The following is a 53394-nucleotide window of genomic DNA, read 5'->3' as shown; positions in this document are numbered from 1 at the left end:
ATTCATTTTCATCTGCTTCATTGGACTGATGATCAGAATGAGGTTACTGAAAATGATGAAGGAAACTGGTATTATCGAAGACCATACAGTAGAAAGTTTACTTTTAGAGCTTGAAAAGATAAGGAAAATCGAAATGCAGAATGGGGAAGTGATCGTTACAGAACTCACAAGGAAGCAAAAGGAGATATTGGGGAAAATGGAATTATGCGCTTAAAAAAGCGGAAGTCAGGATCTAATGTTTTTTCTGTCCTGAGCTTTTCCCATGGGAACTGTTCATGTGGGTTAGATTCGTCACATATCACGCAGTACCATTTACCACGGACCAAGACAAAGAAGTCCTCTTCATCGTTGTATATTCCACAACTGCAACACTTTACCATCTTTCACACTTCCTTATCTATGGGATGGCTTCCTTTACTTGGTTGTTTAGGACTATATCCGACTTTCCGCAGATGTCTAGCCTGAGTTCCCAAGTTTTAAGCGCATATCAGCAGGAGATGTAAATAGAAAACGCCACTAGAATTTGATTTTTACTTCTTGCCAAACGGAATAATGTTGTAAAATATAAGCACATATTTCCGCATCAAGAGACGTGTATGCGCCTAAAAAGGCGGAAGTCATGGTCTAGATAAAAACGGATATTTTCCTTTAGCGTAGATTTACGCATACTTATATCAAATAGATGTTAATAAATGCTACTTATCAATCTAATTATGTTACGATTAATTGATAAATAATTGCAATCCAGATAATTGGCAAAATTCGAGGACATCTGCGGAATATAAGCTATATCTATAAATCAGGATAATAATAATATGGGAGGGTGGCCTCAGCATGAACAAATCGCACAGGTACTTGATTTACTCCTCTTTTCTTTGCTTCATTGTCATATATCTGATAGATCTCATCCATTACTGAAGTCTTCGGTCTTACATCACTTAAAACATCAATGTAGCCACTTTTGCTATTGTAACCGATTAAAACACTGGTTGCATTTTCTATAGTTGGGAAAATGCTATTATTCCGAGAAGCTCTGCTTATTTCATACACATTGTTCCTGTAAAGCCTCTGTTCATCACTCAAAGGATACGGAAGTTCTCCATAAGTTGCAAAAACTTCATAACTCCCCTCCAATTGATTGAGGACGTACGCAGCATGATATAGAATGAGCCCGTCATCACCATAACTCAATCCCCAGAGAGACTTAAGTGCAGTTTCGTTTCCAATATCCCCAAGAGCTAATATTGACGCCATCCTGATGCCTTTTTCTTCCTCTTCGTCCATGGCAATATTTAATAGCACGTCTGCTGTTTCATTGTCGCCTATTCTGCCAAGAACAACAACTGTATTCTCTCGTTTTTCAATCGTTTCACTTTTATTTTCCATGACTTGAATTAGTGATCGAATTGTACTTTCATCACCAATTTTTACGAGAGAATCCATTGCATTGATTTTAACACTTGTATTTTCGCTACCTAAGTCTTCAATCATCGAATCTACAGAAGTGTCTTCAACACAACCTGACAGCACAACCATTCCGGCAATTAGAATTATTATAGCAATGTGAGTTTTCATATAAGTGAACATATAATGGGTACTACATAAATATTTGTCACGATTACCATAAATAATACCGGACTTCTTATACGCAAATAAATATCATCATCTTAAATAATTGCAACTTTGTTGTATCCTTTCCTTTATTATGGTAAACAGGAAGTAAAAAACCCACATACATCAGCCGCACATCCCTAAAATCCTAATTACCTGTTCAATAACAGGGTGCAAGATAAAAGAAAACACGAATCATACAGTAAAATAAAGAGAATAAAAGCTATTTTTCCTTTCAATTAAACCTTCTTTCGAAATCGGCTTATCAGGCATTACACCATAATACTCCGTTTTTGCCTTGCCCCATATAAAACCTTTTTCACCAATACTTCAAATTATAAATCAACATCTTTTGAACCTTTTACGCAACTTCTCATATATTGAGCCCCTGTGGTCAATAGCCAGAAAAACAATGGTGTTTGTTTCCCAGAGATCAAATACAATTCTGTATTTTCCAATCCGGTATCTGTAATATTTGAAGCATTCCAGCTGTTTAGTATCAGCGGAGAAAGAATCATTAAAAGGATAGCGTCAATAGACTCAGGTATATATCTTACGTCTTTGGGGTGCTTTTTGCTAATGGCTTTTAGATCTTTATCAAAAGCACTAGTAAAAATGCCATTAAATCTCACTCTAATCCGTACTTGGCTTTAATCTCCTGCAGAGTCAAAACATTGCCTTCCAGAAAATCATTTTCAGCTTCCTCTATGCGCTTGATAGTACGTGAGCTCAATGGAGTGGAATCCACACCAACAATAGAATGACTACATTTCTTAGTCGTTTTATGAGGATGCGTGTTTAGAGCCATTAATAGGGAATCCCGATTTATCCATAAAAAATTGGTGGTGATGTAGGAGGATAAAATATATCTTCACCTTTCAGGCTTGCAGTAAAACCGAGATTGCTTAAAATGAAAAAGGTTTTTTTCAAAATGCTGTTGGAAGTTTTTCCTTTATTTGGCAGACTTGAATAAAATGCGGTTGACGAATCGAACAAGTGGGAACGAGTAGTAGAGCAAAAAATCAAATAAAGAACGATTTGTATTCGGATGTGACCTGCTTGTTATAAGCAAGTCACCCCATATACAATATTAGATATTCTTCTGAAAAATGTAGAATGCATAACCATATTCATCCGGGCGTTCTCTGAAGAGCTTAATCTCTTTTATGTTAAACTCAAGTATCATTTCTGCCTCGGTGTTTCCTTTATAGTTATCACTGATGTCATCGATTCTTTTTTCCAGATTGGAGTAAAAATCATACCAGACAGAAACTGGAAGTTTAAAGTGGTCAATGATATCATATCCTGTTGCTGTGATAACTTTTTCAGTGTCAGGTATGTTCATGATGCCAGGATATATCTCCTTCCAGAATAGAAGCACTTCTGGAGAAGGTTCATCCGTGAACCATGTGTTCTCTGTCACTGCCATATATCCTCCATTTTTAAGAAACTGTTTCCAGTAGCTAATTCCTTTTTCAAAACCAAGGATAAAGATGGAGCCTTCTGCCCATATGATGTCGAATTCTTCTGCTTCAAAAGGCAGGTCATCCATGGAAGCACAAACTGTAGTGATCCTGGCATCTACTCCTTCTTTAACCGCATTTTCCATCAGTTTGTCCAGAAAAGGCTGGTAAACGTCAGTTGCAGTGATGTGACAGTCGTTGCATATCTTCGCAAGATGTATTGTCTGCATACCGACACCACAACCAATGTCAAGGATCTTACTGCCTGCAGGAACGGAAGAAAGCAAATTAAAGGCTTTTTCAGTACATTCATTACTGCCAGGACCCTGTCTGGGTAAACCATCAAATATCTCAAAAATAGGTGATTCGCTCATGAATATTTTTTAAGATAACTCTTGCTTAAATCTTTTGTGGTATCAAGATAATGATTTTGTTTTTTAAAGAACGTTCAGGACAGTGCAGAATTGTCCCTGGTACAGCTACCAGCTAAAAAATCAAATTGTTCCATATCTTCCTTTTTTATGGGAAACATGAAGTCAAAAAACCTCCACATACATCAGCCGCACATCTCGCAACTCTTAATTATCCATTCAATAACAAAGCAAGAGAACAAGAAAATATCAGAAACGTACAAAAATAAAAGAGAAAAAGGGTTATTTTACCTTTTAACTAAAAACTTATTTCTGAATTGGCTTATCCGGTGTTACACCGTAATATTCCGTTCTTGCCTTGCCCCACGGGCAACCATTTTTACCGAATATCTTGAGTTCAAGGTTCTGAATCGCCTTGAAAAAGCCATTGCCGGCACGTGCACCTTTGCATACAAGACAGTAGTTCTCACAGAATACAGGAGCCTTCTTTTGGTCTGTCACTAATTATCCCCTCCGTTTGTTTAGATTTGTCTGCCGTTTTTACAGATAAAGATAAGTAAGACAGGTTATTATAATTTAGCCTGGATTTCCTTTGCGAATTCCTTTGCCTTCTGTACACGAAATTCGTCAGGCTGTCCTTTTGTTGCCGGACCCATTTCACCGAATGCTTTCATCTGCGGGTCGTCTGCCTTGAGCAGCATGTCGATAACAGGCTGGGCAAGCTCTCCCTGGCAGTCAAATGATCCGAGGATCTTAGCACCGGCTGCTGCTTGTGCACAAGAACCTGTCCATGAGTGGATGGCTTCGAATCCCTCTGGCACGGCGTGGGTCATGAATATGGCGATGTTCTTGCCGGCAGTGTTCTCTGATAAGAATGACTTTACCTTAGGAGGAACATCGAACTGCAATACAGGGAAACCTATGAATGCAAGGTCATAGCCTTCAAGATTCTTGACCTCAGATATGTCTTTTAGTTCTTTTTCACCTTTGATCTCACCATAAATAGCTTCAGCTATCTTCTTTGTGTTTCCCGTCTGGGACGTGTATGTAACAAGTGTTTTCATGCGGATACCTCTGTTTTTTGATAAATTAGTGTATTCGCTATAGATTTATATAGATAAGCGTCAGGAAAGTGTAGTAGGGTGTGGGAGATACAAAAAAATGACCTAGTAAAGCAAACAATAGCATCTTTCAGACATAGAGTCTGAATGATTAACAGATAAAGTAAATGGTCTTTAGAGAGATCTTGGGGCCATAAACATTTTGATAATACATTATAAGCATTGTATCCGACTTTCCGCAAATGTCTAGAGAAAAACGGATATTTTCCTTTAGCGTAGATTTGCACATACTTATATCAAATAGAGGTTAATAAGTGCTACTTATCAATCTAATTATGTTACGATTAATTGATAAATAATTGCAATCCAGATAATTGGCAAAATTCGAGGACATCTGCGGAATATAAGTTGTATTAATTCAACTGCTTATTTCATTTGAATCGAACTTCTTTATTTCATTTATTTCCTGTTAGATTTGGAGAGTATTATCAACTTCAATATCTACTGGAATCATAAATGTAAAAATACTGCCTTCATCAACTTTGCTTTCAACCCATATTTCCCCCCCATGCATCTCAACAAACTTTTTGGAAAGGGAAAGGCCTAACCCCGTTCCTTCGTATTTTCGGGCAAGGTACGGATTTAGTTGTTTAAATGGCTGGAAGAGTTTGCCCATATCTTTACCTGCAATTCCAATACCGTTGTCTTTTACACTGACTTGTACAAAATTGCCTGAATAATTTGCTTTGACCTCCACATTCCCGATTTCATGTGTGAACTTAATGGCATTACTAAGAAGGTTAGTGAGAATTTGCTTAAATTTGGTTTTATCTGCATTGATCATTTCTAATTTTGGATCAACATCAACATCCAGATAAATGTTCTTCTTTATTGCAAGAGGAGAAAATTGTACTATTAAAGTCTTAATAACTTGAGAAACATTGAATATTTCATAATTAAGTTCCATCTCACCAGCTTCGATCTTTGAGAGATCAAGTATATCGTTTATGAGCTCCAATAGATGCTTACCAGCATTTAAAACATGATTCATGTAAACTGTCTGTTTTCCATTCAGACTACCAGCCATTCCGTCAAGTATCACATCCGAAAAACCTATTATTGCAGTGAGTGGCGTCCTGAGTTCATGACTCATGGTAGCCAGAAACTCACTCTTTACCTTATTAGCATTCTCAGCAACAATTTTAGCATTCAGAAGTTCCTGCTCAACCTTCTTACGAAGACTAATGTCACGACAAACGCAAAAAATCATTTTCCTTTCTCCAAATATAGCTGCGTTTGCATTAATCTCCACATCAATAAGATCACCATCCTTGCGTCGCTGGCGTGTTTCATGAAGGATTCCTTTATTATCAGCTAATTGAAGCATTTCCTTTATTTGCTCACTTGCATGGACATCCCAATCCCAGATGTGTAATGTTTTCATTTCTTCGTGGGAATAACCAAGCATTTCAGCATAACGCGGATTTGCCTCGATAACTTTTCCATCCTGATCAATAATGACTATCCCATCTCGTGACTGTTCCATTAGGAGACGACGCCACATTGCCTCCTCTGAATATTTGATTTCAGCCTGTTTTTGCTCTGTAATATCCTGAAATGATCCGGTTACTTTCACCACTTTACCATCACTTATTTTAGGATGGGCAATTATACGAATCCATTTGTGCTTTCCTTTTGCAGTAATAAATTCCAGTTCCATATCATGAGATTGGCCTTTTTCCACTGCTTTTTTCACAGCATCTTCAAGAACTTTTCTGGAAGCTGTGGGATAAAAACTCAAAACAAATTCAAGATTTACAGCAGTATTTGGATCCACTTCATGTATCTTTGCAACTTCATTAGTCCATGTAATATTACCTGTTGGTGCATCGAGTTCCCAGCCACCAACATGTGCAATTCTACCAACTTCATTCAAAAGAGATTTTCTTTCTCGAAGTTTATTCTTTGTTTGCTTAAGTTCCGTAATATCTTGAAAAATACCTATGACCATATTTCTTTCAATATCGTATTCAGCCACGGAGTGTATGATACGGACATATCCATCGTTTTGCCTTTTTATTTTGAATTGCACATCATAAGGGACGTTATTCCCTACAAGGTCATTACACGCTTTGTCAAGCATCGGAAGATAGTGTGACAATGGTATTTTTCGAATCTGATCCCTTGTGAATATTTCACCTTCAAGTCCGTATATTTTTCGTGCTTCATCCGAGAGAGTCGTCATACCAGATGACAGATCAACTTCCCATCTTCCTACATCTCTAAGTCTTTGTACAGTAGAAAGCTGCATCCTCTTCTTTTTTAATTTATCTTCTAAAAGCTTGCGTTCAGTGATGTCATTAACTATATTGTAGATCAGATAATGAGAACTATATACAATCGAACCACAATAAACTTCTACATCGCGTATTTCACCATTTGCAAGAATGTGCTTGAACAAAAAGTAATTTCTTTTTTCATCTTCTGCTCTTTGCGTTTCAACTTTAATCTCTTCTGTTGACAAAGCATTAATCTGATTTATTTTCTTGCGGGTTATCTCTTCAAGTGTCCAGCCATAATATTTGCATGCTGCCTTGTTTGCATCAACAATATCCGAACTATTCGAATTTATAAGTAGCATGGCCATGTTATTTTCCTTAAAGAAGGAACTATAAATACCTTCATTTCCAAAAAACAAATCGTTTTTCTTACAGTTTTCACAAATCATTTCAATATTCTGAAAATCATTGATCAAAGAGTCTTTATCTCTAAAGGCAGAATGCATCTCTTTGTTTTGGACAACGCGAAGCTGTTCGTTTTTCATGGGAATCTACACTCCTGATCCGATTCAAATACACCGACTAGTTAACAACGAAATCTTAGTTATATTAACATTTTAAGACACTAATGAATATTCATATACATTAATGATAAAATAATACCACTTAAATGTCCATTTGGAGGGTCCAAGGCAATACCGATATAAAAGTTTTTTGATGAACATTTAGTACACAATGCTTCAAACTGCCAAGCTTTGTAATCTTCAACTACCTAAATCATCACAAGTACAAGCATATATGATTTCACATTTTGCCCTTCGTCCTAAAAACGTAACTATTCAGCCTATCCATATCAGCCTATTGATGATGATTCGGTTAAAATTGAGAAGTTTAGTCCTAAATTAATTTGAAATGCAAAACGAAAGCAAGTGGTACAATTAAAATAAATGTAGCGTAAGAAATTCACGTATCAACTTTTTATCACAACGGTTATTGATGGTGATTCTATCAGGCTGAATAGTTACCTAAAAACAAACTAAAAATTCATATTATAATACTTTCACTCCACTTACATTACCCATATATAGACAAAACTTCATTTAACAACCAATGACAGAGTTCGAGAAAAAAGTAAAGATCATAACCACGATCAGAAGTATACAAAAAAAGGATGCCTCCGCCAGAGATAAGGCCAGAAGGCAAAACCTGTTTTGAACTTATCATGCTCACACCGTAAACTATACCTATCAGCCATCTCAAGAGAATAGATAATGTCTTTGAGCAGCATCAGGATAAAGGGTGCTAAGGAGCACAACCTTAAGAATATTGACCTCATTCTGCCCCGTGACAAGCTTATAGTCATCACCGGGCTTAGCGGATCAGGTAAATCATCGCTTGCATTTGATACAATTTACGCCGAGGGACAGCGCAGGTATGTGGAATCGCTCTCTGCTTACGCCAGGCAGTTCCTGGGACTTATGGAAAAACCGGATGTGGAATATATCGAAGGGCTGTCCCCTGCCATATCCATCGAGCAGAAGACCACAAGCAAGAACCCCCGCTCTACAGTGGGTACTGTTACTGAAATTTATGATTACCTGAGACTGCTCTTTGCTCGCATAGGCATAAGGCACTGCCCGGATTGTGGACGGATAATCGAGACCCAGAGCATTGACCAGATAGTTGACAGCATCATGAACCTGCGGGAAGGTACAAAAATACACGTACTTGCTCCGCTTGTGAGGGAGAGAAAGGGAGAATACAAGAAACTCCTCACCGACCTGCTTGCCGAGGGTTTCACACGTGTGCGTGTGGACGGAGAAGTACATTCACTAGATGATATTGAGAATGTAGAACTCGGGCGTTACTTCAAGCATAACATTGACATCATTGTAGACAGGCTTGTCATTAAAAAAGGAATGGAGGAAAGGCTATCGGATTCAGTTGAAACCGCACTTCTAAAAAGCGGAGGGACACTTACAGTCCAGATAATCGATGGAGAGGAACTTACATTCAGCGAGAAGCTTGCATGTCCTGAATGCGGGATAGGTTTTGAGGATATGGAACCTGCAGCATTCTCATTCAACAGCCCGCAGGGTGCCTGTCCGGAATGCCACGGACTGGGTACATCCATGGAATTCGACCCGGACCTGATAGTGCCTGATAAAACGCTGACCTTAAACCAGGGAGCAGTCGAGCCCTGGTACAGTAAAACCAAAGACGGATACTATATGCAGTCACTTGAATCCCTAGCAAATTACATGGGATTCTCAATGGATGTTCCTTTTGAGGAGCTTAAACCTGAGATACAGCATATCATATTTTATGGAAGTGAAGAACTAATTCCCTTTGTTCATATGGGAAAGAATGGAGGAGTCTGGAAACATAAAGGACGCTTCAAGGGAGTTATAGCAAACCTTTCTAAAATATATGAAGGTACAGAGTCCGAAAACAGCAAAGAGAAGATGACAAAGTACATCAGCACAAAACCATGTCTTGTGTGCCAGGGCCTGAGGCTAAAACCTGTCAGCATTGCCGTGACAATTGACGGTAAGAATATCATTGATGTCACAGGGATGTCCGTTGAAGAGGCACTGGAATTTTTCAAGGAGATTGAAACAAAACTCAATGACAGGGAATATGCCATCGCCCGCCTCATACTCAAAGAGATAAAGGCAAGACTGGGATTCCTGATAGATGTAGGACTGGATTATCTCACGCTAAGCAGGTCTGCAGCTACACTTTCAGGAGGAGAGGCACAGCGTATCAGGCTTGCAACACAGATTGGTTCCAGCCTCATGGGTGTGCTTTACATCCTTGACGAGCCAAGTATCGGCCTGCACCAGAGGGACAATCTCAGGCTTATTACAACTCTGAAGCACCTGAGGGACATAGGTAATACCGTACTTGTGGTCGAGCACGACGAGGAAACTATAATGAATGCTGACTATGTGGTTGATATGGGACCAGGGGCAGGCATCCATGGCGGAGAGATCGTTGCCGAAGGTACTCCAAAGGAAATAATGAAGAACAAGAACTCCATGACCGGAAAATACCTGAGTGGAAAAATGAAGATAGAGGTCCCGGAGAAAAGGAGAAGACCAACTGGCACCATGACCCTTTTCGGTGCAGGCCAGAACAACCTCAAATCTGTTGATGTGGAATTTCCCCTTGGTATTCTGATCTGTGTCAGCGGCGTCTCAGGTTCTGGAAAGAGCACACTTATCAATGAAACACTCAACAAGGTGCTTGCAAAGCAACTAAACAAAGCAAGGGAAATACCGGGGAAGTACAACTCCATAAAAGGCCTTGAGAATGTGGACAAGGTCATAACTATAGACCAGTCACCGATCGGACGCACACCCAGATCCAATCCTGCAACTTACACTAATCTGTTTACCCCTATCAGGGAACTCTTTGCCCAGACAAAGACAGCACGTGCAAGGGGTTACAAATCAGGACGCTTCAGTTTCAATGTCCGGGGCGGCAGGTGTGAAGCATGTTCAGGTGACGGTATAATCACAATAGAGATGCACTTCCTGCCTGATGTTTACGTTCCATGTGAAGTGTGTCACGGCAAGCGGTACAACAGGGAAACCCTGGAAGTGACCTACAAGAACAGGAACATTGCAGAAGTCCTTGACATGACAGTAGAGGAAGCACTTGAGTTCTTCGAGAACGTCCCAACTATATCCCGCAAGCTACAAACACTCAACGATGTGGGACTGGGATATATTAAACTAGGACAGTCATCTACTACACTGTCAGGCGGAGAAGCACAGAGAGTGAAACTCGCAACAGAACTAAGCAAGCGATCCACCGGCAAGACTGTCTATATACTTGACGAGCCTACTACAGGTTTGCATTTTGACGATGTTAAAAAGCTTCTGGAAGTTCTCCAGCGACTTGTGGATGCAGGCAATACTGTAATCGTCATTGAGCACAACCTCGATGTAATTAAGACAGCAGACTGGATAATTGACCTTGGACCTGAGGGCGGAGACCGGGGCGGCGAGATCATCGCGCAGGGAACTCCGGAAGAGGTTGCTAAGAGTGATATTTCCTATACAGGTAGGTTTTTGAAGAAAATGTTGATATGAAAATATCATATTGCATCATGCTCAGTAATACAACAGTATTCCACGAATGCTGAATCGCCGGATAAATATACTTTTACTGATATATATTAAATTTATATATTATTAGACAGTATTACATTAGACAGTATTACAGTAGGTCATTATAGAATTCCTGAACCCGGAGATAAGGGTTACCTGAAAAACAGCCATACAGCAAAGTCCAAAACCAACCATAAAAAGTGCTGTCGGATGGCAGAAGAAGTAAAATGTATCTCAACTACTACGCAATTCCCTTAATTGTCCTGATATTAATTCTGAGCGCATTGTTATTTCATATACGAAAACACAAAGATGCAATTGGCACAACCTGTTTTTCGTTCCTCTTGCTTTCTACCATCATCTATGCGTTCTTTTATGCATTTGAAATATGTTCAACAACACTTGATTCTGCACTGATATACTATAAACTGGAGTATATAGGAATTCCTTTCATACCTGCTTTCCTTCTGACATTTGCAATAAAATACACTGGAAAAAAACACTGGTTAACCACACCTACTTTAGTTTCAATTTTTGCTATTCCATTGATAACTCTGATACTTGTGTTTACCACCGGAAAACACACCCTTTATCATAAAGAGTTGTTCATGAATTCTGAAGCACTCTTCCCTGCCCTGACATTTGTACCGGGCATATGGTATGGAGTCCAGGAATTCTACAACATTCTCTGTATTATTTTCAGCATCATTCTTCTCCTGAAGATGTGGCTGGAAGTGACACCAGCTTTCAGAAAGCAGGTGACAATAGTAATGATCGGTACTTTGATACCATTTTTAGCATTATTACTGTACATTGCCGGCATGATCCCACCCGGCCTTGATCCCATTCCCTATTCCCTTGCATTTAGCAGCCTGTTGATCTATGTGGGAATAACTCAATATAGATTGCTTGATGTTGCTCCCCTTGCACGCAGTTTGCTTTTTGGAAAACTCCCTGATGGGGTAATCGTTCTTGACGGGATGCAGAGAATCGTAGATTATAACCCGTCTGCTGCAAAATATCTAAAAATAACATCCGAAGATATTGGAAAGTCAGCTTCCAATGTACTGGATTCCTGGCCTGAACTCATTAACGAAGAGCAAGACATCGATAAGAGAAATAGCATCGAACTCAAAAAGAAGATTGAAGAATCATATGTCTGGCTGAATGTTGATTTCCTGCCACTTTCCAATGAAAATGACAGCATGGGGCAAATGATAATACTTAGAAATATTACGGAGAGCAAAGAAGCAGAGGAAGAACTCCTGAAAACTAACAGGGAACTTGAAGAAGCAACAGTCTATGCAAAAAACATGACTGTTCAGGCAGAACTGGCAAACCGTGCCAAAAGCGAATTTCTTGCCAACATGAGTCATGAAATTCGCACACCACTTAATGGAATTATTGGTTTTTCGGACCTGCTGATGGAAACAGAACTTACAGATTCACAACTCCATTACATGCAGACAGTACATACATCAGCTATTACATTGCTAGATCTTATCAATGATGTATTGGATTTTTCAAAAATAGAAGCTGGAAAACTGGAGCTCGATCCTGAAACAACAGAACTCATTGTCCTACTTAACCAGATAACAGATATTGTAAAATACAAATCCCATGAGAAAGAGCTTGAACTTAAATTAAATGTATCAGCAAATCTGCCAAAGCATATTGTTGTCGATCACCTGAGACTGCGGCAGGTATTAATAAATCTTTTAAGCAATGCCATTAAGTTCACAGAAAGAGGGGAAATCGAATTAAAAATAGAAACATCTATTATTCCGGACAAAACCAATGAAATGAAATTTAAATTCTCGGTCAGAGACACAGGAATTGGAATTGCAGAAAACGACAGGATCAGGATATTCGATTCATTTTCACAGGCAGATGGTTCTATTAGCCGCAAATACGGAGGTACCGGGCTTGGACTCACTATATCAAGCAGACTCCTGGGAATGATGGGATCAAAACTTGAGCTTGAAAGCGAGCCTGGAAAAGGAAGTACTTTTTATTTTACTGCCGTTTTTCCTGTGGAAGAAGGAGAAAATGTTGTTGCAGATGCTTCCGGAAATGACTACAAATCTCTAGTAAAAAATAGAAACGATGCAAGATGCTCCATACTTATAGCTGAAGACAATGAAACAAACATGGAGGTAGCTTCAATTATTGTTTCTAGATTATTGCCACGGGCAGAAATATTGAAAGCAAAAAATGGAATTGAAGTCGTCCGGATGTTCAAGGAAAAAAAGCCAGACCTGATTTTTATGGATATACAAATGCCTGGAATAAACGGATATGATGCTGCCATGGCAATCAGAAAACTTGAAAATGAAAGACGTACACCCATCATCGCTATCACTGCCAGTGCTTTCAGTGGTGAAAAAGAGCGATGCCTAGAAGCAGGTATGGATGAACATATTACCAAACCCATTGTTTCCAATGTGATCCAATATATTATAGATAAATGGCTTTTCATGAGTGATCTTAATAAAATAAGCGATTGCGACAATGTTGTTATTGAACCAGTTCATTTTGACAGAGAACGATTATGGAATACAACAAATGGTAATGAGGAAGTTTACTGCATGTTGACTAACATGGCAATCGGATCTACTACCTGTAATCTGGAAGATATGATGATGGATCTTTCAGGGAAAGATATGCATGGAGTAAGAGTTCACGCCCATAAAATGAAAGGAGCCGCACTTAATATTGGGTTCAATGTTCTTGGAAATCTGGCAAAGAAACTGGAAGAAGCCATTGAGGAAAATCAGAAAAATGTTCCTGAGTTGCTTGAACAGATAAAAGATGAGATCGAATTCGTTAAACAGGAATTGGAAAAAGAGATCACAAAAAGGACTTTGTAGAAATCCTGATCAATTAGAGAACTATGAACCACAGATACACTCATTTCCAAAGCAGTCAGTTCAATAATTAGTTTCCAAAAATATAAAAAAAGGAAATCAATTCCTCTTCAATTTGGCAACTACAGCCTCAACCTGTTCCACAGCAGTACCAATGTACTTGTCCGGGTCTACAAGGTTGGTAATGTCCTCTTCGCTTAGATAGTTAGCAACATTCGGATTTGCCAGCAAGACTTCCTTGAAGTGTTTGCCGGTCTCGTGAGCCTCCATTGCACTTGAGCGTACAAGCTCGTGGGCTTCCTGGCGACCTACACCACGTTTTGCAAGTTCTATCATTACAGCCTCTCCCATATTCAGGCCCCTGAGCAGGTTAAGGTTGCGGCGGATATTTTCCGGATAGAACCTGAGGTTCTCGATAACGCCTATTGCAAGTTTTATGATATGGTCGGTAAGGACACATGCCTCGGGGAACACTATCCTTTCGCATGATGAATTTGTCAGATCCCTTTCATCCCATAGGGTGTTGTTCTGGAGTTCGGGTTCGACCATAGCACGCACTATTCTTGCAAGACCACATATCTGCTCGGACTTGATAGGATTGCGCTTGTGTGGCATTGTGGAAGAGCCAACCTGCTTTTTCCTGAAACTTTCCTCTACCTCCGCGATCTCGCTTCTCTGCAGGGAGCGGATCTCCACACCTATCTTGTCCATTGTTGTTACGGTGTTTGCCATCCACATGACAAATTCAGCATGGCGGTCTCTCTGGATGATCTGGTTTGAGACATCCACAGAACCGATCTCAAGATACTGCATAACTCTTTTCTGGATCTCAATACCGTCTTTACCGAATGCAGCCTGTGTACCTACAGCACCTGTCATCTGGCCGACGATCAGGCGTGGTTTGAGCTGTTCAAGGCGCTCAATGTGACGTGCAACCTCAGATGCCCAGATAGCAAACCTCAGTCCGTATGTTGTCGGGACACCTATCTGACCATGTGTCCTTCCCGCACATACCAGTTTCTTGTGGGCGTCCGCCTGCAGGAGAAGTACATCCAGAAGCTTGCAGATCCTATCTTCCAGGATTTCTACAGCTTCTTTTAACTGGAGACCTGTCGCGGTATCAAGCATGTCGTTTGATGTGGCACCAAAGTGTACCCACTTGTCGGCATCCTCTTCACACTTTTCTGACATTGCAATAACTACTGCCATCATGTCATGGTGTATCTCATCTTCGATTTCCTTGACCCTACTAAGTTCCACATAACCTATGCTTGCCCCTATTATATCTGCAGCTTCCTTAGGGATCAGTCCTATGTCTGCCTCGGCTCTGGCAAGTGCAGCCTCAACTTTCATGATTTTCTCCAGGCGGTTTGCCTCGCTCCAGACAAACTTCATTTCGTCTGTTCCATAACGGTATTCTATAGGATGGATTGCCATTTATTGAATCTCCATGATCTTGATTTAAGTAAAATATCTATATACAAATCTATTATAGATATCATTCAAATTAACAGTATGCTTCTGGTATAGTTAATCTACCAATAAATAGGCTTTGTATGGACCTAAAATAAAAAAGAGGCAGCAATGCCTGATATGGAATGCTTTACTCATTGACGACATCAGCCGTCTTGGGGAAATCCCCGTTAAAATTAAGATTTCCATTAGATATATCCAGAGTTTCTATATTAAGTCCCGGCATCTTTGCCAGATGTGAATTAATAAGACTCTCAAGTTCCTGCGCTCCCTGGTCAGCACTGCCTTCGGGAAGCGGAAGAAGCCCTACCTTTGCGTTTGTTATATCGATCTGGATACTACTATCACTTGCCTTGGAAATGCTGCCCTCTGCATACACAGGTCCTTTGAAGTCATAACCATAGTCTTTAAGATCGATGTATGCTGACATCTCTGCCTGGTTATTATCCCCAAGTTTTACCTGTATATCCCGAAGGGGTCCTTCGTTATTTGTCGCCTGCAGATATGAACTGAGATCAGAGCTTGAAAGGCTCACATCCATAGGTGCTGTATCGGAATAAACAATGTTACTCGTTAACTGGTATTGTGAAACAGGATCAGCAAGAGTAATACCCTGTTCTTCTACGAGATTATCGAATAACACTGGATCAACTTCCACACCCAGATCTACCGGTTCATCAGTACCAAGTATTTCGGTCAGGATTGGAATATATATCATTCCTGAAGCTGCTACAATTGTAAGCACACCTATAACAACAACACCAACAACTGCGATAATTATGTTCAAATTACTGATTGCATCATTTTTCTCTACAATACTCGTTATATTGGGCACAAAGACCAACCTCCAGTTTATTGTATAAACCGAAAATAATGAATGTACTTAAAAGACTTGTGATATGACTGTATTTCACATACATCCCTGAGTAACTACAAATACTATAAGTATTACAATGACAGTCTGTGGATTTGACCAATTGTTTTAAATATAAGGGAATAGGAAAAGGGAAGGATATTGCAGACTTCTATTTACCAAATATTAAATTTAGGTGGAACTATGGAACAGACAATAAATTATAATTCAAAAAAACAGGTGATGTAAGTGGTACTTGACACAGGAGATACAGCATTCATCATTATCTGTACCGCCATGGTCATGCTTATGACCCCGGGAGTAGGACTATTTTACGGCGGAATGGTGCGCAGTAAGAACATAATTTCGATGATAGCCATGGCTTTTGTTTCCTTTGCCATTGTAAGTATCCAGTGGGTTACAATCGGATATACCCTTGCCTTTGGAACTGACATCTCAGGATTTATCGGTGGCCTTGATCACTTATGCCTTGCAGGCGTAGGACTGGACGGCGAAGGAATTCCTGACATGTTATTTATGGCATTTCAACTCGTTTTTGCAGGAGTCACACTGGCAATCCTCACATCAGGTGTTGCGGAACGTATCAAATTGAGCTCTTTTATTGTTTTTGGATTACTCTGGACAACCCTGGTATATGATCCACTTGCCCACTGGGCGTGGGGGGGCGGCTGGGCAGGTAGCATAGGTGCACTTGATTTTGCAGGTGGCACTGTAGTACACATAAGCTCAGGATTCGGTGCTCTTGCCCTTGCTCTTGTTATAGGCAGCCGTGCCGGATTCGGCAAGTACAGCATGGAGGCAGAGAACATAACAACAACTCTCCTCGGAGGAGCACTTCTTTGGTTTGGATGGTTTGCATTCAATGCAGGAAGCGCCCTTGCAGCAAACGGACTTGCCGTCAATGCACTTGTGGTTACCAATGTCTCTGCCGCAGCAGGAGCGATTACCTGGATGGCAGCATCATGGATCAAAGGCAAACCAAGTTCCCTGGGTCTTGTTAGTGGAGCTGTTGCAGGTCTTGTAGCCATTACACCAGCCTCCGGTTTTGTTGGCCCGATGTCTGCCATAATAATAGGCGGTTTTGCCGGACTACTCTGTTACGGAGCATTGCTATTCCGTGTGCGTAAGGGACTTGATGAAAGTCTTGATGCATGGGCAATTCATGGAATGGGGGGTTTTTGGGGAGCAATTGCAACAGGAATATTTGCAAGCGCAGCCATTGGAGGAGTTGACGGACTTATTTACGGAAACACACACCAGTTTTTGATACAGATCCTTGATGCTTCTGTTGCTATAATCTATGCATTCGTAATGACATACATACTTGCCAAGATAGTAGACAAAGTAATGGGATTGCGGGTGACCGAAGAAGAAGAATATGTTGGACTTGATATATCCCAGCACGGAGAATCCACAACAGCCTGAGGTGATGTGAATGAAGATGGTAAAAGCAATTATTCGCCCGGAAAAGCTGAATGATGTTAAAGCAGCACTGGAAGAAAGAGGTTACTTTCCTATGACCGTAACCGAAGTAAAAGGACGTGGCGCACAGAAAGGTATCTGCCTTCAATATAGAGGTAAACAGATCAAAGTAGACATGATCCCTAAAACCGAGATCGAAATGGTCGTAGGTGATGAGGACGTAAGGCCTATCATCGAGATCATAAGGGCGAGTGCACGAACCGGTAAATTCGGTGATGGAAAGATATTCGTATCCCCGGTTGAGATTGTGGCAGCTATCAGAAACGATGATGAGATCGTATCCGAATGATATGAGGCATGTCCTCATATCCCTCTTTTTATGAATTATTATGAACCTGTATTTATATCGAACTCTATATGTATAAGTATTCAGTGTATAGGTACATATTTCATATATGAGAAGTTATACGGCTGGCAGAAGAAGTAGTCACTTTTCCATGCTTGTCCTGTACATCAGGTTCGTTATCCAGAATGGAACACCTTTAGTTGCTTTAGAGTCGTTACATCGACCGAAGATGAAACTAGTTTCTCTTTTGCATGATATTGCCTTCAAACCAATCAAGTATTGCAAACATCAGATCAGAAGAAGATTTGATCATATCAGTTCTACTACGAATATAATATTCCGATTGAATGTACTTTCCGTCTATAAGATCTGAACTGCAATTTACGAGCAGATTGTCCACACAATCCTCATCAACTTCCGGATGGAACTGCACTGCAAGTACATTGCTCCCATAGATGAAACCCTGCTCCATGCAGGCTTCACTTTCAAATAGACGTCTTGCACCTTCTGGAAGAGTAAAGGTATCACCATGCCAATGGAAAGCAATTAATTCATACGGTACATGAAATAGAGTGTGATCTTCATGAAATACTGCCAGTGACCTGACTTTGTGCCAGCCGATTTCCCTGAACTTGTTTTTCGATACTGTCCCGCCTAATATTTCGGAAAGCATCTGGGCACCAAAGCAGACTCCATAAACAGCTTTGCTAGATCCGATTACAGCTTTTACATATTCTTTTTCATTCTTCAGCCACTGATACTCTGCCTCCTGGTAAACGCTCATCAGCCCACCCATTATTATGAGGAGATCAAAGTCATCAGGCTGTGGGAAAAATGAATTTGCAGATGGCATGCTTACGGATATAGAATAGCCTTTACTGCATGCCCATTCTCTGATATTACCAAGGGTTTCGAATTCCAGATGAACCAGACAATGAATTTTCATAATGATGCTACTGTGTATAGGATTTTTAACTTTAAACCTTTTTGGTGTCCAAAATTAATATCCAGTATCTGCTCAACACCAATTTGAAACACCTATGTTAATAGATGTCGCAAACGGCATGATCTGAAAGACACTACATAGTTTTGCAGCACCGGTGTAAATTAGTTTGTCTTACAAACAATGAATATTTTTTCACTACGTATATAGAAAGATATATATTTCACGCAATACATAAAAGTAGGAGACAGATTGATCCTATTTAATCAGGATTGAGGAGATAAAGAATGGTGGCTTTTACTAAATACCATGCTATTGCGGGGTTCATACTTTTTCTGCTACTTATAGTGGTAACGCAAATACCACTGGAAAAAACAGTTTATGAGGATTTTGAAAATATAACAAATATAACAGATAACCCATCAGGTATTACTTCCGAAAAAACACTTTTGATGTCAACAACAGACAATACACCTGCTGAAGAAGTAGTCGGGTGGTGGAAACATACAGGACACAGCACAGTATCTTCTAAGACTACTAGAGACGAGTTCAACAATGACAAAAACACTGATAATGATTCAGATGATGGCACGGAGAAAGAAAATCATGAAATTCCGGAATTCTCTACCATAATACTACCGGTCTTCATTATAATTTCAATAGCACTATTTAGCAGAAAATAGAGATTACTTTTTAAAGATCCATGAAGAATATATTGACGGGATATTTAATAATTTATTTTTACCAATTACCGACAAGTAAGTTCCTGAGCTTTTCAAAGACATGATAGCTGCATTTCCCGGCTCATAAATGAGGATGAATGCACCCAGTATTATGAAGAAACACCCTTGTATCGTATTCAGGAATATTGGTTCGTGAAGGAACAGGAATCCGAAGAATATGCCACTTACTGGTTCAAGCAGTGCGAGTACACTTACGGTCTGTGCGCGAATTTTTGCAACACTGTTAAGATAGAGGACTGAAGCAAAAGCTGTAGTTATCAGTCCGAAGAGAAAAAGAGTACGCATGTTCATGAAAAAAATGTCTGCAGGAACTTTGCTACCAAAAGGCAACAGAATCAGCAAACTGATCAACGTTGACCAGAACAACTGGGCAATTCCGGAATATTCGTCTTTCAGATAACTTACAGTCATGATGGTACCACTGTACGAAAGACCTGACAGGATACCAAGGACAATACCTGTTAAAAGACAGGCATCATACCCAGATGCACTGCTTCCAGGCAATATGATAATAAGAATCCCGGCTATTGAGACTAACATGGAAAAAATGCCACGTTTTGTTCTTTTTTCTTTTAGAAAAAAAGGAGATAGTAATGCAACATATACAGGAGCAGTGTAAAGCAACAGAACAGCTAATGAAACACCTGCATATTTTATAGAGCTGAAGTAAGTGTAAAGAGTCAAAACATTGAATATCGCAATTAAAAGAATAAAAAGCTTCTTTTTGCCCAAATAAAGCATCTTGTACTTTTTAGTTAATATGCAATAGGCCAATAGCAGTGTGAATCCAAATATAAGCCTGTAAAAGATTATAGATGCTGTTTGCATTTCATAAATGTGCTTTATAAAGATTCCACTAGCTCCAAATATTGTACATGAAATTATAAGCTCTATATAAGAATAGTTGCTACTTTTAGTGGATATCATCCTGGCTTTGCAGGAATAACCCCATGATATATAAAGAAATTTGAAACAAACAATCATGAATATATCTTAGAGGATAATAAGACCTACAGAGCCATAGATAACAGAAATAAAGGATATTATTCCGCCAATTTGAGAAATAGTTATCTTTCAACCTAATTCAAAACTGGTTACACCAAAAATATTGTTAATTGGAAGCTTAGGAACTTCTTTTGTATACATTCTGCAAGTCTCAAAAACCTTAGTCATACCGTGTGCTTTTGCGATATCTAATGCCTGCCTGTTGGGTTCAGGAACATCAAAGAACACGGGTGTTTCGCCAACAGAGGACAAGAGGCCATTAAATAGATCTTCCGCAATTTCAGGATCTGAAGCAAATAGCGGACCTATTTTAAAGCCAGTGAAACATGGCCTTATAACACCATATCCACAAATTGCATCCGACTTGTCAAGTTTTACAAATGAATTGCATCCTTTTTGAGAGAGCCATGCATGCAAGAAATTCTCACGGCGGGAGGGAAAATGCAAACTGTCATAATCTGCAAGAGCGTCAAATTGAACTTCTGAAACCGGGACAAGTCCAGCAGGTTCTTTGCCGCCTCCGATACCTTCAAAACGGATGTTGCAATAAGCAAAAGTGAAACCAGACCTCTGTTGATACTTCTCCTGCATTTCCATTACCCCGTCACCACCAATGTTTCGGTTGCCTGCATAAGACATGGCTTCAGCAAAAAGCCTGTTTCCGTAGCCTTGATTCCTGTATTCTTGATTTACAACGTAGAAACCGGCGAATGCAAACATATCATCGTAGATGACATTTGACATGCAGCATATAGGCTCATCATCAAGCTCACCTATAAAGAAACCGAAAGGATCTGCAGCGTAAAAACACTCAGCATCATTTATCCCAGGATTCCAGCCTTCTTCTTCTGCCCACATAATAGCTATATCTACATCTGAACGCTTCATCTTGCGAATCTGAAAATCTCCTCTTTCACTCATTAAGTAACACCGGTCGATTATTATAAAAACCTAATGATAACTAAATATTGGCAAATAGTGCACGGAGTGTACTACATCATAATATATTAGACACATAAGAAATAACTATTGCAGCTATAAACTAAAAAAATAAGATTACCTGCAAAAGCAGGAAAATATCTTATTGCCAATAACCCCATTGGCAATAATGCTGACAATAACCCCGGAACCATCCGGAAGATCCTGGAATGGCACCCCGAACCCGCTCATACTCCATTATCCACTATACCCCACTTTGAAATCGCTCATACTCCTACTTCATTTTCCCATTGGTTTAGAAGTGTGAGCATTTTCCGTTTTTAATATGCTGTTTTTGGATACCGAGAGGGAAGGTATCACGCCCACAATTCCGTGCAATCCAATTTCATTTTTACCGAGGGGATTTGGGATGAAGTCCACATCGTACTATTAGACGGTACATTTCAATTGAGGCAATCTCTGCTTGGAAGATCTTGCCACAATTAGTAGTATATTTTTCTACTATAAAAATATATCTACATTATAATATATAATGAGCATAATGATGATGAGGTTGAATTCGAGAAGAAAATATAACAAAGAATATATCAAAAGATATTATTCTAAGCAAAAATACTCCCCTTGCAAAGCAAATTTTGCATATATGAAACATTCAGAACACATACACCCCTTTTTTAATGTATCCGGATATGCTCCCTTAGAACAAAACATGAAGGTGCCTGCTCCCGGATAAGATGGGCAGGAAGGACAACTACAACCTTTGGAGTGATGAAAGGAAGTACAAATCCCAAAATATTTGCCACATCTTTCTGATAAGCACGATTTATTAGAAGGATCAGTATCCAGAAGTACACCTCACAATATATTAAAGGACAATGAAAAACGAAACATGCTTTTGTTATTGATTTTAAAGGATTATTGAAATGGATGTAAGAAAAGCTCATCCGAGCTTTTCCTGCAGGTATTTCTTAAAACTTGCATAATCCGTACCAAGATAATCCATGTGTTCTTCCCTTGCCTCGATCTCCTTCAGGCTTTGAGGAAGCTCAGGCTCAACACCTGTTTCGGCTTTTACATGTTCAGGAAACTTTGCAGGGTCTGCTGTTTCCAGTGTTACTGCAAGTGTATTATCACCTGTTTGAGACCTGTAATCAAGCAGCCCTTTTATACCTACTGCACCATGTGGTTCGATAAGAATGTTATACTTCTCGTAAATATCCCTTATTGTAGCCTTGGTCTCACTATCTGTGACAGAGCCGGAGTAAATATCATCCCTGAGCTTTTCCATGTCAGGCTCTTTGCTGATAGTACCCTTCTCATCCATTTCACCGCTATAAACAGCGATAAGCCTTGCAAGATTACTTGGGTGTCCCACGTTCATTGCATTTGAAAGGCAGTTCTTTGATGGAACAATCTTCTCATAGTTACCGGTACTAAGGAAATGAGGGACCTCATCGTTCTCATTCACAGACGCAATTATCTTTCTTATAGGGACGCCCATGGTCCTTGCCAGGACACAGCCCATCATATTACCAAAGTTGCCAGAGGGAATCGAGAATATGATATCATCCGGGTAGTTCCTGAGTCTTGCATATGCATAGATGTAGTAGATAGATTGCGGGACAAGACGACCAATGTTAATTGAATTTGCGGAGGAGAGATTGAAATGAGTGAGATCCTCGTCTGCAAAAGCCTGCTTTACCATTGCCTGGCAGTCATCGAATTTGCCATCTATTGAGATAGCTGTGATGTTCTGGTTCAGGGTTGTCATCTGCTTACGCTGGCGGTCAGATACCTCGTCGGTTGGGAAGAGTACGATGACCTTTATGTTGTCAAGCCCATAGAATGCATGAGCAACGGCACTGCCGGTATCTCCGGAGGTCGCTGTGAGGATGGTCAGGCTCTTGTTCTCTTTGCTGAGGTAATGCTGCATGAGCCTTGCCATCATGCGGGCTGCAAAGTCCTTAAAGGAAGCTGTGGGTCCTCTGTCAAGCCTCATTATGTAAGTCTGCTCATCTATTTTCTCAAGAGGAACATCATAGTTGTAAGCGTCAAAAGTGAGCGCTTTCAGTGACTCTTCGTCAACTTCGCCTTCAAGGACCTTGCTCAGGACCCTGTACGCGATCTCAGGATATGGTGCATCCCTGAAATAGTCGATCTCTTCCTTAGAGAAGGTCGGAAGGCTCTTTGGCATGTAAAGCCCCCTGTCCGGTGCAAGCCCTGTGATCAGAGCCTCCTGAAAGCTAACTTCCGGCGCCTTAAGATTTGTGCTATAGAGTTTCATTTTAACCAGGAATTCAGTTGATAAGGGTATAAACTAGATAATGACCTTTAAAGGATAAATAAGTATGAATAACTTGCCATCCCCAAAATGCCAGATCCGGCTTAACTTATACCTGAATCAGGAAACATGATAGACTTCCAGAGACTAATAAGAAGCCAGACAGAACAAAAACATATTCAAACTTTATTGTACTTTATTATGCATCAAAGTACAGTATAGTTCATTGAAGGAGGAGAATAGCTGTTGGTATTAATTAATAGAAGTCTAACAAAAACCATTGAAAATGCCGGAAGAATGGACAAGGAGAGGAACTCCTGATGCCCCTTCCGTATATTTACCTTATCATATCAATATGTAATAGTGATAAAGGATATTGTTTCTAAATATAGGACAGAAAAATAGATTAGAAATTATGCTTCAAAAAAGATTTTAGATATTATAATAAAGCTACTTCATTATCACACCGGTTGGTAGAAACCTACTAATTTTACATATGTGAGATGGAACGCATTTCTTGAGGGAGATTTATGTCAATTATAGCAGTTTCAGATGTACATCTTGGTATGAAGGGAGCAAAAGAGCAAGAATTCGTCAATTTTATCGAAGAGGCAAAACTTAAAGGGGTTGAACATTTAGTTCTTCTTGGAGATATAATTGATATATGGAGACGAGATTTTATAAAAGCGGTTCTTGAGTGTTCAAGATCGTTGACACTACTAAATGATCTGGCAGATAAAATGAAAGTCCATTATATTGTGGGAAATCATGACTTTTATTTACTGAGGCTCAGTGAACTTTTGGGAAAGAACTTTCCTTTCGAGGTGAAGAAATCAACTGTAATAAAGAGTAAAAACCAGGAGTTTTTCTTCTTTCATGGTTACCAGCTGGAGGTGTTGTGTAACCCGTATTACAAGTCTATGAAAACATACGAAACCTTCAGCGAGCAAATGTGCCTTGCTGGAGATGACACTGGTAATGCTGCTGATGCTGCATGGAAATTATTCCAGTCAAGTAGATCAATATTGGATTCGTTAAAACGAATTCCTGAAAATCCTCTGGATGCGCTTCGATCAATGATGAAGCCGCCGGAGGAAAGAATCAGGAACTTCAATAAGCATAATGTCATTGAACCGATTGAAGAGCTTGCAGGAGCTGAGACAAGACATTTCCTGTTCGACATACACCCTGGACAACATTTAATCTATGGCCATACCCACCACCAATATTTAAAAAAGGAAAATAAGGTTGCAAATACAGGCAGCTGGGGTTTTGGCGATGATAAGAAATTAGAGTATATTGAGATCGTTAATGATGAAGTGATGCTAAAGGAATTTACAGGATAGATCTGCAAATTCCCTGCAGGAAAATCAATTTTTCCTTTTTTATTTTGTTCCTGTTTTACCTTTATTCAGAATTGATCTTCTTCAATAGCCACGCCATATTCGAAGCAAGATTACCCATGGTCAGCATCCCTTCAGCATCATCATTGACATCCCCCGGATTCAGCCCGACACCCAGATTCCAGTAAGATGACCCCACGGTTATCATGCTGGAAATACCAAAGAGATGGTTGATAGTATCGTAAGCATGCACCGCTCCTGCCCTGCGCACAGCTATGACAGCAGCACCGACTTTCCTAGCAAGTAATCCACCATTTGCTATAGAAACGAATCCTGCACGGTCAATGAGCGCTTTTACTTCGGTGGAAACATCAGCAAAATATGTTGGTGAGCCGATGACAATCCCGTCAGCTTCCCTCATCTTTACGATACACTCATTGATGCCATCGTCATCAAATACACAAAGACCGTTCTTCATCTCAAAGCATTTCATACATGCAGTACAGCCGTGAACCTTCTTCCCGCCTATGTGTACGAGTTCGGTTTCTATTCCTTCAGCTTCAAGTTTGGATGTTAGTTCTTTCAGCAGAGCAGCAGTATTGCCTTCTTTTCGTGGACTTCCGTTTATAGCGACTACCTTCATGGTGTGTTCCTCTGTTTTCGGGGTTGTTTGGATTGATTAGATGAGAATATGAAATGGAGAGGTATAAATCGTTGATGAAGAGAAATAACAATAAAACAAGATTTCAAGTTAATAAATACAGAAAAATATTGTCCTAAAATAGTGCTTGGTGCGGGAGATGCGATTCGAACGCACGAACTCCTACGAGACTAGACTCTGAATCTAGCGCCTTTGACCTGGCTGGGCGACTCCCGCATTGTGAGTGATGGTTAGTAGTGCTTTTTGTAATTAAACTTTGTGTTTGAAAGGGGACAAAACGGATGGAAAATGAAAACTGGTGGCGGGTTATGCCAGCAGTTTCAGTAACAGTGCTTTCTGGGAATGCAGGCGGTTCTCGGCCTGGTCGAAGACGACCGAGTGAGGACCATCCATGACCTCTGCGCTTATTTCCTCGCCACGGTGTGCAGGGAGGCAATGCATGACGATAACATCGGATTTTGCCAGCTCGACCAGTCTGGAGTTTATCTGGTAGGGAGCAAGGTCCCTCAGGCGCTGCTCGCGCTCTTCCTCATCGCCCATGGACACCCACACATCAGTGTAGATAACATCAGCATCTGTGGCAGCCTCGTTGGGATCGTTGGTGACAGTGACCTTTCCGCCAAGCTCCCTTGCAAGCTCCACAATATCCTCATCCGGCTCATATCCCGGAGGACATGCAACCGCAGCCTCCATACCCATGATGGCACAACCAAGGATAGCCGAATTACATACATTGTTCCCATCGCCGACCCATGCGTATTTCAAGCCAGTGAGCCTGTTTTTGTACTCACGGATAGTTTGCAGGTCGGCAAGTATCTGGCATGGGTGCTCCTTATCTGAAAGCGCATTGATGACCGGAATAGAAGAGTGCTCTGCCAGCTGTTTCACCGTCTCATGGCTATAGACCCTTGCAATGATACCGTAGAGATATCTTGAGAGCACCTCGGAAGTGTCCCCAACCGTCTCACCACGGCCAAGCTGCATATCCCTTGGATTCAGGTAGAGCCCATGCCCGCCAAGATCGCACATAGCAACCTCAAATGACACTCTGGTACGTGTAGAGGATTTCTCAAATATCATACCCAGGCTCTTGTTCTTCAGGAGGTCTGTGACCTTGCCCCGCAGGCGTTTTTCCTTCAGGTCTTCCGCCATATCGAGTAACTCAACTATTTCATCATGAGTCAGGTCAGCCATTGAAATCAGGTGTTTCATACTATCAACCTTCACTAAACTATTAATAAACTAACATCACTATTAAACTATATTACTGCCCGCGTATTTGTTTCATATGGTCAATACGTCTCTGGATAAGGCCTGCCGTACCTATGTCACTTCTGTAGTGCAGGTCACCGGACAGATTCTCCAGGGCATTCTGAGCTATCTTCTCAGCCTCAGCAATGGAATCCGCAACACCTACAACAGCAACTGCCCTTGAACCGGTGGTGAAGACCCTTCCACCCTTCTCATAAACACTGGAATAGAAAAGAATGGCACTGCCAATGTCACCTACAACTACTTCCCTGTCCTTTGTCGGATTGTCAGGGTAGCCTGCCGGAACAGCATACTTACAAACTGTTGCCTTCTTGCTGAACTTCACATCCAGCTTATCAAGCGTACCGCTTGCCATTGCAGAAAGCACATCCACGTAATCGGTTTCAAGCAAAGGCAACACATTCATAGCCTCAGGGTCACCGAACCGCGCATTGAACTCAATGACCTTAGGACCATCCTTTGTGATCATGAACTGGCCATACAGCGTACCCCTGTACTTCTGTCCGGTTTCCTTGTAAAGCGCCTTGACAGTGTCGATCATTATCTGCTTGGAACTCTCAACATCCCCGGCAGTAAGGAAAGGAAGGATCTCACCTGGTGCATTGTAAGAACCCATACCACCTGTGTTTGGGCCAAGATCGTTCTCAAATGCCCTCTTGTGATCCTGAACAGTTGGCATGAAAGCAAGGTTCCTCCCATCAACAAAAGCCTGCAGTGTGAACTCCTCGCCAACGAGGTTCTCCTCAACAACAACGCTTCCCTGACCAAGCAGGCTTGAAGCGTATTCCTTTGCGGCATCCACATCAGGCAACTGGTCGCCCATTACCTTGACACCCTTGCCACCTGTAAGACCTGATGGCTTGATAGCAACATTTCCAAGCTCATAGATGAAAGCATCCATAGCATCCTTCTCAGTGAATACCTCAAAGACAGGACAACCTGCAATGTTATTGTTCTTCATGAAATTGCGTGCCCATGCCTTATCAAACTCAAGCTGTGCAACCTTCTTTTTCGGACTGGCAACACTGATACCCGCATCCTCCAGAGCGTCTGCAAGACCAGCTGCAAGCGGTGCTTCCGGGCCAACTACAGCGAGCTCTACATTCTTTGACAATGCAAACCCGACAATTTTATCCACATCGGTCTCTTTTTCAAGAAGGAAATCCTCACATAATTCAGCAATTCCCGGATTCTTCTTTGACATCACGGCATAGATGGACGGATCTTTCCTGCTTCGTGCCATTGCTGCTGCGATAGCATGCTCTCTTCCGCCGCCACCAACTACTAATATGTTCATATATCAAACCTCATCATAAGAAAACTACTATTAACTACGTGCAGATAATTTCAATTCAATATCTGTATTCAATATCCGTAATTATGTTTGTTATTTTATTAGGAATCAGAATATCAGAGAGTTCTAATTCCTGAAATAAATAACTTGCCTTTTTTTACCTGCAAAATCAAATTAAAATGAATCAGATCAGATCACTTGCCCTGACAAGAGGAACAAGCTTCACACCAATGTCACTTAGGCTCTTCTCTGCCCCTGAATCCCTGTCAACAACTGTAATGACCCTGTCAACAACGGCACCTGCTTCACGTATTGCCTCAATGGCATCCTTTACAGAACCACCACTTGTAGTCACATCCTCAAGAAGCAATATCTTTGAGCCTGCGTGGAAATCACCGACAAAACGCCCGCCTGTGCCATAACCTTTTTCAGATTTGCGTATCAGCACAAGTGGCAGGTTTGCCTCAAGAGAGACAGCCGTGGCAAGAGGAACACCGCCAAGCACAACACCGCCGACAGCATCAATTTCAAGTCCTTTAATGACCCTTGATGCTTCCTTTGCTATAACTTTAAGCGTAGCAGGGTCCGTGCTTGCCTTCTTGATATCAATATAATATGTACTTTTCTTACCTGAGGCAAGTGTGAAATCGCCAAACTTAACAGCACCACACGCCTTCAGAGCATCTATCAATGCACGTTTACCATTCCCTTCAGACATTAGATCACCTGATAATTAAAATCGTTCAAAATATTAAATGCTCACCAAGGCTCATTCTTGACCCCGATGAAATATCCTATAATGTTCGTGCTCAGGTGCAGGACAGGAGTCAGAACCAGCAGCACAATTATTATTGAAGCAGTAAAGTTGGCTGTGAACCAGCCGGGAGCTATTATGTACGTGAGCAACCATGCACCGAATACAAAATCAAGCTGATCGACAACCGGAAGCGGTGCACCTCTTTTAAGGCCAAGTCGCCTCTTGAAGAAACTCATGAACATATCCCCAAACAGAGAACCAAATGCCAGTGCAAAGATAACAACTGTAGCATTTACACCGTTTCCTGCAAAAGAAGGAAGCTCTACTGAGAACAACATTGAGTTCATGGACAGATAATACATCTGCAACAGACCAACTACCATTCCGAAAAATATGCCTGAAAGAAGGCCACGGTATGTTTTTCCATCACCAAGTATACGCCTTCCGTCCCCAAGTGTCTTGCCACCATCAATTGGTTTTCCTCCACCAAAGACAGCTGCCACAGGACTTGGAATATAGGCAGGAAGCATCAGCCAGACAGCAGTTATCAGCATCTCTATCGTATTTATCAACTCACATTTGTTGCTCTGTTCTGATATGCAACATCATTATTTAAGATATCGAAACACATTGGGTAAAATAGCTCTAATTATAAATATGTTGTATACATAGAATTTGCCTGCAAGATGAAAAACAAAATACCCCCTTTAACAACTAGCAATACTATGCTTGCGACTGTTGTCACTTTTCTCATGCTGGCAACAATCATAACAATGGGAATGCTAACACCCCTCATCGCAAAACTGACAACCGGAGCTGAACTTAGCCTTGAATCCAGCTACTTCAACAACAGGGCTGCAATTCCTGTGACCATCCTGGTTCTTCTCCTGAGTACATGCATGCTCGTAGGTTATGCAAACCGCAAGCACATCGTCCCAATAGTAGGAGGAACAGCTGCACTTTCAATCCTTTTTGCCGTAATCTCACCCTTAGAGAATACACCTATGGACATTTCCGTGCCCGTACTTATCGTTGCCCTTCTGGCAACCTTTTACAGAATAATAAAAATATACAGCATCAGCAAGAATGATATCACTTTAGTAAAGATCAAGAAACTCAGCGCACATGTGATACACGTGGGAATCCTGCTCATCCTGCTTGGAATCGTCCTCAGTTCTAACATGAAAGTAGAAAATTCCGCTGTACTCGGGACAACTGAGACAGGCTCATTTGACGGACAGCACTACCAGTTGAAGATCAACAGTATGAATTCATACTATAGTGGTGAGGCTTTCCGCAGCTATCCTGCATCATCATACACTACTGAAATTGATTTTGACATATATAAGAACGGGAACTATTTCAAGACAGGACAGATCAATTATATCACTGATTTCAAATGGGGACAGACATACACCACCACTTACATTAATCGAGGACTTACAGAAGAGCTGTTCATTGCTCCAAGGGCTATAGATGAATCCGGCGGTAAAGTCGATATCTACATGCGAACTGTGCCCTTCATCAACTGCCTTTGGGGAGGAATATACCTGATGGTAATAGGCATCACTGCCCTGCTATTGGCAGACCGCACAAACGACGGAAAAGCAACTTCATCCAGTGTAAGTAGGAAAACAGGCCCGGAAGGAACATATGACAGACTGCTCGAACAGGAAATAGAAAAACGTAGGTTAAAAAGAGCAGAGGGAAAGAGGTGATGATTTGAATTTGGGTATGATCTTCATATGGCTGGCCTTTATATGCGGCTGGGGTGCCACATTCTATTCAATTCGTTATTATACATTATCCGATTACAGAGCAAAGATACGCTTAAGTAAACTGGAAATGATGTGTACTGCTTGTATTACACTCTCTGCATTCATACTCATGACATACCTTCTGAGTGTCAATGCTTCCTATGAATACGTATTCAATCACTCTAGCAAAGACCTTTCATGGTTCTATCGCATGTCTGCTTTCTGGGCAGGACAACAAGGTTCTCTTCTGCTCTGGACATGGGCAATACTTGTAATGCTGATGTTCCTCCGTTACACAGGACACACAAAGGAGCTTACTGAAACAAGGATGATGGACATTACAAGAATGGCATCTATAGCAATAGTATCCGTATTTCTGACATTGCTGGTAATCGACAACCCATTCTCAGCATACCGTATACTCCCATCTGGCGCTGTTGAAGCAACTAACTGGAATCCGTTTGCGGTTCTGTTTGATGTACCTTACGGACAGGGCATGAACCCACTCCTGCGCAATCCCTGGATGGCTGTCCACCCACCTGTACTCTTCCTTGGATATGCAGCATTCACTATACCTTTCGCAGCTGCCATTGCCAACCTTGTCACAAAGGACACACGATGGACACTTGTGGCAAGAGACTGGATGAGAATTGCATGGCTCTTCCTCACACTAGGGATTGGCCTTGGAGGATTCTGGGCATACGAGGTACTTGGATGGGGCGCATGGTACTGGACATGGGATCCCGTAGAAACATCCTCACTTATACCATGGATAACAGCCACAGCATACCTGCATGCCCAGACACGCGCAAAACACGGCGAATACGGATTCCTGGCACCACTGCTTGCAGTAGCATCATTCATTCTGGTGATATTTGCAACCTTTGTTACAAGGAGTGGAATATGGGCTTCAGTGCATTCATGGCAGGATTTCACAACCCATGGACTTGTGATTGCCATATTCCTTTTGATAATAACAGGAATCAGCGTATACCTCTTAGCAAAAAGATATCTGGAAAATGAAAAGAATATATCAGACTCTGCCTGAATCTTCAACTATGTAAACTACTTTAAATATTATATTTAATTGAGGAAATATTAAGGAATTGTTAATATAATCTCCGTCAAAATAGTTATGATCTAATCCCCAGCCAGATCATTCATCAATGAACGTGTCTGTTTTTAGTTTACCATTCTTTACAATCAGTATTTCAATCTTCCTTTCAGCCTTTGATAGCTTATGGTTGCACACACGGGCAAGTTTCATGCCACGCTCAAATATCAAAAGGCTTTCATCCAGGGTCATTTGGCCCCTTTCAAGCTTATCTACAAGGGATTCCAGCTCTTCCAGCGAGCTTTCAAAACTCAGCCCTTCCAGCTCTTCATTATCATCTATTATCTCCTTCATAGATTCAACTCCATCTCATCAATGTTTCGCCTCTCAGGCTTGATACCCTTTACACTGCATTTCACAGTACCATCAATGACCCTTATATCCAGACATTCATCCGGACTCACATCCCCGATGCTTCTGACAATGCTATGATCCCTGCTACGAAGAACAATACTGTATCCCCTCTCTAACGTATTCAACGGGCTTACAGCATTCAGACGACCTGCAACCCCGGATAACGAGGACACCTTTGACTCAATTATCTTAGCAATTCCGAACTCCATGCGTGAGCTGAGTTCATCAACCCTTTGTAGATCACGCCGCAGTATCTCAGCAAATCTTTTGTGGTCAATTCTGGAACAAAGATAGTCCACATGGCGGACTTTGTCAGACATATAATGCATTACAGCTTGCTCCATACGTAATGAAAGAGAAAACACATATTTCGTCAATTCAGACTTTTCCGGAACTGCGATCTCTGCAGCTGCCGATGGTGTGGGAGCCCTCACATCAGCCACAAAGTCAGCAATTGTGTAATCTGTTTCATGTCCCACAGCTGAGATAATCGGTACTTTGGACTCGAATATTGATCTTGCAACAATTTCCTCATTAAATGACCACATGTCTTCTAATGAACCACCGCCTCTGCCAACAATTATCACATCAACGTCTGTTCTATTGAGATGTTCAATTGACCTGGCGATACTTGCAGCAGACTGTTCTCCCTGGACAATTGCCGGACTTAGCAGTACATCCACAGGGAACCTGCGTTTGAGCACATTGAGTATATCATGAATAGCAGCGCCTGTTGGCGAGGTGATAACTCCTACCTTCCCCGGGAAACGAGGAATCTTTTTCTTGTGGGACACATCGAACAAACCTTCTTCTTCCAATCTGTTCCTGAGTTGTTCGTAAGCCTTGTAGAGCTCACCGATACCATCAGGACGCATGTCCAGTACCCGCAGCTGATACTGGCCTCGCACGGTATAAACATCCACTGACCCGAAAACAAGAACCTTCATGGACGACTCCGGTTCAAATTTAAGGGTTCGGTTAGTCATCCGGAAACTCACACAACTTATCTGTGCACCTTTATCCTTCAAAGTGAAATAATAATGACCAGAGCTGTGTTTTGTCAGGTTTGATATCTCACCTCGCACCCATACCTGCCCCAGTTGCGGATCATGTGAAAAAACCTGCTTTATATAGTCATTCAATTGTGAAACAGTGTATATACCCATGTAAAATCTCCGGCCCTTAAAGAAGATAGGCTCTGCAAATATAAAGTCCAGAGGGGAGTTAGGTGAAAGTATTATATTAACACTTGTTACCCGCAGATGTGGATTTAAAAGAAAAGAACCGAGTATTTAGGATTATATGAGTGTTTAAAAAAATTAATCATTAGAAGATAATTTCGAAACTTATTAATAGATTACCCTGTTTTTAAAAAAAATTAGCTGGTGGGATAAAACGTGATCTTTGAAAAAACAGAAACTTACCCTACACTGAAAAACGATACTATTGATATTGCACAATATGATCAAATACAACTGGTCCTGTCCGAACGAAGACCGGTTGATATTTTACCGGAAAACAAAGGAAAGGTAAAAAGAGTTTTCAATAAATTTCTAGGGAGCTTGTCCTCGCTTGCAGGAAAACAGAAAGAAGACAATAAAGGCTGTACTTACAAACTAAGAATATCTAAAAAAAGCAGAGGCATTATTATTGACTGCAAGGAATGTGACCATGGGTCCTGTTTTGAAAATGAGCACTGTAGAAAAAGCATTTTTCACATTCTCCAGAAAGAAACGGTTGCTGAAAGGCTCACCCTTTCAAAACTCTACGAAAGAGATTACGAAGGCAAGGCCATGGAAATGATATACCTCATGGCTAGCCTGAAAGACAAACTAGTTCCATACAAAACTTCAAAGTTTGTACTTGAAACATGCGATAACTCCGCACAGTGCAGCAAAGAGTATACAGAGGTAATGAAACTGATAATTGAAACATCAGAAACAGACCCTCTTAAGGCCTGTTATATCATTGACAAACTTATTGAATACAAAGTAACGAGGGACCCTCGATCAGAGACCAGGCCCGAATGTGTACTTTGTAGGGAAAAATCCACACATATTCTCCGTGAAATAAACTCAATATCGAAAAAAATAACAAACTGTATTGATATGCAAATCTCTGGAGAATATCAAGGAGAATATGGAATTGAATATGAAAAGTATCTCAGATCTTATGTAAGACCACCTTTTTCCACATCAAGGATCTACACCGAACCACCGGACAATACTATATTCCAGGAATGTTACGACATCCGTTTTCAGGATGAGAGACCGCTGCCTGTGAGTATATACCAGCTGACAGACCGTCCTGAGAAAATGTACATGATCACCCCGACAGAATATTCCCTGGAAGAAAGGGAACTCAATCTGATAGAAAAAGTACGGAAGAAGATGATAGTACACCGGCCTGCCAACCTGCAATTTGCCGATCCTGTGAACTCACGGGAATATTTTCACAGGCTCAGCAAACAGCTTTTACTTGAAGAGAAAGAGTTCGATGATATACTATCAGACCCTGCAAAAGTGAAGCTATGCTGCGATCTGCTTACGAAATACACTACAGGACTTGGGATACTTGAGGACCTACTCTCCGATGAGCGTGTCAATGACGTTTATGTGAACGCACCTGCCGACCTGAATCCTGTGCATGTAGTACTGGACGGTGAGGAATGTGTAACCAACATATACCTCTCTCAGGAAGATATGGAATCTATGGTATCAAGACTTCGTTCCATTAGCGGACGTCCTTTCGGTGAAGCAACACCTGTGCTTGAAATGTTTTTAAAAGAGTATGGAGTACGTGTATCGGTCATTGGAGACCCTTTAAGTGCTAAAGGAATTGCCTATGCATTCAGAAAACATGCAAAGGACCCCTGGACGCTGCCCAAGTTAATCAATAACGGCTCCCTGTCATCACTCACTGCAGGCCTGCTCAGTTTTATCATGGATGGGCAGGCCTCCGTCCTGGTTGCAGGCGGAGTCGGAGCCGGAAAAACCTCACTCATGTGTGCCTTGCTTCTGGAAATGCCACAAAAATACCGCATGATAACCATAGAGGACACTCCTGAGATACCTGTTGAAGAGTTCCAGGAAATGGGCTGGAAAGTCCAGGGCCTCAATTCACAATCTGCAATCATGAAGTATGGCATAGAAATAGAGCCTTCTGTTGCATTGCGGGCATCCCTGAGACTTGGCAGCTCATCACTTATAATGGGAGAGGTAAGAGGTCCGGAAGTAGCCGTGCTGTATGAAGCCATGCAAGTAGGTGCAGCCGGAAACTCAGTCATAGGAACAATACACGGATCATCAACAGATGCTGTATACGAGAGGATAGTGAACACCCTTAGAGTCCCATCTGCATCCTTCAAGGCCACTGATGCAGTTATCGTCTGTGCTAATACAAGGATAGCAGGCGGCATGAAAATGAAACGACGCATCATGCAGGTTGCTGAAGTCAATGAGAAATGGGAAGAGAATCCGGAAAAAGTGTTCTCGGACATACTCACGTATGATGCTTCAAATGACTGTCTTCAGCCATCGGATATAATGGACAGGGGACAATCAGTCCTGATAGGCAAGATTGCAGACAAATGGGGCATTTCTATGGATGAGGCTTCGCGTAACATACGCATGAGAGCAAAAGTAAAAGGAAAGATAGCAGATTACGGTAAAGAGAACCATTGCCTGCTGGAAGCAAGAAATGTGGCTATTGCGAACAACATGTTCTGGCTGCTCATGGACCGAGAGATATCAGAGTCCAAAGAAACAAATTACCAGATAATCTATGACAGGTGGCTGAACTGGTTCAATGGATTTGCCGGCAAGAAAGAAGAAGAAGGTGCTTCCTGTGTTTTCTCCATGGGTGATGAAATACAGAAAACAATAGGGCAACCTGAACAATATATATGCACAGGTGATCAGGCTGTATAATGATAACTGGTACTGCACCTGCTGCAAGTTCACTGCTGCAAATTTCCGGTGGCTTTTAAAAGATTTCGATGCGTTCCGCCAGAGATCTGAGAAGGCAACCGGTGAAGATTATCACAATGCTATGACCTATACAGGATTCGGACTTGAAGCTCATGAAACGGTGCTTTTTTCCTATGTATCCGCTTTCCTTACGCTTATAGGAATATTGACTTTCGATTTCTTTCTTTTCAGGGTAACTACTTTTGAAGCATCCACACTCAGAGCAGTATTGGTACTGAGCCTGCTGCTCCCATTGGGTGTGCTGATATATATGAGCGAATACATCAAGATACATGCAAAATGGATGAAAGTAAGCTCTCTTGGAGATATGCCAGAGATCATAAGTTACATTGTAATGTCAATGAAAATCGTACCAAATATGGAAGTAGCCATTCGTTTTGCAGCTAGTAATTCCAGCAGGCCTCTTGCAAAGGACCTGAAAAAAATGATATGGAACCTGCATGTGAGAGAATACAGGGGAATTGATGATGCAATACTTGAATTCTCCAACCTGTGGGGAAAAGATAGCGAGTATTTTAAAAGGGCACTCCATCTGATAAAAAGCTCCACAAGCGAGCCGGACGAAGCACAGAGAATCATCACACTTAACAGATCACTGGACCTTGTGCTTGAAAGCACACGGAACCTTATGGACAGTTTTGCATCAAAACTGAAAACTCCAACATATGTACTTTACTCTATATTCATACTGATTCCTCTTGCACTGGTAGCCCTGATGCCCGCAATTACAGTTGTTGGAATTCGTTTTGGAATTGGGACACTGGTCATAGTCTACGATGTGGTGCTCCCACTTCTTACATTTGCATACGCAGAGTACATACTAATGCAACGGCCTGCTGCATTTATCCCACAGAACATACCGGAAAGCCATCCGGAACTCACTAATATCAAACTGAAAAAGCAACATGCATTGATTCTTTCCTCAGCTATAGGGATTATCATATCTTCACTTGGCTATATTTTGATCTACAAAGGCAATCCTTTGAATATAGTCTCAACGGCAACCCTGGATGGAATTATTCCACCTACACTTTTCATCATATGGGGTATTGTATTTTCTGTTGCCGTTTATCTGAATATCAGCTATTCCCCTTACAAAAAAATAAGGGAGGAAATACGCAGAATGGAAAATGAGTTTTCAGATGCTCTGTTTGTCCTTGGAAGGAGGATCTCCGAAGGAAGGTCTGCTGAAGAGGCATTCATTCACACAGCAGCAACTATGGAGGGTTCTGACATAGCAAGTGTTTTTGAAAAGATATCATTGAACCTGATGAATATTAGAACTGATGTCTACTCTGCAATATTTGACGAGGATTTCGGAGCATTTAAGGATATTTATTCAGAGAGGATAAAGACTACCATGATGCTCTTCGTAGAAAGTGCCCATAAAAGCCATGTTGTGGCAGGTGTGGCAATTATCAAGCTTGCAGACCATCTCAAGGAGCTCCAGGATGTAGAAGTGAAAATTAAGCAGTCACTCTATGATATGACTTCAACCATGCGCTCAACTGCTGCTGTCTTCGCACCCCTCATAGCAGGTGTCACCATTGCACTCTCAGAAGTGATAGCAAAGATCCTCCAGAACATATCGGACAGCATCAAACGACTCCCAGAAAATGCATTTCCAGGACCTGCACAGATATCACCCGAGAATCTAAATCAGTCAATTCCCTCTGAACTTTTCATGTTTGCAATCGGTATATACATAATTCTGATAACCGTGATATTAGTTCGCTTTTCTGGCACAATTGAATATGGCGGCGATAAAGCACAACTACGATATGAGATCGGGCAGACCCTTCCAATAACCATAATAATCTTCACGGTCTCGACTATATTCTCAAGGATCATCTTCGGAGGAATGATCTGAAAAGAGAACTGCCGCAAGATTTAAGGTTACTGGATTCCTTTTTTGTATAGGTGCATCAATGAAAAAATCAATCGGAGCAAAATCTTTAGCATATCCTACACCTGCGTGGGTTGTGGGAAGTTATGATATGTTTGGGAATGCAAATGCAATGACTGCAGCCTGGGGAGGTATCTGTTGTTCAGAACCACCGTGTATCAGTGTATCCATGCGTAAAGCCACCTACACCTATGGCAATATAATGGAAAAGGAAGCCTTTACTGTAAACATACCTTCCGAGAAATATGTGAAGGAAACAGATTTCTTTGGTATCGTAAGTGGTAAGGATGTAGACAAGTTTGAAAAGACGGGACTTACTGCCGTAAAAAGTGATCTTGTGTATGCACCTTACATTGAAGAATTCCCAATTATTATTGAATGCAAACTGGTACACAGCTTTGAGCTTGGACTTCACACACAGTTTATAGGCGAGATCGTGGACATAAAAACGGAAGAATCAGTACTGGACGAAAATGGAAATCCAGATATAAAGAAAATAAAGCCTATAATATACTCACCCCAGAGAAGCTACTTCGGTATTGGAGGATTTCTTGGAAAAGCCTTTTCCGTAGGAGTGGAAAAATAACTACTAGAACTTATACAGGCTCTGGTTATTCCATATACACCAGGGCTTTGTTAGGACAGATTTTTACGCATTTCATGCAGAGATTACATTTTTTGTGATCCACATTCACAAAACCATTTATCCTGTAAAGCGCTCCACTTGGACAAATATTCTCACATTTGCCACATTTCCTGCAGCCTATAGCCACAATGAAGCCTTCAAGCTCTTCCATCAAAACAGAATAATGCAGGGATATTACATAAATTCTCGGACCTGATGACTATAAAAATAGCCTTATATACCTGCAGGTTATAGGATGCCTGAATGAGTACAATTATCCCAGGGGAAGCAGGTTCTTTCTATTCTTTTCTTTCAGATGGCTGTAAACTCTGCCAGCTGGGAGCGAAGATGGTCCTTTTCATTACTGGAATATGCCCTAAGAACTGTTTCTATTGTCCGGTGTCAGAAGAAAGACGTACTGATGTTACATATGCTAACGAAAGAAAGGTTCTTTCTGAGAGGGATGTACTTGATGAAGCACGGCAAATGGACGCTCTGGGAACAGGAATTACCGGCGGTGAGCCACTTTTAAAAATTGAAAAAGTGCTTCACTACATAAGATTACTTAAACAAGAATTTGGTACCGGGCATCACATACACATGTATACAGCCATTGCCCCTGATATAGAAGTACTAAAAGAACTGGCACAAGCAGGACTTGATGAGATAAGATTTCACCCGCCGGTGAAACTATGGATGAAATTGCATGACACCCCTTATGCTGATTCAATCCGCTTTGCAAAGGAACTGAAAATTGAAACCGGAATTGAGATACCTTCAATAAAAGGTGCTGACAAGGTGGCACTTTTTGCAGAGAGGGCAGGATGTTTTCTTAATCTAAATGAACTGGAGTTCTCCGATACAAATGCCGCATCAATGAAAACAATGGGTTATTCCCTCAGGGATGATGTATCTAATGCGGTGATTGGCTCAGAGGAATATGCAACTAAGATTGCCCGAAATTGTGAAAAAATACACTTTTGCGCTTCCAGCTATAAGGATGCAGTACAGCTTCGAAAAAGGCTTATACGTATTGCTGAAAACACTGCAAGACCCTTTGATGAGATTAGTGAGGACGGAACTATACTTTACGGGAATATAGAATGTACTGTAAATGATGCAATAAAAGAGATAAATGATGAACTATCACGGATGGAAGTACCATCTGAAATGATGGAAATCACTGCAGATGGAATTGATATTGCCTGGTGGATACTTGAAGACATTGTAGAGTATATCAGGAGTCCGGGGAGAAAATTGTATATCATTGAAAGATATCCTCTTGAGAATGGATTAATTGTTGAGAAGATACCACTCTAAAAGCTAAAATATATATGGGAGAATGATATAGATGGTACAATTTTCATATCCAACATGGGTTTTAAAACTATTTCAAGTAAATAGTTTTATAAGATAAAATAACATATTGAAGAAAGAGGTGTTTGTACTGGAAACGATTGAAGAGCGGGTAAGAGAAAGACTAATCAAATATCTTAGTCGCGATGATACGGGTATACGTAAAGTAGTACTGAAATTGTTCCTTAACGGTGGTAAATTCACTACAGGTGACGTGTACGAGCATCTTCATAATACGGATTTTGATGTGAGTTACAGAGGCGTTTCCGCAATGGTAGGCCTGATGAACACAAGACTGGGAATCCTGAGCATCGATGTCACTGGCGATCATAACATATACCTACTAAAGGAAGATTACAGAGATATTGTGAGAAACGTCCTCGATAACTACTAAGGATGCATTCATCTTCTTTTCGTACTTTGCAGACTTTAGACTAAAATCAAAACTAGGTTCTATTTAAAGCACGGGAGTGTCACTTATACTTCGTAGTATACCCCGAATATTTTACAAGGGATATGAAAGCCTGCTTACGCAGGAAGTTCAAAATGCAGACGTACCGAGGCACATAGCTATCATTATGGATGGAAACCGTAGGTATGCACGTAAGTTAGGTCAGATGACATCTTTTGGACATAGCAAGGGAGCAGACATTACTGAAAAAGTAATGGAATGGTCCTGTGAACTTGGAATAGAGTACCTGACTATCTATGCATTTTCTACGGAGAATTTTAACCGGTCCAACGATGAGAAAGAGAAGCTATTTGATCTTATCCGGGTAAAGTTCAATGAGATCGTCGTGGATGAAAGAACGCATGAGAGAAGGATGCGAGTTCATGCCATAGGTGATATTGAGAAATTGCCTGATTCCCTTCGGGATTCTATCAAGAATGTTGAACTTGCAACTTCTGTTTATGATAAATTTAACCTCAACGTTGCAATCGCATATGGAGGAAGACAGGAGATTGTCCAGGCTGTACGGGAGATAGCAAACAAGGTAAAAACCGGGGAACTGGAACCAGAAGACATAAATGAGGATACAATATCCAGTCACCTGTATCCATCAGGAAAGACAGCACTTCCAGATGTGGATCTTATCATACGCACTGGCGGAGATGAGAGAGTATCTAATTTCCTCCCATGGCAGGCCAATGGAAGTGAATGTGCAGCATATTTCTGTGCACCTTTCTGGCCAGAGTTTAGAAAGATAGATTTTCTTCGTTCTATACGCACCTACCAAGCCCGTATGAAGGAAAGGCGTATGCATATGACTACCCGCGCTGCACATTTCCTGAAAGTACTTGGAAAGGCAGAGATAGAGGAAGTAAGGCAGCATTCTAAAACCCATAATTGAGTTTTTGCGCTTGAGAACTAACACCCATTAAAACCAGGTCTTCTTGCTTCAACGTAATAAAATCTCAATAAAATAGTCATTTGGTTAAAAACAGTATTATTAATAAAGAGACAAAAGTAATCCGGTTTTTAGTACGTAGAGAAACTGGTGCGGGAGGTGTGATTCGAACACACGAACTCCTACGAGACTAGGCCCTCAACCTAGCGCCTTTGGCCTGGCTGGGCAACCCCCGCATATGATTTACGGAATAAAACATTGACTTAAACTGGAGAAATTCTTACTGAATAGCTTGACATTGAAAAGTTTGGTGCGGGAGGTGTGATTCGAACACACGAACTCCTACGAGACTAGGCCCTCAACCTAGCGCCTTTGGCCTGGCTGGGCAACCCCCGCATAATGAAGCATATCCGATAAAGATAAGGAGAGTTAATCTCCTAAACCAAGTCAGAGAGACTCTAAAATCTGCCCCAACCGGCTGGCTTTCTCCTTAATAGTTGTCCCTGCATTTATAATTAACTGTTGGACTGTATAAGAACCATCCGACTCCATGGTGAAAACAAAAGATTTTTCATCTTCGGAAACAGTAATCGCATCAATTTCACAAGCTGATGCACACAATTTGCAGAGTATACATTTTAGGATATCGTCATCGGATATTTCTGCACCGTTTGGACCAAGGTGAATGATGTTTTTTGGACATTCGTTCACACATGCACCACACTGATCACAGTTTTCAAACTTGACAACTGGCATATTCTTGTAGCCACATGCTACACCAGCCTGCCATTTTGCATGCGTGTAACCATAACCCATATGGGCAATGGCTTCAAGCACAACCTTCTGGCCTTCCTTTAAATCAATTATAGGGATATTTTGATCGGCTGGCTGCACTTTCTCATCAGATGATACGAGATCACCTGAATATACAATTCTCGGACCTTCAGCACTGAGCGTCAGGGATACCTTGCATGCAGGGCACTCTGAGCCACATGTGCACTCTTCAACAGGTACGAACTCCTCAATGTCTGTTGTCAAAGGAATAAGGCCAAGCCTTAAAGCTAGCTGTTCGTCAAAGAGGACAGACGTATTATTATAAATGTTCACATCATCTATGGCAAGAGTTGGTACGTCAGAGAGCGCTGCTCTCCTTATACCGTTAGCAAATGCTGCACTTGCATTGGATAATATAAACTTTGCTGACCTCTCTGACAGCTCAAGTATGTCTACTTCCATTGTCATGAGTTCATATCCATTTATTCGTTTATACCCTTCTTCCGCCCTTTGGACGTGTACCATCGTGCGGCACAGGAGTTACATCCTGTATTCTGCCAATCTTGATACCTGCTCTTGCAAATGCCCTGATTGCGGCCTGGGCACCCGGACCTGGGCTTCTCTGCTTGTTTCCACCTGGTGCACGCACCTTGATGTGAACGCCTTCAATACCCTTGTCTTTAAGGATATCAGCAAGCTGGGTTGCCATCTGCATAGCAGTGTATGGTGAACTCTCATCACGTGCTGCCTTTACAACCATTCCACCAGATGATTTAGCGATGGTCTCAGCACCAGTGACATCAGTCACGGTGATGAGGGTGTTATTGAATGAGCATTTTATGTGCGCTACAGCCCATATTCCATTTATTGCCATAACTTACTCCTCCCTTCCTGCAACTGCCGAAGCAATCTGCGCTGGCCTTTCAGGGTGTGATTCACCCATGAGTGGTGAATTGCCATAATAATCAATCAGCATCTCTTCTGTTTTTGAGATGAGCATACCCGGAATAGTTGCTTTCTGACCGTCTATTGCAATGTGACCATGTGTGATAAACTGTCTTGCCTGCCTTGGAGTTCTTGCAAGCCCAAGTCTGTAGACCTGAGTCTGCAACCTGCGCTCAAGAATTGTTTCGGTCTGCAATGCAAGAATATCATCAATATTTGCATCAGATGACAGGAGTGAATATCTTCTAAGCCTTTCAAGGATCTGATCAGATTCGGTCTTGAGGTGCCCTGTAAGTTCTGACTCTGCAGATCCTGCAAGAATTCTGCGAGCATCTGCCCTGTACCTTCTAAGAATACTAATTGCCTTCCAGAGTTCCTTCTTGTTACGGAGACCGTATTTCTTAAGGAGTTCTACTTCGGTGGCCATCCTGGCTGCTTGCCAAGGGTGTTTTGGAGTATCATAACTCTTTCTTTTTTTACCTGGATATCCCATAAGATCACCTTATTTACTTCTTCTTGCTTACGCCGATGGTTGAGCCACGTCTTCCTGTGGACTTTGTTCTCTGACCTCTGACCTTGAGACCTCTCTCATGCCTGAGACCACGGTATGCCCTGACTTTCTTCAAATTGTTCAGGTCTTCCCTAAAGGTCATCAATATGTCCTGGCCAAGAAGGTGTTTATCTTCACCGGTGAGCGGGTCTGCACATCTGTTAAGCATCCAGGTTGGGACTTTGTTCTCGAATTCTTCTATAGCCGCATCTATCTTTGCAACATCATCATCAGAAAGATAACCGATAACTTCTTTCGCGTCAATCCCTGTACTTTCAACTATGATTCTTGAGGTTCGAAGCCCAATACCGCGAATACCTGTCAGCGCATGCATTACAGGCTGACTACCCTGAAGGTCAGTATTCATGATACGGACTAAATGTCTTATTTCTTCATCTGCCATTATTATTTTCCTCCTTAGGGACGCAAGCGCCCTGTAGCCTCGAAACAAAAGTCCCGACACACCCCTTTATGAAGGGGCAGGCAATTCTAAAGATTTATAGAATAATTCGCCTGCATATACTATTTATCTTATTTAACACTCATTAAATAACAGACAGTAGTAATACAAGTGAGCACTTACTATAGGTTAATTACATAAATACTTTCCCACGAATAGAGGGCAGAAGTTTGTATACGGAAATCCATATTCCATGATGCAGAACCTCCGCTTTATTTACTTTTTAAGTAGTTGATTGCAAACGGTTTATCCAGTACTTTGAATACAAAGACACCGCCAATGGAACAAAGAACAGCCAATGCCATTGTTTCCCTGAAACCATATAACTGGAGCGTTAATCCGCCCAGAATGGCACCAACAATATTACTTGCGGCTATCACAGAGTTAAGAATACCTGTCACTGTTGCTTTTTCATTACTGCGTTCCATGAGTAACTGGCTGGCACCCACAAAAAGGAAAGACCACCCGAATGCAACAAAAAACATGCCAGGAATTATGAATATATAATTTGGCGACATGAAATATCCAAAAAAAGCTATGCCAGACATTATAAATCCCCATTTCATAAGCCATTCATTCCTAAACCGGTCCAACCTTCGCATAATCAAAAATTGAAGGAAGGGATTGATAGCATAGATAAGTCCGATCCATAGATTGGATGCACCCAAAAAAGCAAGATAAAGAGGTAATATTGCCCACACAGCAGCAGCGCCCGTGTGCCTGACAAACACTGATAGGTAAGTTGCAATATTAGCCCTTAAGGCTTCCAGTGAAAAATAACTTGCCTTCAGAGAAGGCTTTTCAATATCCTTAAGCCTCAATGCTGCCATGAATGAAATGAAGTAAAAAAAAGAAGACAAAATAAAGAGATATTTCACATTTCCCACAAAACCTGCAATAAGAAAACCTGCCATCCAACCCAGTGAACCAAACGAACTGAACTTACCTATACTCCCCTTCTGATAATAAACATAGACAGTTAGTGCTGCCGGGTAAATGCCCATACAAAAACCCACCAGTGCCCGGATAATAGCAAGTGAAAGAGTACTGCTGGCAAACACCTGCAATAGAAAAGCAAATGTGGATACCAATAGACCTATAAGGACGATTGGTCGAAGACGATTGATATCAGCAGCTTTTCCAAATATGAAGGAAGAAATGAATGAAGCAAGACCAAAACAAGCAGTTATGACCCCTACCTCAAAGAAGGACGCCCCTAAAGATCGAGCAAATATAGGAATGAAAACGTTGGACATCATATGAGAGGTACTTGCCAAAAATTGAATGGTATTTACTTTCATGATACTATGATGACAAAAACCATTCCGGGTATTTTAAGATATTGTAAAGAAGAACTAAAAAAGTCCTGCGTTAGAATCAATTTACATTCCAAAATAAAATTCATGGAAGAAATAGGACATACTATGCGTTTAGCACACCAGATTTAACACTCAAATTCCACAATTCCAAACCATTGCACGTCCTGTAGCCGCAATCCCCAGTCTTGAATTATTAATGCAGCGCCGCAAGGAAGAGTAAGCATAACTTACTCCCATTGTTTTTTAAAAAAACTTCTGAATCAGAAGTATCCACTGCCCGGTTCAGACATAAACATATTCAATTTTGCCATCGCAGTACACATCCTTTTAAATCCACATTTTATGTAAAATCCCTCACGTCCGGGAACAGAGTACAGGATTATATTTTCAACGGGAAGAGCTTCACATAACCTACTAATCATCTCTTTTCCAATACCCTTTCCCTGATACTCAGGCAACAATACCATATCATAGATAGCAGCCTGATATTCCCCATCACAGAGAGCCCGGCACATACCAATAAGACGATTAGGATCGCGAACAATAACAACTGAATAACTTGCTTCAAATGCCCTTTTCAGTTTTTCAGGCTCACGTCTTTGATTACCAAGAGGAGCACGCTCAAATAACGCTGAGGCTTCTTCCCAATCTATCGTTTGCAGACAAGAATTGAAACTGAGATGCAAAAGATCAACTATAAATTCACTATTTTCCATTCAACAGCTCCATAGCTACAGGTATTTACTACTTAAAGAACTTACCGCTTTAGGAACGGAGATTTACTAAACAAATGATTTGCAAAAGAAGAGTTGTGGCGCCGAGGGGGAGATTCGAACTCCCGAGGGGCGGATGCCCCACAAGCTTTCCAGGCTTGCGCCCTACCACTAGACTACCTCGGCACACGTGATTATTCTGGCTTGCTGCGCCAGCCTTGCGGATAAGTGCCAGCATCCATTATTACTCTTTCGGTCGCAGCTGCGATTCCATGCTCATTTTCAAGCATTTCACCCGTATTCATCAGGGATGTACATAATGCTACAGCCTCTCCTTTTAAAGTAAAAAGACAAATATCATCATCTTTTTTGATATTACGGTCAAGGCTTAATATACCCGGCACAGCAATTGCCGCACCCTGACATACAGCATCTACCGCACTGTCACGAATGATAATTTTAGGAAGATGTGCCAAGCCTTCTTCCATAGGTCTGACTACCTGACGCAGGAAGGATTCATCACCATCCTCTTTCCAGAAAACATAGGCATCCTTCAGTTCATGGAGAGTTACAAGCGTATCCTCTCTGAAAGGACCTGTCTTTGTCCTGCGAAGCTCCTGCATGTGGGCACCACAACCCAATGCAATGCCAATATCATGACATAACTTTCGCATATAGGTACCAGCTTCACAGCCAACCCTCATCAGAACCGATTTATCCCTTACATCAAGAACTTCAAGATAATAGATAGTTCTCACACGCACAGCACGTTTAACGGCAGAGATAATCGGAGGCATCTGAAAAATAGGACCTGTAAACTCTTTACATACCTTACGGACCTTCTTCTCAGGAATAGGGTGATGCAAAGTCATTAGGCAGACGTATTCCTTCCCTGACAAACGAAGAGCTGCAACTGATTTGGTGGCTCTGCCAAGCATGATTGGAAGTACACCCGTAACTACAGGATCCAGTGAACCAGAGTGTCCGGCCTTGTTCAGCTCAAGGATATCCTTAACCCAGGCCGTGACCTCATGACTGGTTGGACCTGCAGGCTTGTCAAGATTGACCACACCCATCTCTATATATTGCCTAATAGGACGCTCGTAGGGAGAACATCCATGTATAAAACTGGTTTTTGCCTCTGCCTTATGCACCAATTCACGTTTATATTCCGAAGGTAAGATACCAGAATTCATAGAAACCGCCAAAAATCAGAAATAAGAAATGTTGTCAATAGCAGAGGAAATGATGTTTGTAATCTGAAATTGATTCCACTTCCCAGAATCAATCACAAGATCGTAACCTGAGAGATCGTTTATGTCGATACCATATATTGTCCGGTACCTAATAGATTCAGATGCCTCACGACCAATTGTTTCGCTAAGCTTGGCCTCGAAAGAACCGCCTTCTCTTGTGATGATCCTACCAACACGAACATCAACTGAAGCTTTTATCCAGACCTTCATGGCTTTTTTAGCCATGTGGCCTGCAAGCCTTCCTTCAAGGAGAATATCATCACGAGTACGGGCAATCTCTTTCTGACGTTCATCAATCTTAAGATCGATGCTTTCATCCGACTCGGCCAGTGCACCAAATTCCGCCAGATTCATACCGTACTCTTTTGCAAGAGAACGAAAAACCTCTCCTGCGGATACCATCTCAAGACCGTATTTCTCAGAAAGCAACCGGGATACAGTGGTAGTACCACTTCCCGGAAGACCACTAATAGTCAGTAACACGTTATACTCCACCGACATCCAGAGCCTTTCTGATCAGCTGGCTTACAGCCAGTGAGGCAATAAAATACCAGAAGATCCAGTACTGGAAAGGACCCCATATAGTATCGACCAGTATTTGCTGCCCCCAGAAAGGAAAAACAAATGAAGCAGCTTCATGTGCTTTAATATAATGGTAAGCCCACATGAACAGTGGCAGGGAGATTATACTTATGTATGCCATTGGCTTGAACTGCTGTTTTGACATCTCCATCTGATCCTGCATCATCTTTGAGCGCTCTTCATCCATCTTCTTCATCAGAGCAGTGTTATTTGAAAGCTGGGCTTCTCTGAACTCCTTCTGGAAAGACTTCATCTTTTCCTGCGTATTACGCATCAGATCCCAGTCAATGGTATATTTCTGAATGAGTGACGCGTAAAGTGCAGTAATTGATGCCATTATGAACAGAACTATGTGAAAATTACTTGCCCCTAGAATGGTCACTAGTGGATCCATAATGAGGCTCATAGAACCTCCAAGAGAATCCCTGAAGTCTTCCCCGAGTAACATTATACCCACCATTAGAGAAATACCGAAAGCCAACAGCAGTTGATCCAGTTTTTTCTTAAATTTTTTTGTAACCAATAGATAGCCTCTTTTGACTTGTTTATTTGTATTGGTCCATAATCCTGCAGACAACAACAAAGACAGAATCAACAGACCCTGTACCATCTACATTCACAAGAAGTCCGGAGTTGCCATAATAATCGATCAAGGGTTTTGTCTTTTTATTATAGACAGTAAGCCTTTGGCGTATGACCTCTTCTTTGTCGTCATCCCTCTGGTAGAGTGCAGCACCACATGCGTTACAAACACCTTCCTTTTCAGGAGGGTTGAACATCAAATGATAGCTTTCACCACAGGCACAACTACGACGTCCACTGAGCCTTTTGACAAGTTCCTCATCACTTACTTCAATGTTAATGACAGCATCAAGTGGCTTGCTGATTTCTTTAAGAATGTCTGCAAGTGCATCTGCTTGCGGGATAGTTCTTGGATAACCGTCAAGAAGATAACCATTCTTACAGTCAGCCTCCGTCAACCTGTTCCGGATGAGTCCAATCAGGACTGCATCAGGGACAAGCTCACCTTTATCCATGTATTCTTTTGCCTTTACCCCAAGCTCAGTCCCGTCGCGGACATTCGCCCGCAGGATATCTCCTGTGGATATATGGGGAATATTATAGTGTTTTGATAATTCCTTTGCCTGGGTACCTTTTCCGGCACCCGGTGGACCAAACAATGCAATATTCATAATCAATCACCTTATTCTTTTCCGAAGAAGGATCTTACCATCGGATGCATTTCCATCATTTGTTCGGATGCTATATCTTCATAGAGGCGATATACAATACTTACAGCAAGTAGAAGACCAGTTCCACCTGCACCTCCAAGAGTACCCATCAGACTTGCAACGAGTGTGAGGAAACCTATGAAGGCACCACCAATGATGGTTACCTTTGGAATATACCTTAACATCACTTTTTCAATACTTCCTACATTCCTTCTAAAACCCGGAATTTGCATACCAGAGTTAAATATCTTCTTTGCAGTCGGTTTTGCACCCATTCCTGTGGTCTCAATCCAGAACAGAGCAAAGATAATACCTCCAACTATCAAGAAGAAAGCATCAACAAACACATGTAATCCAATCTGCCAGAGAGCAGGTACCGGAGCACCATAACTTGTAAATGATTCCCTTACTAAGGAAGGTATCCAATCATAAGGACTGTGGATCGGAGCCAGATAATACATAATACCATTAATAGGTGTTGAACCGTTGAATTCACCAAGGAAAGTTATTCCCTTGCCACTCAACAAAAGACCTACCATCTGGATATTAGCCTGCAATGCCCTTACAAGAATCATCGGCAGGACTGATGCATATATGAGTTTAACAGGAAACTTACCTCTTGCACCTCTTACTGCACTATGTGCCAGAGGAATTTCGATGCGAGTACTTTCAACATAGACGACCAGCAGGAAGATCAATATCGTACTTACCAGCGCAAGTATTCCACCACTTATCAGCATGAACATGATACCATCCCCTGAAAAAAGGAAATCAGCTTCCACATTCTGAAGGATGTATAACCACTTGGGGAAGAAACCTGTAGGCAGACCTGTTGAATCTGACGTCCAGTTGAACAAACCGGTCACAATCTGTTGGGAAACTCCAGCCACGATGAAAAGACCGACACCTGAACCGATTCCCCATTTGGAAACTACTTCGTCCATGAAGAGTATCAGCGTGCCCCCTATGCATATCTGTATGAAGAGGAGAAATGTAATTACTCCGACACCTACACCCAAAGTCGCTGCAAGTGCTTCGTCCGGCATTAGATAACCACCTACGATCTGTGGCAGAGCCTCGAGTACTATCATTACAAAGACCATAAACTTCTGTGCGCCTTGGAAGAACGCCTGGTCAGATGGATTGGACATGTCAAGCTTTATGACATCGGCGCCAACCAATAGTTGAAGGACAATGGATGCGGTAACAATAGGACCTATACCAAGAAGAATCAGAGAACCCGAAGCTCCTGCAAAAAATGCTCTATAGGACTCGAAAAGATCTATCGAATCCGCTGACAATCCAAACAGCGGTACATTAGCAAGCGCAAAATAGAGCACAAGAATGCCAAGCGTCCACATTAATTTATTTTTAAAATGGACATGCCCTTCCGGACTTGCAACCGCAGGCAATTTATTGAAAATTGGTTCCAAACTATCCTTAAGACTCATTAATTCCACCCTTTGAATGGAAAAATCCATGCAATTGTTAGGTAAAGTACACCTAAATAGATTTAAACATTAATAAATATGCACCCTTTAATTGCACTAATATAAAATAAAATAAGTAATGCCAAATGGCATTACTCTTCTATCTCAGTGCAAGATCCACCTGCACTTTCGATCTTTTCCTTTGCACTGGCAGAGAATTCAGCTGCTGTAATAGAAAGCTTCTTTGAAACCTTACCGGAGCCAAGTACCTTATCGATATCAAGTACAGCAAGATCGATGACATATGTATCATCCTTAAGTTCTGCAAAGCCATCTTCAACAAGCTGATCTGCAAGTTCATCAAGTTCCCCTACGTTTACGATAGAAGCATCGTATATGACCTTCAATGGGCGCTTGAATCCCCTTTGGTGTCCGCGGAAGTAACCGAGTAACAATGCGCGGGTTGCATGATGCGCATTTTCACCACATCTACCTCTTCCACCACGGTTACCGGCACCACGTCTGTTTTTGTGAGTACCGCCACCACATGTGCGTGATCCTCTGAATTTCCTTGTGTTGGTTTTTTTAGACATTGGCATTACCTCATTTTCTTCAGTAGTTTGTTAATGTCTTCACCATGGTTACCCAGAACACCACCCTGCTGAACAGTCCTCTTCACACCAGCATGGCCTTTCCTTGGTGGGTGGAGCCTAAATACCGGTTTGAGATTAGGAACATCTTTCAGTGTTGCAGCACCGTCACAGATAGCCTGTGCCAAAGCTTTGATGGAATCATATTCAGTGTTCTCAGCTACATACTCGTCGGTGAGTTTTATGTCACCCTCAAGCTTTCCACGGTTACTGAGCATCTCTGCAAGAGTACCGGCATCAATGACACCGAATGCTACGTAGTCCTTAACCTTCTGGATCATTCCTACATTGTGAGGAGTATCGTTAAGGAGGACACAGTGGTTCACCTTATGCAGGCGAAGCATCTTCAGAGTATCCTTAATAGAGCCCCTTACATTCACGTTCCCACGTACTCTAACCAAAGCGTACATTTCAAGCCTCCTTCTTCTCCAGACGCACAGGAACTCTTACAGTACCTGCGTTCTGCAGTGCATTGAATGTTGCTTTTGCAAAGTTAAGAGTTGTCCTTGTAGTACCTTCGGTCCTTGTCCAGACATCCTTGATACCTGCCTTCTCAAGCACTTTTCTTGCAGTGTCTCCGGCAGCCAGACCAAGTCCACGTGGTGCTGGTTTAAGTTCGACAATGACACTGCCAGCTTTTCCACGTACCTCTGAAGGTACAGTATGCCCAAGCCCGCATGCACATTCCCATGAACCGCATCCACGTGTTACCTTGATTATGTTTATCTTGGCATTGCTGATAGCTTTCCTGATTGCGGGCCCTACCTGAACATCCTTACCCTGTCCAAGACCGACAAAACCATTTCCATTACCAACAATGACCGTTGCTCTGAACTTTACACGACGTCCAGAGTCAGTCATCCTCTGGACCATGTTGATATCAAGAACCTCATCTACAAGATCAGGTAACAGGATATCGATTATATTGGATTCCCTTATAGGAAGACCTGACTCGATCGCTTCATCCATGGAAGTGATCTGCCCTTCTTGAACGAGTATTCCAAGCCTTGTCTGTGGAACCCATTCTTCTTCATATTCATATGCCATGTAATCACCTAATTGAACTCTGCAGAGATCTTATCCTTAACTGCATCAAACAGTTCAGGCAGATTTGAACCTTCCATGTACTCTGCTACGTGTTCTCCTCTTATCCTCTCATCTGAAGGAAGAACAGATGAGTCATGAGGAATCTCGAATCCTGCATCTACGATACCTCTCAAGGTTGCATACACGCGTGATCCAGGGGATGATGCCTGGAGTCCCATATCAAGAACGCCGTAATCATATCCCTTTTTAAGTGCCCTATAACCGAACAACAGACCAGTAAGATACGCAGCTGTTGTATTTCCAGTAGATGCGTCATATCCATACTTTTTAAGTTCTGTTGAAATTGCAGATGAAAGGGTTACATCCCCTTCGGGTTTAGGAGCTACAAGCTGGACCTGCATATGCCTTGAACTCTTGCGTACTACCACACGGTCTTCCTTTGAGAGAAGTAACCTGAGTCTCTGGTGGTAATCAGTACGCCCTTCTCTTCGTCGTCTGAAAGCGACTTTATATCTGGGTCCTGTTGCCATGATTATTCCTCGTGCTTTATTAGCTTCTCTGACTCAAGGTGTGTCTTAAGGTGAGCTACACTACGGTATTCCCCACCCTTTGCCTTACGGTAAACTTTACAGAAAGTTGACCTATCCAATGAGCCGTCTTCGCGCATTTGTTTGAGTTCTTTCCTCAGAGCACGAATCTTCTTCATCCACTGCTCCTTGCGAGGATTACGTGCACCTTTTGTACCTTTCCTTTTACCTTGCCCTTTGCGGTGACCATACTTACGCTTGGCATCCCTGATTCTTGCACGACCACGACTTACGCCTTTAACTGGAATAGCTTTGACACTGCCAGCCGCTACAAGC

Annotated in this window: 53 protein-coding genes, 4 tRNA genes and 2 pseudogenes; 16 read left to right on the top strand and 43 right to left on the bottom strand. The window is 41.6% G+C overall.

The genetic code is table 11. The features are described from left to right. Positions 1–214: pseudogene (locus BB781_RS15765) on the top strand (IS1634 family transposase); the annotation flags it as partial. A 578-nt stretch (positions 215–792) separates the two neighbouring features. On the opposite strand, the gene BB781_RS11480 reads toward BB781_RS15765, so the two are convergent. The 7 genes from BB781_RS11480 to BB781_RS11450 all read right to left on the bottom strand — a co-directional run bounded on the left by BB781_RS11480 (position 793) and on the right by BB781_RS11450 (position 7330). Then, positions 793–1575, bottom strand: a complete 783-nt coding sequence (locus BB781_RS11480; protein WP_164997859.1) for a HEAT repeat domain-containing protein — start codon at positions 1573–1575, stop codon at positions 793–795. Positions 1576–1946: 371 nt separating this feature from the next. Then, positions 1947–2243 carry a hypothetical protein gene (locus BB781_RS16580; protein ID WP_242492643.1) on the bottom strand — a complete coding sequence of 99 codons (297 nt, stop codon included), beginning with the start codon at positions 2241–2243 and terminating at the stop codon, positions 1947–1949. Next, positions 2240–2419: a hypothetical protein gene (locus BB781_RS11470; protein ID WP_094228625.1), complete on the bottom strand. Its 180-nt coding sequence runs from the start codon at positions 2417–2419 to the stop codon at positions 2240–2242. Before BB781_RS11470 ends, BB781_RS16580 begins: the two co-directional genes overlap by 4 nt. A gap of 282 nt (positions 2420–2701) precedes the next feature. Next, a complete protein-coding gene (locus tag BB781_RS11465; RefSeq protein WP_094228624.1) occupies positions 2702–3448 on the bottom strand; it encodes a class I SAM-dependent methyltransferase in 747 nt (248 codons plus the stop codon). 303 nt (positions 3449–3751) lie between these two features. After that, positions 3752–3946 carry a hypothetical protein gene (locus tag BB781_RS11460; RefSeq protein WP_094228623.1) on the bottom strand — a complete coding sequence of 65 codons (195 nt, stop codon included), beginning with the start codon at positions 3944–3946 and terminating at the stop codon, positions 3752–3754. 68 nt (positions 3947–4014) lie between these two features. Beyond that, complete coding sequence (locus BB781_RS11455; protein WP_094228622.1) at positions 4015–4509, bottom strand: flavodoxin family protein; 495 nt, start codon at positions 4507–4509, stop codon at positions 4015–4017. A gap of 466 nt (positions 4510–4975) precedes the next feature. Continuing rightward, positions 4976–7330, bottom strand: a complete 2355-nt coding sequence (locus tag BB781_RS11450; protein ID WP_094228621.1) for a PAS domain-containing sensor histidine kinase — start codon at positions 7328–7330, stop codon at positions 4976–4978. A 726-nt stretch (positions 7331–8056) separates the two neighbouring features. On the opposite strand from BB781_RS11450, the gene uvrA reads away from it, so the two are divergent. Together uvrA and BB781_RS11440 are read left to right on the top strand one after the other, a co-directional pair. Continuing rightward, positions 8057–10885, top strand: coding sequence for an excinuclease ABC subunit UvrA (gene uvrA, locus BB781_RS11445; RefSeq protein ID WP_094228620.1), 2829 nt, complete (start codon positions 8057–8059; stop codon positions 10883–10885). Positions 10886–11130: 245 nt separating this feature from the next. Beyond that, the gene (locus BB781_RS11440) at positions 11131–13773 is read left to right on the top strand and encodes a histidine kinase N-terminal 7TM domain-containing protein (RefSeq protein ID WP_094228619.1); all 2643 of its coding nucleotides are present in this window, start codon (positions 11131–11133) and stop codon (positions 13771–13773) included. Between the two features lie 96 nt (positions 13774–13869). Here BB781_RS11440 and purB read toward each other — a convergent pair whose 3' ends face one another. Continuing rightward, positions 13870–15207, bottom strand: a complete 1338-nt coding sequence (purB, locus tag BB781_RS11435) for an adenylosuccinate lyase (protein ID WP_094228618.1) — start codon at positions 15205–15207, stop codon at positions 13870–13872. 166 nt (positions 15208–15373) lie between these two features. Then, positions 15374–16078 carry a hypothetical protein gene (locus BB781_RS11430; RefSeq protein WP_242492642.1) on the bottom strand — a complete coding sequence of 235 codons (705 nt, stop codon included), beginning with the start codon at positions 16076–16078 and terminating at the stop codon, positions 15374–15376. Between the two features lie 267 nt (positions 16079–16345). Here BB781_RS11430 and BB781_RS11425 point away from each other — a divergent pair, with 267 nt between their 5' ends. Together BB781_RS11425 and BB781_RS11420 are read left to right on the top strand one after the other, a co-directional pair. After that, entirely contained in the window at positions 16346–17542 is a 1197-nt protein-coding gene (locus tag BB781_RS11425) for an ammonium transporter (RefSeq protein ID WP_094228617.1), read from the top strand. Positions 17543–17552: 10 nt separating this feature from the next. Then, positions 17553–17888, top strand: a complete 336-nt coding sequence (locus BB781_RS11420) for a P-II family nitrogen regulator (protein ID WP_094228616.1) — start codon at positions 17553–17555, stop codon at positions 17886–17888. A 232-nt stretch (positions 17889–18120) separates the two neighbouring features. On the opposite strand, the gene BB781_RS11415 is transcribed toward BB781_RS11420, so the two are convergent. Next, complete coding sequence (locus tag BB781_RS11415) at positions 18121–18831, bottom strand: type 1 glutamine amidotransferase (protein ID WP_094228615.1); 711 nt, start codon at positions 18829–18831, stop codon at positions 18121–18123. 284 nt (positions 18832–19115) lie between these two features. Between BB781_RS11415 and BB781_RS11410 the strand changes: the two genes are divergently transcribed. Then, the gene (locus BB781_RS11410) at positions 19116–19511 is read left to right on the top strand and encodes a hypothetical protein (protein ID WP_094228614.1); all 396 of its coding nucleotides are present in this window, start codon (positions 19116–19118) and stop codon (positions 19509–19511) included. Positions 19512–19514: 3 nt separating this feature from the next. Here BB781_RS11410 and BB781_RS16185 read toward each other — a convergent pair whose 3' ends face one another. Beyond that, complete coding sequence (locus BB781_RS16185) at positions 19515–19982, bottom strand: DMT family transporter (protein WP_242492645.1); 468 nt, start codon at positions 19980–19982, stop codon at positions 19515–19517. Here BB781_RS16185 and BB781_RS16180 point away from each other — a divergent pair. Then, a complete protein-coding gene (locus BB781_RS16180; RefSeq protein ID WP_242492646.1) occupies positions 19981–20190 on the top strand; it encodes a hypothetical protein in 210 nt (69 codons plus the stop codon). The two genes, BB781_RS16185 and BB781_RS16180, sit on opposite strands and share 2 nt — an antisense overlap. Here BB781_RS16180 and BB781_RS16175 read toward each other — a convergent pair. The 4 genes and pseudogenes from BB781_RS16175 to thrC form a co-directional block, all read right to left on the bottom strand. Beyond that, positions 20136–20498 (bottom strand): annotated as a pseudogene (locus BB781_RS16175) (EamA family transporter); the annotation flags it as partial. The gene BB781_RS16180 and the pseudogene BB781_RS16175 overlap by 55 nt on opposite strands. A gap of 147 nt (positions 20499–20645) precedes the next feature. Further along, on the bottom strand, positions 20646–21497 hold the full coding sequence (locus BB781_RS11400) for a GNAT family N-acetyltransferase (protein WP_094228613.1): 852 nt from the start codon (positions 21495–21497) through the stop codon (positions 20646–20648). A 615-nt stretch (positions 21498–22112) separates the two neighbouring features. Beyond that, positions 22113–22226: a DUF2769 domain-containing protein gene (locus tag BB781_RS16170; RefSeq protein ID WP_242492641.1), complete on the bottom strand. Its 114-nt coding sequence runs from the start codon at positions 22224–22226 to the stop codon at positions 22113–22115. Between the two features lie 229 nt (positions 22227–22455). Further along, positions 22456–23799 (bottom strand): threonine synthase, encoded by a 1344-nt coding sequence (thrC, locus tag BB781_RS11390; RefSeq protein ID WP_094228611.1) that lies wholly within the window; start codon positions 23797–23799, stop codon positions 22456–22458. A gap of 527 nt (positions 23800–24326) precedes the next feature. Between thrC and BB781_RS11385 the strand changes: the two genes are divergently transcribed. Continuing rightward, positions 24327–25142 (top strand): UDP-2,3-diacylglucosamine diphosphatase, encoded by an 816-nt coding sequence (locus BB781_RS11385; protein WP_094228610.1) that lies wholly within the window; start codon positions 24327–24329, stop codon positions 25140–25142. Positions 25143–25203: 61 nt separating this feature from the next. On the opposite strand, the gene BB781_RS11380 is transcribed toward BB781_RS11385, so the two are convergent. The 6 genes from BB781_RS11380 to BB781_RS11355 all read right to left on the bottom strand — a co-directional run bounded on the left by BB781_RS11380 (position 25204) and on the right by BB781_RS11355 (position 29653). After that, the gene (locus tag BB781_RS11380; RefSeq protein ID WP_094228609.1) at positions 25204–25782 is read right to left on the bottom strand and encodes a flavodoxin family protein; all 579 of its coding nucleotides are present in this window, start codon (positions 25780–25782) and stop codon (positions 25204–25206) included. A gap of 146 nt (positions 25783–25928) precedes the next feature. Then, a tRNA-Leu gene (locus BB781_RS11375) sits at positions 25929–26016 on the bottom strand. 90 nt (positions 26017–26106) lie between these two features. After that, positions 26107–27012 carry an ornithine carbamoyltransferase gene (gene argF / locus BB781_RS11370; RefSeq protein WP_094228608.1) on the bottom strand — a complete coding sequence of 302 codons (906 nt, stop codon included), beginning with the start codon at positions 27010–27012 and terminating at the stop codon, positions 26107–26109. 52 nt (positions 27013–27064) lie between these two features. Then, positions 27065–28369 (bottom strand): phosphoribosylamine--glycine ligase, encoded by a 1305-nt coding sequence (purD, locus tag BB781_RS11365; RefSeq protein WP_094228607.1) that lies wholly within the window; start codon positions 28367–28369, stop codon positions 27065–27067. 181 nt (positions 28370–28550) lie between these two features. Then, entirely contained in the window at positions 28551–29084 is a 534-nt protein-coding gene (pyrE, locus tag BB781_RS11360) for an orotate phosphoribosyltransferase (RefSeq protein WP_094228606.1), read from the bottom strand. A gap of 41 nt (positions 29085–29125) precedes the next feature. Further along, complete coding sequence (locus tag BB781_RS11355; RefSeq protein ID WP_242492644.1) at positions 29126–29653, bottom strand: CDP-2,3-bis-(O-geranylgeranyl)-sn-glycerol synthase; 528 nt, start codon at positions 29651–29653, stop codon at positions 29126–29128. 195 nt (positions 29654–29848) lie between these two features. Here BB781_RS11355 and BB781_RS11350 point away from each other — a divergent pair, with 195 nt between their 5' ends. Next, on the top strand, positions 29849–30841 hold the full coding sequence (locus tag BB781_RS11350; protein ID WP_242492640.1) for a cytochrome c-type biogenesis CcmF C-terminal domain-containing protein: 993 nt from the start codon (positions 29849–29851) through the stop codon (positions 30839–30841). Positions 30842–30845: 4 nt separating this feature from the next. After that, positions 30846–31928, top strand: coding sequence for a cytochrome c biogenesis protein CcsA (ccsA, locus tag BB781_RS11345; protein ID WP_242492639.1), 1083 nt, complete (start codon positions 30846–30848; stop codon positions 31926–31928). Between the two features lie 108 nt (positions 31929–32036). Here ccsA and BB781_RS11340 read toward each other — a convergent pair whose 3' ends face one another. Further along, entirely contained in the window at positions 32037–32288 is a 252-nt protein-coding gene (locus BB781_RS11340; RefSeq protein ID WP_094228603.1) for an exodeoxyribonuclease VII small subunit, read from the bottom strand. Next, positions 32285–33514 carry an exodeoxyribonuclease VII large subunit gene (gene xseA / locus BB781_RS11335; RefSeq protein ID WP_094228602.1) on the bottom strand — a complete coding sequence of 410 codons (1230 nt, stop codon included), beginning with the start codon at positions 33512–33514 and terminating at the stop codon, positions 32285–32287. Before xseA ends, BB781_RS11340 begins: the two co-directional genes overlap by 4 nt. Before the next feature lie 231 nt (positions 33515–33745). Here xseA and BB781_RS11330 point away from each other — a divergent pair, with 231 nt between their 5' ends. Genes BB781_RS11330 through BB781_RS11320 form a run of 3 tightly spaced genes read left to right on the top strand, consistent with a single transcriptional unit; the run spans position 33746 to position 38829 of the window. Then, a complete protein-coding gene (locus BB781_RS11330; protein WP_242492638.1) occupies positions 33746–36277 on the top strand; it encodes a type II/IV secretion system ATPase subunit in 2532 nt (843 codons plus the stop codon). Next, positions 36261–38207 carry a hypothetical protein gene (locus tag BB781_RS11325; RefSeq protein WP_094228601.1) on the top strand — a complete coding sequence of 649 codons (1947 nt, stop codon included), beginning with the start codon at positions 36261–36263 and terminating at the stop codon, positions 38205–38207. The genes BB781_RS11330 and BB781_RS11325 overlap by 17 nt, the downstream gene beginning before the upstream one ends. Positions 38208–38265: 58 nt before the next feature. Next, complete coding sequence (locus BB781_RS11320) at positions 38266–38829, top strand: flavin reductase family protein (RefSeq protein WP_094228600.1); 564 nt, start codon at positions 38266–38268, stop codon at positions 38827–38829. Between the two features lie 25 nt (positions 38830–38854). Here the strand turns inward: BB781_RS11320 and BB781_RS11315 are convergent, their stop codons facing one another. Then, on the bottom strand, positions 38855–39040 hold the full coding sequence (locus BB781_RS11315; protein ID WP_094228599.1) for a 4Fe-4S binding protein: 186 nt from the start codon (positions 39038–39040) through the stop codon (positions 38855–38857). A gap of 92 nt (positions 39041–39132) precedes the next feature. Here BB781_RS11315 and BB781_RS11310 point away from each other — a divergent pair, with 92 nt between their 5' ends. From BB781_RS11310 to uppS, 3 genes are all read left to right on the top strand, one after another. Next, a complete protein-coding gene (locus tag BB781_RS11310) occupies positions 39133–40188 on the top strand; it encodes a radical SAM protein (RefSeq protein WP_094228598.1) in 1056 nt (351 codons plus the stop codon). Between the two features lie 106 nt (positions 40189–40294). Next, positions 40295–40618, top strand: a complete 324-nt coding sequence (locus tag BB781_RS11305; protein WP_242492637.1) for a DUF2551 domain-containing protein — start codon at positions 40295–40297, stop codon at positions 40616–40618. A gap of 85 nt (positions 40619–40703) precedes the next feature. Continuing rightward, a complete protein-coding gene (gene uppS, locus BB781_RS11300) occupies positions 40704–41576 on the top strand; it encodes a polyprenyl diphosphate synthase (RefSeq protein ID WP_094228628.1) in 873 nt (290 codons plus the stop codon). Positions 41577–41721: 145 nt separating this feature from the next. On the opposite strand, the gene BB781_RS11295 is transcribed toward uppS, so the two are convergent. From BB781_RS11295 to BB781_RS11205, 19 genes are all read right to left on the bottom strand, one after another. Continuing rightward, a tRNA-Leu gene (locus BB781_RS11295) sits at positions 41722–41809 on the bottom strand. A 72-nt stretch (positions 41810–41881) separates the two neighbouring features. After that, positions 41882–41969, bottom strand: a tRNA-Leu gene (locus BB781_RS11290). Between the two features lie 51 nt (positions 41970–42020). Continuing rightward, entirely contained in the window at positions 42021–42815 is a 795-nt protein-coding gene (locus BB781_RS11285; RefSeq protein WP_094228597.1) for a DNA-directed RNA polymerase subunit D, read from the bottom strand. Between the two features lie 22 nt (positions 42816–42837). Then, positions 42838–43221 carry a 30S ribosomal protein S11 gene (locus BB781_RS11280; protein WP_094228596.1) on the bottom strand — a complete coding sequence of 128 codons (384 nt, stop codon included), beginning with the start codon at positions 43219–43221 and terminating at the stop codon, positions 42838–42840. A gap of 3 nt (positions 43222–43224) precedes the next feature. Continuing rightward, positions 43225–43785, bottom strand: a complete 561-nt coding sequence (locus BB781_RS11275) for a 30S ribosomal protein S4 (protein ID WP_094228595.1) — start codon at positions 43783–43785, stop codon at positions 43225–43227. Positions 43786–43798: 13 nt separating this feature from the next. After that, positions 43799–44245, bottom strand: a complete 447-nt coding sequence (locus BB781_RS11270; protein WP_094228594.1) for a 30S ribosomal protein S13 — start codon at positions 44243–44245, stop codon at positions 43799–43801. A gap of 269 nt (positions 44246–44514) precedes the next feature. After that, on the bottom strand, positions 44515–45603 hold the full coding sequence (locus BB781_RS11265) for an MFS transporter (protein ID WP_094228593.1): 1089 nt from the start codon (positions 45601–45603) through the stop codon (positions 44515–44517). 278 nt (positions 45604–45881) lie between these two features. After that, positions 45882–46337: a GNAT family N-acetyltransferase gene (locus tag BB781_RS11260; protein WP_094228592.1), complete on the bottom strand. Its 456-nt coding sequence runs from the start codon at positions 46335–46337 to the stop codon at positions 45882–45884. A gap of 96 nt (positions 46338–46433) precedes the next feature. Further along, positions 46434–46520: transfer RNA gene (locus BB781_RS11255), tRNA-Ser, on the bottom strand. An 8-nt stretch (positions 46521–46528) separates the two neighbouring features. Beyond that, positions 46529–47530, bottom strand: a complete 1002-nt coding sequence (locus BB781_RS11250) for an RNA-guided pseudouridylation complex pseudouridine synthase subunit Cbf5 (RefSeq protein ID WP_094228591.1) — start codon at positions 47528–47530, stop codon at positions 46529–46531. 15 nt (positions 47531–47545) lie between these two features. Beyond that, complete coding sequence (gene cmk / locus BB781_RS11245; RefSeq protein ID WP_094228590.1) at positions 47546–48073, bottom strand: (d)CMP kinase; 528 nt, start codon at positions 48071–48073, stop codon at positions 47546–47548. Position 48074: 1 nt separating this feature from the next. Continuing rightward, positions 48075–48695, bottom strand: coding sequence for a DUF106 domain-containing protein (locus tag BB781_RS11240; protein ID WP_094228589.1), 621 nt, complete (start codon positions 48693–48695; stop codon positions 48075–48077). 22 nt (positions 48696–48717) lie between these two features. Next, a complete protein-coding gene (locus BB781_RS11235; RefSeq protein WP_094228588.1) occupies positions 48718–49365 on the bottom strand; it encodes an adenylate kinase in 648 nt (215 codons plus the stop codon). A gap of 11 nt (positions 49366–49376) precedes the next feature. Further along, the gene (gene secY / locus BB781_RS11230; RefSeq protein WP_094228587.1) at positions 49377–50855 is read right to left on the bottom strand and encodes a preprotein translocase subunit SecY; all 1479 of its coding nucleotides are present in this window, start codon (positions 50853–50855) and stop codon (positions 49377–49379) included. A 131-nt stretch (positions 50856–50986) separates the two neighbouring features. After that, positions 50987–51427, bottom strand: a complete 441-nt coding sequence (locus tag BB781_RS11225; RefSeq protein ID WP_242492635.1) for an uL15m family ribosomal protein — start codon at positions 51425–51427, stop codon at positions 50987–50989. Between the two features lie 5 nt (positions 51428–51432). After that, entirely contained in the window at positions 51433–51894 is a 462-nt protein-coding gene (locus tag BB781_RS11220) for a 50S ribosomal protein L30 (RefSeq protein ID WP_094228585.1), read from the bottom strand. A gap of 1 nt (position 51895) precedes the next feature. Next, entirely contained in the window at positions 51896–52531 is a 636-nt protein-coding gene (locus tag BB781_RS11215) for a 30S ribosomal protein S5 (protein ID WP_094228584.1), read from the bottom strand. 8 nt (positions 52532–52539) lie between these two features. After that, a complete protein-coding gene (locus tag BB781_RS11210) occupies positions 52540–53061 on the bottom strand; it encodes a 50S ribosomal protein L18 (protein ID WP_094228583.1) in 522 nt (173 codons plus the stop codon). A gap of 2 nt (positions 53062–53063) precedes the next feature. Beyond that, a partial coding sequence (locus BB781_RS11205) for a 50S ribosomal protein L19e (RefSeq protein ID WP_129582699.1) occupies positions 53064–53394 on the bottom strand: 331 nt, incomplete at its 5' end.

The organism is Methanolobus psychrotolerans, from assembly GCF_002243045.1.
Classification (GTDB): domain Archaea; phylum Halobacteriota; class Methanosarcinia; order Methanosarcinales; family Methanosarcinaceae; genus Methanolobus; species Methanolobus psychrotolerans.
Note: the sequence above shows the minus strand (reverse complement) of the source record. Positions and strands in the feature narration are given on the sequence as shown.

Bases quoted from the DNA above. Each gene is read 5' to 3' on its own strand.
- BB781_RS11480 (WP_164997859.1), bottom strand. From the start codon at position 1,575: ATGAAAACTCACATTGCTATAATAATTCTAATTGCCGGAATGGTTGTG.
- BB781_RS11470 (WP_094228625.1), bottom strand. From the start codon at position 2,419: ATGGCTCTAAACACGCATCCTCATAAAACGACTAAGAAATGTAGTCAT.
- BB781_RS11465 (WP_094228624.1), bottom strand. From the start codon at position 3,448: ATGAGCGAATCACCTATTTTTGAGATATTTGATGGTTTACCCAGACAG.
- BB781_RS11455 (WP_094228622.1), bottom strand. From the start codon at position 4,509: ATGAAAACACTTGTTACATACACGTCCCAGACGGGAAACACAAAGAAG.
- BB781_RS11450 (WP_094228621.1), bottom strand. From the start codon at position 7,330: ATGAAAAACGAACAGCTTCGCGTTGTCCAAAACAAAGAGATGCATTCT.
- uvrA (WP_094228620.1), top strand. From the start codon at position 8,057: ATGTCTTTGAGCAGCATCAGGATAAAGGGTGCTAAGGAGCACAACCTT.
- BB781_RS11440 (WP_094228619.1), top strand. From the start codon at position 11,131: ATGTATCTCAACTACTACGCAATTCCCTTAATTGTCCTGATATTAATT.
- purB (WP_094228618.1), bottom strand. From the start codon at position 15,207: ATGGCAATCCATCCTATAGAATACCGTTATGGAACAGACGAAATGAAG.
- BB781_RS11420 (WP_094228616.1), top strand. From the start codon at position 17,553: ATGAAGATGGTAAAAGCAATTATTCGCCCGGAAAAGCTGAATGATGTT.
- BB781_RS11415 (WP_094228615.1), bottom strand. From the start codon at position 18,831: ATGAAAATTCATTGTCTGGTTCATCTGGAATTCGAAACCCTTGGTAAT.
- BB781_RS11410 (WP_094228614.1), top strand. From the start codon at position 19,116: ATGGTGGCTTTTACTAAATACCATGCTATTGCGGGGTTCATACTTTTT.
- BB781_RS16180 (WP_242492646.1), top strand. From the start codon at position 19,981: ATGATGGTACCACTGTACGAAAGACCTGACAGGATACCAAGGACAATA.
- BB781_RS16185 (WP_242492645.1), bottom strand. From the start codon at position 19,982: ATGACTGTAAGTTATCTGAAAGACGAATATTCCGGAATTGCCCAGTTG.
- BB781_RS11400 (WP_094228613.1), bottom strand. From the start codon at position 21,497: ATGAGTGAAAGAGGAGATTTTCAGATTCGCAAGATGAAGCGTTCAGAT.
- BB781_RS16170 (WP_242492641.1), bottom strand. From the start codon at position 22,226: ATGTTTTGTTCTAAGGGAGCATATCCGGATACATTAAAAAAGGGGTGT.
- thrC (WP_094228611.1), bottom strand. From the start codon at position 23,799: ATGAAACTCTATAGCACAAATCTTAAGGCGCCGGAAGTTAGCTTTCAG.
- BB781_RS11385 (WP_094228610.1), top strand. From the start codon at position 24,327: ATGTCAATTATAGCAGTTTCAGATGTACATCTTGGTATGAAGGGAGCA.
- BB781_RS11380 (WP_094228609.1), bottom strand. From the start codon at position 25,782: ATGAAGGTAGTCGCTATAAACGGAAGTCCACGAAAAGAAGGCAATACT.
- argF (WP_094228608.1), bottom strand. From the start codon at position 27,012: ATGAAACACCTGATTTCAATGGCTGACCTGACTCATGATGAAATAGTT.
- purD (WP_094228607.1), bottom strand. From the start codon at position 28,369: ATGAACATATTAGTAGTTGGTGGCGGCGGAAGAGAGCATGCTATCGCA.
- pyrE (WP_094228606.1), bottom strand. From the start codon at position 29,084: ATGTCTGAAGGGAATGGTAAACGTGCATTGATAGATGCTCTGAAGGCG.
- BB781_RS11355 (WP_242492644.1), bottom strand. From the start codon at position 29,653: ATGCTTCCTGCCTATATTCCAAGTCCTGTGGCAGCTGTCTTTGGTGGA.
- BB781_RS11350 (WP_242492640.1), top strand. From the start codon at position 29,849: ATGCTTGCGACTGTTGTCACTTTTCTCATGCTGGCAACAATCATAACA.
- BB781_RS11340 (WP_094228603.1), bottom strand. From the start codon at position 32,288: ATGAAGGAGATAATAGATGATAATGAAGAGCTGGAAGGGCTGAGTTTT.
- xseA (WP_094228602.1), bottom strand. From the start codon at position 33,514: ATGGGTATATACACTGTTTCACAATTGAATGACTATATAAAGCAGGTT.
- BB781_RS11320 (WP_094228600.1), top strand. From the start codon at position 38,266: ATGAAAAAATCAATCGGAGCAAAATCTTTAGCATATCCTACACCTGCG.
- BB781_RS11315 (WP_094228599.1), bottom strand. From the start codon at position 39,040: ATGGAAGAGCTTGAAGGCTTCATTGTGGCTATAGGCTGCAGGAAATGT.
- BB781_RS11310 (WP_094228598.1), top strand. From the start codon at position 39,133: ATGAGTACAATTATCCCAGGGGAAGCAGGTTCTTTCTATTCTTTTCTT.
- BB781_RS11285 (WP_094228597.1), bottom strand. From the start codon at position 42,815: ATGACAATGGAAGTAGACATACTTGAGCTGTCAGAGAGGTCAGCAAAG.
- BB781_RS11280 (WP_094228596.1), bottom strand. From the start codon at position 43,221: ATGGCAATAAATGGAATATGGGCTGTAGCGCACATAAAATGCTCATTC.
- BB781_RS11275 (WP_094228595.1), bottom strand. From the start codon at position 43,785: ATGGGATATCCAGGTAAAAAAAGAAAGAGTTATGATACTCCAAAACAC.
- BB781_RS11270 (WP_094228594.1), bottom strand. From the start codon at position 44,245: ATGGCAGATGAAGAAATAAGACATTTAGTCCGTATCATGAATACTGAC.
- BB781_RS11265 (WP_094228593.1), bottom strand. From the start codon at position 45,603: ATGAAAGTAAATACCATTCAATTTTTGGCAAGTACCTCTCATATGATG.
- BB781_RS11260 (WP_094228592.1), bottom strand. From the start codon at position 46,337: ATGGAAAATAGTGAATTTATAGTTGATCTTTTGCATCTCAGTTTCAAT.
- BB781_RS11250 (WP_094228591.1), bottom strand. From the start codon at position 47,530: ATGAATTCTGGTATCTTACCTTCGGAATATAAACGTGAATTGGTGCAT.
- BB781_RS11235 (WP_094228588.1), bottom strand. From the start codon at position 49,365: ATGAATATTGCATTGTTTGGTCCACCGGGTGCCGGAAAAGGTACCCAG.
- secY (WP_094228587.1), bottom strand. From the start codon at position 50,855: ATGAGTCTTAAGGATAGTTTGGAACCAATTTTCAATAAATTGCCTGCG.
- BB781_RS11225 (WP_242492635.1), bottom strand. From the start codon at position 51,427: ATGTCTAAAAAAACCAACACAAGGAAATTCAGAGGATCACGCACATGT.
- BB781_RS11220 (WP_094228585.1), bottom strand. From the start codon at position 51,894: ATGTACGCTTTGGTTAGAGTACGTGGGAACGTGAATGTAAGGGGCTCT.
- BB781_RS11215 (WP_094228584.1), bottom strand. From the start codon at position 52,531: ATGGCATATGAATATGAAGAAGAATGGGTTCCACAGACAAGGCTTGGA.
- BB781_RS11210 (WP_094228583.1), bottom strand. From the start codon at position 53,061: ATGGCAACAGGACCCAGATATAAAGTCGCTTTCAGACGACGAAGAGAA.